The 52,789-nt window shown below is 69.2% G+C and carries 46 protein-coding genes, 1 pseudogene and 1 riboswitch; of the genes and pseudogenes, 29 read left to right on the forward strand and 18 right to left on the reverse strand.

Annotated elements, in window-relative coordinates; translation table 11 throughout:
- Positions 1–521 (reverse strand): annotated as a pseudogene (locus tag E3T19_RS19215) (hypothetical protein); the annotation flags it as partial.
- 144 nt (positions 522–665) lie between these two features.
- Here E3T19_RS19215 and E3T19_RS08880 point away from each other — a divergent pair.
- Together E3T19_RS08880 and E3T19_RS08885 are read left to right on the forward strand one after the other, a co-directional pair.
- On the forward strand, positions 666–1,280 hold the full coding sequence (locus tag E3T19_RS08880) for a TetR/AcrR family transcriptional regulator (RefSeq protein WP_088457480.1): 615 nt from the start codon (positions 666–668) through the stop codon (positions 1,278–1,280).
- A 60-nt stretch (positions 1,281–1,340) separates the two neighbouring features.
- Positions 1,341–2,312: a DUF5692 family protein gene (locus tag E3T19_RS08885; RefSeq protein WP_088457479.1), complete on the forward strand. Its 972-nt coding sequence runs from the start codon at positions 1,341–1,343 to the stop codon at positions 2,310–2,312.
- A gap of 83 nt (positions 2,313–2,395) precedes the next feature.
- Here E3T19_RS08885 and E3T19_RS08890 read toward each other — a convergent pair whose 3' ends face one another.
- A complete protein-coding gene (locus tag E3T19_RS08890; RefSeq protein WP_088457478.1) occupies positions 2,396–3,211 on the reverse strand; it encodes an alpha/beta fold hydrolase in 816 nt (271 codons plus the stop codon).
- 92 nt (positions 3,212–3,303) lie between these two features.
- Here E3T19_RS08890 and E3T19_RS08895 point away from each other — a divergent pair, with 92 nt between their 5' ends.
- The 3 genes from E3T19_RS08895 (at position 3,304) to E3T19_RS08905 (ending at position 6,589) form a co-directional block, all read left to right on the forward strand.
- Positions 3,304–3,915, forward strand: coding sequence for a TetR/AcrR family transcriptional regulator (locus E3T19_RS08895; RefSeq protein ID WP_088458150.1), 612 nt, complete (start codon positions 3,304–3,306; stop codon positions 3,913–3,915).
- Positions 3,916–4,023: 108 nt separating this feature from the next.
- The gene (locus E3T19_RS08900; protein ID WP_134408636.1) at positions 4,024–5,592 is read left to right on the forward strand and encodes an MFS transporter; all 1,569 of its coding nucleotides are present in this window, start codon (positions 4,024–4,026) and stop codon (positions 5,590–5,592) included.
- A gap of 76 nt (positions 5,593–5,668) precedes the next feature.
- Complete coding sequence (locus E3T19_RS08905) at positions 5,669–6,589, forward strand: AEC family transporter (protein ID WP_134408637.1); 921 nt, start codon at positions 5,669–5,671, stop codon at positions 6,587–6,589.
- A 12-nt stretch (positions 6,590–6,601) separates the two neighbouring features.
- On the opposite strand, the gene E3T19_RS08910 is transcribed toward E3T19_RS08905, so the two are convergent.
- Together E3T19_RS08910 and E3T19_RS08915 are read right to left on the reverse strand one after the other, a co-directional pair.
- Complete coding sequence (locus E3T19_RS08910; protein WP_241983603.1) at positions 6,602–7,090, reverse strand: antibiotic biosynthesis monooxygenase; 489 nt, start codon at positions 7,088–7,090, stop codon at positions 6,602–6,604.
- 87 nt (positions 7,091–7,177) lie between these two features.
- Complete coding sequence (locus E3T19_RS08915) at positions 7,178–8,014, reverse strand: exodeoxyribonuclease III (protein ID WP_088457474.1); 837 nt, start codon at positions 8,012–8,014, stop codon at positions 7,178–7,180.
- A 69-nt stretch (positions 8,015–8,083) separates the two neighbouring features.
- On the opposite strand from E3T19_RS08915, the gene E3T19_RS08920 reads away from it, so the two are divergent.
- The 4 genes from E3T19_RS08920 to E3T19_RS08935 are packed head-to-tail and all read left to right on the forward strand — an operon-like array spanning position 8,084 to position 11,736.
- Entirely contained in the window at positions 8,084–9,085 is a 1,002-nt protein-coding gene (locus E3T19_RS08920; protein WP_134408639.1) for a TIGR03557 family F420-dependent LLM class oxidoreductase, read from the forward strand.
- Between the two features lie 2 nt (positions 9,086–9,087).
- Entirely contained in the window at positions 9,088–10,137 is a 1,050-nt protein-coding gene (cofE, locus tag E3T19_RS08925) for a coenzyme F420-0:L-glutamate ligase (RefSeq protein WP_134408640.1), read from the forward strand.
- 11 nt (positions 10,138–10,148) lie between these two features.
- Complete coding sequence (gene cofC, locus E3T19_RS08930; RefSeq protein WP_241980096.1) at positions 10,149–10,832, forward strand: 2-phospho-L-lactate guanylyltransferase; 684 nt, start codon at positions 10,149–10,151, stop codon at positions 10,830–10,832.
- A gap of 49 nt (positions 10,833–10,881) precedes the next feature.
- Positions 10,882–11,736, forward strand: coding sequence for a hypothetical protein (locus tag E3T19_RS08935; RefSeq protein WP_134408642.1), 855 nt, complete (start codon positions 10,882–10,884; stop codon positions 11,734–11,736).
- A 154-nt stretch (positions 11,737–11,890) separates the two neighbouring features.
- On the opposite strand, the gene E3T19_RS08940 is transcribed toward E3T19_RS08935, so the two are convergent.
- Complete coding sequence (locus tag E3T19_RS08940) at positions 11,891–14,035, reverse strand: fructose-specific PTS transporter subunit EIIC (protein ID WP_198415713.1); 2,145 nt, start codon at positions 14,033–14,035, stop codon at positions 11,891–11,893.
- A gap of 87 nt (positions 14,036–14,122) precedes the next feature.
- A riboswitch (TPP riboswitch) is annotated at positions 14,123–14,223 on the forward strand.
- On the opposite strand from E3T19_RS08940, the gene E3T19_RS08945 reads away from it, so the two are divergent.
- A complete protein-coding gene (locus E3T19_RS08945) occupies positions 14,214–14,936 on the forward strand; it encodes a hypothetical protein (protein WP_134408643.1) in 723 nt (240 codons plus the stop codon). It overlaps the preceding riboswitch by 10 nt.
- A 136-nt stretch (positions 14,937–15,072) precedes the next feature.
- Here the strand turns inward: E3T19_RS08945 and E3T19_RS08950 are convergent, their stop codons facing one another.
- Entirely contained in the window at positions 15,073–15,969 is an 897-nt protein-coding gene (locus tag E3T19_RS08950; RefSeq protein ID WP_174776260.1) for a formylglycine-generating enzyme family protein, read from the reverse strand.
- A 264-nt stretch (positions 15,970–16,233) separates the two neighbouring features.
- On the opposite strand from E3T19_RS08950, the gene E3T19_RS08955 reads away from it, so the two are divergent.
- The 5 genes from E3T19_RS08955 (at position 16,234) to narI (ending at position 23,949) form a co-directional block, all read left to right on the forward strand.
- A complete protein-coding gene (locus E3T19_RS08955) occupies positions 16,234–16,896 on the forward strand; it encodes a metalloregulator ArsR/SmtB family transcription factor (protein WP_088457469.1) in 663 nt (220 codons plus the stop codon).
- A gap of 176 nt (positions 16,897–17,072) precedes the next feature.
- Complete coding sequence (locus tag E3T19_RS08960) at positions 17,073–20,789, forward strand: nitrate reductase subunit alpha (RefSeq protein WP_241980102.1); 3,717 nt, start codon at positions 17,073–17,075, stop codon at positions 20,787–20,789.
- Positions 20,790–22,454: a nitrate reductase subunit beta gene (gene narH, locus E3T19_RS08965; protein WP_088457467.1), complete on the forward strand. Its 1,665-nt coding sequence runs from the start codon at positions 20,790–20,792 to the stop codon at positions 22,452–22,454. It begins immediately after the preceding gene.
- The gene (gene narJ, locus E3T19_RS08970) at positions 22,451–23,143 is read left to right on the forward strand and encodes a nitrate reductase molybdenum cofactor assembly chaperone (protein WP_241980097.1); all 693 of its coding nucleotides are present in this window, start codon (positions 22,451–22,453) and stop codon (positions 23,141–23,143) included. Before narH ends, narJ begins: the two co-directional genes overlap by 4 nt.
- Positions 23,140–23,949, forward strand: coding sequence for a respiratory nitrate reductase subunit gamma (gene narI, locus E3T19_RS08975; protein ID WP_134408645.1), 810 nt, complete (start codon positions 23,140–23,142; stop codon positions 23,947–23,949). Before narJ ends, narI begins: the two co-directional genes overlap by 4 nt.
- A gap of 194 nt (positions 23,950–24,143) precedes the next feature.
- Here the strand turns inward: narI and E3T19_RS08980 are convergent, their stop codons facing one another.
- Complete coding sequence (locus E3T19_RS08980) at positions 24,144–24,932, reverse strand: DUF222 domain-containing protein (protein ID WP_134408646.1); 789 nt, start codon at positions 24,930–24,932, stop codon at positions 24,144–24,146.
- A 442-nt stretch (positions 24,933–25,374) separates the two neighbouring features.
- On the opposite strand from E3T19_RS08980, the gene E3T19_RS08990 reads away from it, so the two are divergent.
- Positions 25,375–25,659 (forward strand): hypothetical protein, encoded by a 285-nt coding sequence (locus E3T19_RS08990; RefSeq protein WP_134408648.1) that lies wholly within the window; start codon positions 25,375–25,377, stop codon positions 25,657–25,659.
- Between the two features lie 248 nt (positions 25,660–25,907).
- Here the strand turns inward: E3T19_RS08990 and E3T19_RS08995 are convergent, their stop codons facing one another.
- On the reverse strand, positions 25,908–27,233 hold the full coding sequence (locus E3T19_RS08995; protein ID WP_088457463.1) for an MFS transporter: 1,326 nt from the start codon (positions 27,231–27,233) through the stop codon (positions 25,908–25,910).
- 180 nt (positions 27,234–27,413) lie between these two features.
- Here E3T19_RS08995 and moaA point away from each other — a divergent pair, with 180 nt between their 5' ends.
- Positions 27,414–28,526, forward strand: a complete 1,113-nt coding sequence (moaA, locus tag E3T19_RS09000) for a GTP 3',8-cyclase MoaA (protein WP_134408649.1) — start codon at positions 27,414–27,416, stop codon at positions 28,524–28,526.
- Positions 28,527–28,570: 44 nt separating this feature from the next.
- Positions 28,571–29,278 carry a metalloregulator ArsR/SmtB family transcription factor gene (locus E3T19_RS09005; protein WP_166788842.1) on the forward strand — a complete coding sequence of 236 codons (708 nt, stop codon included), beginning with the start codon at positions 28,571–28,573 and terminating at the stop codon, positions 29,276–29,278.
- 56 nt (positions 29,279–29,334) lie between these two features.
- Here E3T19_RS09005 and E3T19_RS09010 read toward each other — a convergent pair whose 3' ends face one another.
- Complete coding sequence (locus E3T19_RS09010; RefSeq protein WP_103459341.1) at positions 29,335–29,673, reverse strand: non-heme iron oxygenase ferredoxin subunit; 339 nt, start codon at positions 29,671–29,673, stop codon at positions 29,335–29,337.
- A 125-nt stretch (positions 29,674–29,798) separates the two neighbouring features.
- Between E3T19_RS09010 and E3T19_RS09015 the strand changes: the two genes are divergently transcribed.
- The 6 genes from E3T19_RS09015 (at position 29,799) to E3T19_RS09040 (ending at position 37,035) form a co-directional block, all read left to right on the forward strand.
- Entirely contained in the window at positions 29,799–30,125 is a 327-nt protein-coding gene (locus tag E3T19_RS09015) for a DUF2249 domain-containing protein (protein ID WP_240632282.1), read from the forward strand.
- A gap of 27 nt (positions 30,126–30,152) precedes the next feature.
- Positions 30,153–31,361 carry a hypothetical protein gene (locus E3T19_RS09020; RefSeq protein WP_194092042.1) on the forward strand — a complete coding sequence of 403 codons (1,209 nt, stop codon included), beginning with the start codon at positions 30,153–30,155 and terminating at the stop codon, positions 31,359–31,361.
- Positions 31,358–33,997, forward strand: a complete 2,640-nt coding sequence (locus tag E3T19_RS09025) for a multicopper oxidase domain-containing protein (protein WP_134408651.1) — start codon at positions 31,358–31,360, stop codon at positions 33,995–33,997. The genes E3T19_RS09020 and E3T19_RS09025 overlap by 4 nt, the downstream gene beginning before the upstream one ends.
- Positions 33,994–34,758 carry a Crp/Fnr family transcriptional regulator gene (locus E3T19_RS09030; protein ID WP_241980099.1) on the forward strand — a complete coding sequence of 255 codons (765 nt, stop codon included), beginning with the start codon at positions 33,994–33,996 and terminating at the stop codon, positions 34,756–34,758. The genes E3T19_RS09025 and E3T19_RS09030 overlap by 4 nt, the downstream gene beginning before the upstream one ends.
- An 89-nt stretch (positions 34,759–34,847) precedes the next feature.
- Positions 34,848–35,087, forward strand: coding sequence for a heavy-metal-associated domain-containing protein (locus tag E3T19_RS09035; protein WP_103459338.1), 240 nt, complete (start codon positions 34,848–34,850; stop codon positions 35,085–35,087).
- A 22-nt stretch (positions 35,088–35,109) separates the two neighbouring features.
- Positions 35,110–37,035 (forward strand): cation-translocating P-type ATPase, encoded by a 1,926-nt coding sequence (locus E3T19_RS09040; protein ID WP_134408652.1) that lies wholly within the window; start codon positions 35,110–35,112, stop codon positions 37,033–37,035.
- Here the strand turns inward: E3T19_RS09040 and E3T19_RS09045 are convergent.
- The 9 genes from E3T19_RS09045 to E3T19_RS09085 form a co-directional block, all read right to left on the reverse strand.
- Complete coding sequence (locus E3T19_RS09045) at positions 36,997–37,665, reverse strand: lysoplasmalogenase (RefSeq protein ID WP_088457455.1); 669 nt, start codon at positions 37,663–37,665, stop codon at positions 36,997–36,999. The two genes, E3T19_RS09040 and E3T19_RS09045, sit on opposite strands and share 39 nt — an antisense overlap.
- A gap of 74 nt (positions 37,666–37,739) precedes the next feature.
- A complete protein-coding gene (locus tag E3T19_RS09050) occupies positions 37,740–38,618 on the reverse strand; it encodes an alpha/beta fold hydrolase (protein ID WP_198415047.1) in 879 nt (292 codons plus the stop codon).
- A 37-nt stretch (positions 38,619–38,655) separates the two neighbouring features.
- The gene (locus tag E3T19_RS09055; protein WP_134408653.1) at positions 38,656–39,132 is read right to left on the reverse strand and encodes a hypothetical protein; all 477 of its coding nucleotides are present in this window, start codon (positions 39,130–39,132) and stop codon (positions 38,656–38,658) included.
- A gap of 81 nt (positions 39,133–39,213) precedes the next feature.
- Positions 39,214–40,716, reverse strand: a complete 1,503-nt coding sequence (gene cofD / locus E3T19_RS09060) for a 2-phospho-L-lactate transferase (RefSeq protein WP_103478524.1) — start codon at positions 40,714–40,716, stop codon at positions 39,214–39,216.
- Positions 40,717–40,734: 18 nt separating this feature from the next.
- Positions 40,735–41,733: an ABC transporter ATP-binding protein gene (locus E3T19_RS09065; protein ID WP_103478525.1), complete on the reverse strand. Its 999-nt coding sequence runs from the start codon at positions 41,731–41,733 to the stop codon at positions 40,735–40,737.
- A 125-nt stretch (positions 41,734–41,858) separates the two neighbouring features.
- Positions 41,859–43,010, reverse strand: coding sequence for a putative F420-0 ABC transporter permease subunit (locus E3T19_RS09070; protein WP_103478526.1), 1,152 nt, complete (start codon positions 43,008–43,010; stop codon positions 41,859–41,861).
- Between the two features lie 51 nt (positions 43,011–43,061).
- The gene (locus E3T19_RS09075) at positions 43,062–44,054 is read right to left on the reverse strand and encodes a putative F420-0 ABC transporter substrate-binding protein (RefSeq protein ID WP_103478527.1); all 993 of its coding nucleotides are present in this window, start codon (positions 44,052–44,054) and stop codon (positions 43,062–43,064) included.
- A 372-nt stretch (positions 44,055–44,426) separates the two neighbouring features.
- The gene (locus tag E3T19_RS09080; RefSeq protein ID WP_166788843.1) at positions 44,427–45,791 is read right to left on the reverse strand and encodes an FAD-binding oxidoreductase; all 1,365 of its coding nucleotides are present in this window, start codon (positions 45,789–45,791) and stop codon (positions 44,427–44,429) included.
- Positions 45,792–45,880: 89 nt separating this feature from the next.
- Entirely contained in the window at positions 45,881–47,209 is a 1,329-nt protein-coding gene (locus E3T19_RS09085; RefSeq protein ID WP_241980101.1) for an aminotransferase class I/II-fold pyridoxal phosphate-dependent enzyme, read from the reverse strand.
- Positions 47,210–47,450: 241 nt separating this feature from the next.
- On the opposite strand from E3T19_RS09085, the gene E3T19_RS09090 reads away from it, so the two are divergent.
- The 5 genes from E3T19_RS09090 (at position 47,451) to E3T19_RS09110 (ending at position 52,735) form a co-directional block, all read left to right on the forward strand.
- Entirely contained in the window at positions 47,451–48,329 is an 879-nt protein-coding gene (locus tag E3T19_RS09090) for a nitrilase-related carbon-nitrogen hydrolase (protein WP_103478530.1), read from the forward strand.
- A 161-nt stretch (positions 48,330–48,490) separates the two neighbouring features.
- Positions 48,491–49,942 carry a dihydropyrimidinase gene (gene hydA / locus E3T19_RS09095; RefSeq protein ID WP_103478531.1) on the forward strand — a complete coding sequence of 484 codons (1,452 nt, stop codon included), beginning with the start codon at positions 48,491–48,493 and terminating at the stop codon, positions 49,940–49,942.
- Between the two features lie 11 nt (positions 49,943–49,953).
- Entirely contained in the window at positions 49,954–50,970 is a 1,017-nt protein-coding gene (locus E3T19_RS09100; protein ID WP_134408655.1) for a TIGR03842 family LLM class F420-dependent oxidoreductase, read from the forward strand.
- Entirely contained in the window at positions 50,967–51,911 is a 945-nt protein-coding gene (locus tag E3T19_RS09105) for an ABC transporter permease (protein ID WP_134408656.1), read from the forward strand. Before E3T19_RS09100 ends, E3T19_RS09105 begins: the two co-directional genes overlap by 4 nt.
- Positions 51,908–52,735: an ABC transporter ATP-binding protein gene (locus tag E3T19_RS09110; protein ID WP_088457443.1), complete on the forward strand. Its 828-nt coding sequence runs from the start codon at positions 51,908–51,910 to the stop codon at positions 52,733–52,735. Before E3T19_RS09105 ends, E3T19_RS09110 begins: the two co-directional genes overlap by 4 nt.
- The last annotated feature ends 54 nt before the right edge of the window (positions 52,736–52,789 follow it).

Raw genomic sequence — 52,789 nt, forward strand, 5'->3', positions numbered from 1 at the left:
GGGGCCGCGGCGGCGACGCTGACCGGGGTCTGCGCGCCGGCCTGGGTGGCGGCGGATGCCTGTGCGAGGGCCCGCGCGGCGGCCTGTGCGGCACGCGCAGCCTCGGCGGCGCGCTGTGCTTGTGCCTGTGCCTGTGCCTGTGCCTGTGCCTGTGCCTGTGCCTGTGCCTGTGCTTGGGCCTGGCGCTCGGCCTTGTCGGCGTGTGCGGCCACCAGCTGCACCGCCAACAGCTGCTCTGCCGCAACGGCCCTGGCCGCCTCCGCCTCGGCCACTTCGAAGCGGATCTGACCGATCAGCTGCACCCGTCTGTCGAGGGCGGTGGCGGCATCCGTCGACGCAGTGAGCAGCTCACGGGCGGCCGGATGACGCAGGTCGAGCCCGCAGGACGGGCAGACCGGCGCCGGCAGCGTGGCCGCGCAGGCCGGGCAGCGGGTGGTGTCGGTGAGTTCGGCCGCGCTGAGCGGCCAGCGGAATCGCCCGACGTACTGCGCGAAGTCGCGAATGGCGCTGCTCGATGACATCAATCCCCCTGATGAATGGTGCGGCTTCCACAGGCTAGTGGTTCGACGGCGGGACGGAGAGTCCCCTAGCGGCACACTCCCCAGTTCGGGGCGATTGACGCGGTGTCATTGACGCCGTGTCAACGGCGGGAGTAGCGTTCAAGCATGAGCACCCCGACGGCCTCCCCTCGCCAGAGCAAGCAGCCCGACGAGCGCCATGACGAGATCGTCGCCGCGACCAGGCAGCTCTTCGCCGAACGGGGCGTTGCCAAGGTCTCCGTCACCGAGATCGCCAAGCGCGTCGGCGTCACGCGGGGCCTGATCTACCACTACTTTCCCGACCGGGACGCTCTGATCGACCTGATCTTCGAGGACCACATCACTGAGTTCGTCGACGCCGTCTCCCGCTGGGACGCCGACCGGGAGCCCGGCAATGTGGCCAAGGCGCTGCTGGACTGCGTGGTCTTGTTCCGCCACCACCTGCACGCCAAGGACATGTTCCGTGAAGACCTCGGCCACCCCGAGAACGCCGGACTGTACAACCGGTTTGTGGACCGCGCCGTGCGCGCCATCGTCGAGCGCCTGCGGGTGACCACCGTCGAGGCCTACGCGCGGGCGCACCACATTGACATCGAACACGTCGGCGAGGTCTTCTACGTCCTGGTCTACGGACTGATCGGCCTCGTGCGCTCGTCGCCCGACGTCGACGACCAGGTGCTCGTCGCCATCGTGCGACAGACACTGCACCTGGACATGGGCACCACGAACACCACCCCGTGAAGACGCACCACCCGTAAGACGCACCACCCCACAAAGAAAACCGAATAAGGAGAAACGAAGATGTTCCTGTACGAGTCAATCCCCTGGTACTCCACGCTGATGTGGGTTGCGGTGGTGGCGGGCCTCATGCTTGCCAACGAGATCGCCCGGGCCAGCAAGTGGGCCGCCCTCGTGTTGTTCATCGGGCTACCGGTGGTGCTCACCATCTTCGTCTGGCCCCACACCGCGGGCGCCGACTCCAGCACCGGCACCTGGTTCCACTGGGTCAAGGTCTATTCCGCGCTGGCCGGCTGCCTGGGCTTCATGGCCATCCGCTTCATCCCGAAGCTGGCGAAGAACAAGTACTGGCTGATGTTCCCGGCGGCGATCCTCGCGCTGAACATCTTCGAAGCGGTCATCCGTGACTTCCAGGTCTACGGCATGCAGGGCATGGTCGACGGCGTCTTCATGGTCGGCGGCCCGTGGAACATCATGAACGGCATCGCCGGGCTGCTCAACCTCGTCACCATCTGCGGTTGGGCGGGCATCATCATCAGCCGCGGCAAGAAGAAGGACATGATCTGGCCCGACATGCTCTGGTTCTGGATCATCGCGTACGACCTGTGGAACTTCGCCTACGTCTACAACGCCGTCGGTGACCACTCCTTCTACGCCGGCGCCGCCCTACTGATCTCCTGCACCATCCCCGCGTTCTTCATCAAGCGCGGCGCCTGGCTGCAGCACCGGGCGCAGACCCTGGCGTTCTGGATGATGTTCACGATGGCCGTGCCCACCTTCGTGACCAGTTCGAAGTTCGCCGTCGAGTCCTCGCACAACCCCACCGCCCTGTTCATCGTCAGTGCGATCTCGCTGGCCGCCAACATCGCCGTGGTCGTCTACCAGGTGCGCGTCATCGTGCGCACCAAGCGCAACCCGCTGAAGGACGAGCTGTTCGTGGAGCTGCCCGCCTACCAGAAGGTGCTGGCCGACAACCGGCCGCTGGATGCCGCCCCCGCCGTCACTGGCTCGCCCCGAGCCGCCGCGAGCGTCTAGTTCCGCACCGCACCATCCCGCGAAAGCGGTCGTGTGGTTGCCTCGAGCCTCTCGAAGCAACCACGTGGCCGCTTTCGCGGCCGTTAAAGGGCGTTTTCGGTGAGCCAGTCGAGCAGCACCCGCTGCACATCGGCCGCTTGTTCCACGTTCGGCAGGTGCGCGGTGTCGCGGAACACGCATCCACTGGCCTGGGGCAGCGTCGTCACCAGGTACTCGTACGCCGCGAGCACCTCGGACATGTCGTACTCGCCCACCGTCACCAGGGCGGGCACCTCGATGTCGACGACCCTGTCGAACGCGGGAGGTTCGAGCGGCAGCGACACCGGGCGCTCCTCGGCGTGGATGACGTTCACCCGGTTGAGCGCGTAGGCGGTGGAGACGAATTCGGGGTCGAGGTCCTCCTCGCGGCGCAACGGGCCGAAATCCCAGATCGCGGCCTCGAGGCGGGCCAGCCGGTGCCAATCCTGGGCGGCGAAGGCCTGGTCGATCTCGTCGAACCGGGCATCCTCCACCTCGGTCAGCTCGGTGTCGGGGAACCCGCTCGGGCCCGCCCCGATCACGATCAGCCCGGCCACCCGGTCAGGGCTCTCTACCGCGAGATCGATGGCGATGGTGCCGCCGCGGGAGCACCCGATCAGCGTCGCGCGGGCCACGCCGAGGTGGTCGAGCACGGCCAGGGCATCCGCCCGGTTGGAGAACTCGACGTCCTCGGTACTGGTCTGGCCGAAGCCGCGGGTGTCGAAGCGGATGACGAAGTGCTCTGCGGCCAGCGCGTCGATCTGCGGGTCCCACATGCGCAGGTTCGCGATCCCCGCGTGGATCAGCAGCAGCGCCGGTTTGGAGGCGTGTCCGTCGCTTTCGTAGTAGAGGCGTGCGCCCGGAACATCGAGGTTAGGCATGAGTCGAGCGTAGGGGAGCGCATCCGCCGGCGAAAGAACCGGGCTTACGAACCGGCACAAGTGTACGTTAGAGTACACATGTGGTCGGGGAGATGAGTAGGCGCAGTGCCGAGCGGGCGGATGCCGTTCTGCAGGCCACGACCGACCTCCTCGCCGAGGTCGGGTTCTCGGCGATGACGATCGATGCCGTCGCGGCGCGGGCGCACTCCTCCAAGGCCACCATCTACAAGCGCTGGCCCACCAAGACCGCCCTGGTCGTGGCCGTCGCGGCCAAACTCGGCCCCATCGACATTCCGGTCCTCGACGCCTCACACACCCTTGCCGAAGCGCTGACGGCGATCACCGCCGCTGTGCGGAGCATCACCGTGGGGCGCTTCGGTCAGCTCGTGCTCGCTCTGGATGCCGCCGGCCGGTCCGACCCCGCTGTCATGACGGCGGTGGCCGAGCACCTCGCGGAACCGCTGCACCTGGCCGTCAGCGCAGCCCTCGACCTGCTCAAGCAGACCGGCCGGATCGACGACCAGGCTGACACCTTTCTCGCCGCCCGCATGATCCTCTCCGCGATCGTGGATCGAGCACTCGCCCGCAATGATGTGGTCTCGGCAGACGAACTGGCGAGCATCGTCCGTGAGTGGCTGCTTCCGGTGCTGTCTCCGCAGCGCCGCGGCACTCGCACCCCCGGCCCGACCGCCGGTCCCGGCTAGCCGCCGCCGGTCCCACCCCGCACGCTTCGGCATCCCGCGTCGGAGCGTTGTCCGTCGTGCGCGCACGCACACCATCCCACCTCCCGCACCACCGTTTGGAGTACCACCATGTCCACATCCACCCCCACTCGGCCGGCCACCGGCCGCCGATCACTCCGGGGCAACCCGGGCCTGTCCCTGGCCGCGGTCTGCTTCGGCCTGTTCATGGTCGGGCTGGACGGCACCGTCGTCTCGGTCGCGAACCCCGCCATCTCCGACGCCCTCGGCACCTCGTTCACCGAACTGCAGTGGATCACCAACTCCTACCTGCTGGCCCTGGCGGTCTTCCTCATCCTCGGCGGCAAGCTCGGCGACAGGTTCGGGCGCAAGAAGATGTACCTCATCGGCGTCGCGGCCTTCGCGGTCACCTCGGTGGCGATCGGCCTGGCCGGCACGACCGAGGGCGTCATCGCCTTCCGGGCACTGCAGGGGCTGAGTGCCGCACTGCTGATGCCGCAAACCCTTGCCCTGCTGCGAGCCACCTTCCCGCGGGAGAAGTTCGGCATGGCCATCGGCATCTGGGGTGGCGCGTCATCCGTTGCCATCGCCGCCGGGCCCATCGTGGGCGGCGCGCTGGTGGGCACCCTCGGCTGGGAATCGGTGTTCTACATCAACGCCCCCATCGCCGTGATCGGCTTGATCCTGGGTGGCCTGGTGCTCAAGGAAAGTTCCGCGACCAGCCGCGCACGGTTCGACATCGCGGGCGTCGTTCTGCTTGCCCTGGGGCTGTTCGGCATTGTGCTGGCCGTCGTCCAATCCGAGTCCTGGGGCTGGACCAGCCCGCTCACCCTCGGCGTTCTGGCCGGCGGACTGGTGCTCGTCGCGGTCTTCGTGGTCGTGGAAAACCGCGTGGCGGCGCCGCTGCTGCCGATGGGCCTGTTCAGGAACCCCACCATCACCGTGGGCGCCCTGGCCGTAGCCGCGAACTTTTTCGCCCTCTTCGGGGTGACCTTCTTTCTGGCGCTGTTCCTGCTCAACTTCCGCGGTGAGGAGGGCATCGCGGCCGGCCTGATGTTGCTGCCGCTGAGCGCAGTGTCGATCATCGCCTCGCCCATCGGCGCCGCCCTGGTGAGCAAATTCGGCATCCGTCTCACCATGTCGCTGGGTCTGGTCCTTGTGGGCGGCGCATTGTTCGGGCTCACCCCGATCAGTATCGACTCGCCGTACGTGACCATGGCGGTGCCGTTCGTCGTTCTCGCGCTCGGGGTGGGCCTGGTGATGACCTCGGGTGCCGAGGCCATCGTCGGCAGCGCACCCGTGCAGCTCGCCGGCGTCGCCGGGGGACTGCAAGCCACCTCCCTGCAGCTCGGCGGCGCGCTGGGCACCGCGGTGCTCGCCGCCGTGGTCTCAGCCGGAACGGCCGCGGGACTCGGCTCCACCACCTTCGCCGGTGCGGAGGCCGTGGCCCAGGGAATCATCCCCACCGGTCTGGACGCCGCGACAACGATACTGGCCAGGGACGCCTTCACCGGCGGCCTGTCGAGCGCGTTCGTCGTGGCCGGATGTGTGGCCATAGTGATCGCCATTGCCGCTGCGGTCTTCGTGCGGAACCCGAAGGCGCACCACACTGTGGAAGAGGTCTTGCTTGAGACCGAGTCCGGAACCTCGGGATCCTCGGCGGACGCGCTGCTGCGCTAACCGGCCCGGTTCCGGTCAGGGCCACCGCCGCAGCCGCGTGCGAACCCGGCACCGGCGGTGGCCCTAGGGTCGAAGAGTGGGCGGTGTACTGGTCGGGTTCTCGATCATCGGGTTTGTGATCCTGGTGGGCTACGTCGTCGAGCGCACCGGCGTGGCCGGCGAGGACGCCGGCCGGGTGCTCAACCGCATCGCGTTCTTCGTGGCCACCCCGGCGCTGCTGTTCACCGTGCTCGCGCAGGCGGACGTGCGGGTGCTGTTCTCCGCGTTCCTTGCCACGGTGCTGTGCAGCGTGATCGTCGGCATGCTGCTGTATGTCGTGCTGGCCAGGATTTTCTTTCGAAACCCGCTGCCGGAGACGGTGCTCGGCGCCACCAGCGCCACCTACGTCAACGCCAACAACATCGGTCTGCCGGTGGCCATCTACGTGCTCGGCAGCGCCCAGTATGTGGCGCCGGTGTTGCTGCTGCAGCTGCTCGTGCTCGCGCCGATCACCCTGAGCATCCTCGACGCGTCCACCCGCGGACGGGTGTCGGTGCGCAGCATCCTCACCCAGCCGCTGCGGAACCCGATGATCATCGCCTCGGTTCTCGGCGTGCTCGTCGCCGCCTTCGGCGTCCCGGTACCCGACGCCGTGCTCGCGCCCCTGGACATCATCGGCGGTGCCGCGATCCCGCTGGTGTTGATGTCGTTCGGCATGTCGCTGCACGGCCAGCGACTGCTGCAGGCCGGCACCGGCCGCAAGCAGGTGGTCGCGGCGTCGGTGATCAAGGTGGCGCTGATGCCCGTGATCGCATACCTGTTCGGCAGGTTCGTGTTCGCTCTCGAGGGCCCCGAGCTGTTTGCCGTGGTGACCGTGAGCGCGTTGCCGACCGCGCAGAACATCTTCAACTTCGCGTCCCGCTACGACCGGGGCGTGGTCGTGGCCCGGGACACCGTGCTGGTCACCACGATCGGCGCGATCCCGGCGCTGGTGATCGTCGCGGCGCTGCTCGCCTGAGCGTCGGGCCGATCAGGCCTTCTTTTTGGGCGCTTTCTGCAGCCATGGCCGCAGCCGGCGGGTGATGAACGGCATCACCACGTAGGTCATCATGGGCGCCATCACGAAGGTGGTCAGCAGGATCCGGAGCACGGTCGGGATGTCGTTCCAGTGCGGGTCCACCCCGGTGACGAGGTAGGTGAAGATCACGTTCAGCGGAAAGAAGCCCAGCCCGATGGCCACGGCCTGCTTCCAGCGCGGCGGCTGGACCGGCGCGGACGGACCGGCGTTGACCTGGGAGTCGTCGAACCAGCCCTCGATGCCGGTGCGCCGCACCACGTGGGACTCGAGCACCAGGCCCTCACCCTCGAGCAGCCAGCTGGTGCGGGCGATCGAGTGCTCCCAGGCCTCCAGCGAGGCCGCATCCTTGAATTTGTAGAGCATGTGCCAGTGCGCGGAACCGGCGTGCGCGCGCACCCAGCCGGAGCCGAGGAAGCCCGGGTATTCGTTGGCGAGGTCCATCCCGGTCTGCACCCAGTGGGTGGCCTCGTCGAACCGGGCGGGGTCGACCTTACGGCGGATGGAGACGGTGAGCTCAACCAGCGGGGCCTAGAAGATCATCGGGCGGTCGTCGTCCTCGTCCTCGGTCTCGATGTCCACCAGCACGGGAACGTGGTCGCTCGGGGCGTCGCCCTTGCGCTCGTTGCGGTGGATGCTCGCATCCGTCACGAGCTCACCGAAGGCCGGTGAGCCGAGGATGAAGTCGATGCGCAGGCCCTCGTTGCGCGGGAAGCGCAGCTGCTTGTAGTCCCAGTAGGTGAAGCCCTCCGGCACGATCGGGCGCACCACGTCGGTGAAACCGGCCGCCTCGAACGCTTCGAACGCGCTGCGCTCTGCCGGCGAGATGTGGGTGGACACGCCGGGTACCAGGGTGGGGTCACCCACGTCGGAGTCCAGCGGGGCCACGTTCCAGTCGCCCATCAGTGCCATCGCCAGCCGGGGGTTCTTGGCCAGCTCGTCGGCGGCGTGGGTCTTCAGCCGGGTCAGCCAGTCCAGCTTGTAGACGTAGTGCGGGTCATCCAGCGAGCGGCCGTTGGGCACGTACAGGCTCCACAGGCGCATCTCGTTCACGGTCACGCCCAGCGCGCGGGCTTCCAGCGGCAGGCCAGGACCCTCTTCACCCTTGAGGAAGCCGGGCATCTCGGGGAAGGCGGTGACCACATCCGTCATCTCGTGGCGGCTGGCGAACGCGACGCCGTTCCACTGGCTGAGGCCGTGGATGGCCAGTTCGTAGCCGGCGTCCTCGAAGGCCTGCGCGGGGAACTGCTCGGGCTTGCACTTGATCTCCTGCATGGCGAGCACGTCGATGTCCTCTCGCACCATCCAGTCGACCACTCGGTCGACGCGGGCACGGATGGAGTTGACGTTCCAGGTGGCGATGCGCATGGCTCTAAGCCTATTTGGCGCGGGCGCTCCAGAAACCTCGCCGACACACGCGAGTGGCAGGATGGCAGTATGTCGGAATTGCAGATCGGTTACGCGGCCATGTTGGAGCAGTTCGCCCCCGCCGAGGCGGTGGCGCTCTCGGCCTATGCGGAGGAGCACGGCTTCTCCGGGGTTATGGCGGCCGATCACTTCCAACCGTGGGTGCCAGCCCAGGGCGAATCCTCCTTCGTGTGGAGCGTTCTCGCCGCGATCGGTGAGCGCACCAAGGGCGACATGGGTCCCGGCGTCACCGCGCCAACCTTCCGCTGGCACCCGGCCATGGTGGCGCAGGCCTCCGCCACACTCGCCTCGATGTACCCCGGCCGGCACTGGCTGGGCCTGGGCTCCGGTGAGGCGCTCAACGAGCACATCGTCGGCGGCTACTGGCCCGAGGCGCCCGAGCGCATCAACCGTATGTTCGAGGCCATCGAGATCATCTCGAAGCTGTTCACCGCCAGCATCGCCGGCAAAGACGTCAAGCACTCCGGCCAGTTCTTCAAGCTCGAGTCCACCCGGCTATGGACCATGCCTGAGGTCGCGCCCGAGATCCTCGTCGCCACCGCCGGCCCGGTCACCGCCAAGCGCGCCGGCCGGCACGCCGACGGCCTCATCACCGTCGGCGCCCCGCTCGAGAAGATCTCGATGCTGTTCGGCAAGTTCGACGACGGCGCCCGCGAGGCCGGCAAGGACCCGTCGACCATGCCCAAGGTGCTGCAGCTGCACATGAGCTGGGCCGAGACCGACGAGGAGGCCATGGCCAACGCGTTGCACGAGTGGCCCAACGGCGGCATGAAGTTCCCCAAGGGCGACATCCGTTCGCCGTTCGAATTCGAGCAGATGGCAAAACTGGTGCGTCCGGAGGACTTCGAGGGCCGGATGATCATCTCCGCCGACCCCGACGGCCACCGTGCCTACATCCAGAAGTTCGTCGACCTCGGCTTCGACAAGATCTACCTGCACAACGTGGGGCGCAACCAGCGCCAGTGGATCGACGTCTTCGGCCGCGACGTGCTGCCGAAGCTCGCCCGGTAGCGATGCATTCCGCGGCCGACGGTGCGCGCCACCGGCTCGAGGTGTTCGTGCTGCCCGGGATCGGCGAGGTCCGGGCCGGCGACGACCTGGCCGCGACCATCCTGGCCGTCGCTGGTCCCGCCGCGTCCCGTCTGGCCGACGGTGACATCCTGGCCGTGACCAGCAAGATCGTGTCCAAGGCCGAGGGCAGGCAGGTGGCCGCGACCGACCGGGAGCAGGCCATCGCCGACGAGACCGTACGGGTCGTCGCGACCCGTGCACATCCGGGCGGGGTCACCCGCATCGTCGAAAACCGGCAGGGCCTGGTGATGGCCGCCGCCGGTGTCGACGCCAGCAACGTCGAGCACGGCACTGTATTGCTACTGCCCGTCGACCCGGATGCCTCCGCGCGCGGCCTCTGCGCAGCCCTCCGCGCCGCCACCGGGCTGCATCTCGGGGTGCTGATCACCGACACCGTTGGCCGCCCGTGGCGGGACGGCCAGACCGACATCGCCATCGGCGCTGCCGGCGTGGCCGTGCTCGACGACCTACGTGGCAGCATGGATGCGCACGGTCGCCGCCTCGACGTCACCGTCGCCGCCGTCGCGGACGAGATCGCCGGCGCCGCCGACCTGATCAAGGGCAAGACCAGCGGCAACCCCGTCGCCGTGCTCCGCGGCCTCGGCCACTTGGTGGGCGCGATCGACGCGGGGGATCGCGGCGCGCGCCGGCTGTTGCGCGACACTGCGAACGACATGTTCCGCGTCGGCAGCGCCGAGGCGTACGCGGAGGGTTATGCGGCCGGGCTGGCGGCTGCCGAGGCGGACCGTGGGACGGATAGCGCACCCACGAACGCTGATGAGGCGGGGACGGCCAGGGCTGCTGATGACAGGACCGCGGCCGCCGACTTGCCGGAAGATGCCCCGACAGCGCCTCTAAGGGGGCACATTGCGGCAACTCGTGAGATTCCGGATGCCCCCGCCGACGACCACCTTGGTGAGTTGCCGGTTGAGGCCCCCTCGGAGCGCAGCAGTGGGCCTCAAGTGGCTTCTCGCGGAACCGCATCCGCGTGAGATGGGTGTGCGTGGTGCCCGTCAAGGGGAGTGCGAGCGCCAAGAGCCGCCTGAGCGCGCTGCCGGAAACCTTCCCGGCCCGCGGGGAGCTCGCCGAAGCATTCGCGCTGGACACCGTGGCCGCACTGCTGGCCGCCGAGATGGTGCAGGAGGTGTTCGTGGTGACAGCCGACCCCGCCGCCGCCGCGCCGCTCGAGGCGCTGGGCGCCCAGATCGTTCCCGAGGTGCCGCACACATCCGCTTCGGATGCCGGGACGGGCGCTTGTGTGGCAACTCAGGACCCGCTCAACGCGGCCATCGCCGAGGGCATCCGGGTGGCGCATGAGCAGTACCCGCTCTGCAGCGTCGCTGTGCTCACCGGAGACCTGCCCGCGCTCACCGTCGCTGACGTCGAGTCGACCCTCACCGCCGCAACCGCCCATGACCTGGCCATGGTTGCCGACGAGGAGGGCACCGGCACCACCACGTTGCTCGCCCGCGCCGGCATCACGCTCACTCCCCGGTTCGGGCCCGGCTCCCGTGCTGCGCACGAGACTGCCGGCCACGTGCCGCTCGACCTGCCCGCCACGGCGTCGATCCGCCGCGACGTCGATACCGTCGACAACCTTGCCGAGGTGCTGCGCCGCGGTGTCGGTGCGCACACCAGCGCCCTCATCGCCCGTTCGCAGCAGGTGCCAGGCCCAGAGGGGCGCTGATAGACACCAGCCAGTGAGCCAGCGCCGGCCACTGCGCTAGCGTGCAGTCATGGGGAACACCGACGCCCGGATGCACCTGGGTCATGCCGCGCGCTTCGCCGGCACCGTGATGCTCACGGCGGTCATCGGCGCTACCGTCGCCACCCTGATCTTCATGTTCAGCCGAGACGCGACGGTGGCTCAGGCCTGGGACCTGATCGTCGGTGGCCTTTCGCTGCTGGCAGCGGTCGCCGCCCTCGCCGGCACCGCCACACTCACCCTGCTTCTGGTGTTCTCGCCGCCGACCGGTCGCTGGGGCCTCGGCGAGCGCAGCGTGCTCGCCGGGTATGCAGGAGTGATCTTCGCGGCGCTGTCATTGCTCCTTGCGGCCGAGTGGATTCCCGGTGAACCGGGCGCTGCCGGCGGTCCCGCGGTCCTCGCAGCCGCGATCCTCGGCTTCACCCTGGCCGTTGGCCCGCTCTGGATCGGCCTCATCGCGGTGCTCCTCGGGCGTACGGCGCTCCTCCCTCGGGGCATCGGGACGCAGCGGCTGTCCGCCTCCGAGCGTTCACGATTCGGTGCCGTCCTCATCGCGGCCGGCCTCTGTCTTGCCGCTATCGCCACCTCCGGCGCGTACCTCGTTGCGGTGCACGGCGGCCTGGACTACGCCTGCGCCGTGGAGGGGCCGTTCTCTCCCCTCGCCGAGCTGTCGGAGCGCGCCGGCGTCGTCAGCGGCAGCTTCTCCTGGTGGCCGCTCGGCCGTAGCTGCACCTGGGCCGCAGCCAGCGGAGGCACGGTCCTCGCCACCTCGGGCTGGAGTCACACGGCACTCGTCCTGGCTTCGCTCGGCCTCGCCGCGGCGGGCATCGCCCTGCGAACAACCAGGGCGGGTCAGAGGGATGCGCCGGCCGGCAGCGCGCGGTAGCGCCGCATTCACTCGGGCGGCGGCGGCCGACCGGGCCGACTCGGCCGAACGCGGTACGTAAAGGCGGAGGAATTCGAGAAACGCCGCGTTGCGCAGGCGCGCGCGGCGGTGTTTCCCGAAAAAGTCCGCCCCGACGTGCGGTCCAGGACGGGGGTCAGTGCGCGGCGGGAGTCGCCGGCCGCACCGAGGACGCCAGTGCCGCGAGCACGTCGGCCGGGGTGGCCGCCATCTCGATCGAGGCGCGGAACGAGGGCTTCATCAGGCTGCGGGACAGCTGGGCGAGCACCTTGAGGTGCTCGGTGCCGGCGGCGGCCTCCGGCACGGCGATCATGAAGATCAGGTGCGCAGGGGCCTCGTCCAGCGAGTTCCAGTCAACGCCGTCTCGGCTGCGCGCGAACGCGAGCACCGGGGAGGTGGCGCCGTCGGACTTGGCGTGCGGAATCGCGATGCCCTCGCCGATGCCGGTCGTGCTGATCAGTTCACGGTCCATGGCCGCCTGCACGACGGCGTCGACGTCGAGCACCCGCCCGGTGGTCTGCATCAGACCGGCCAGACGACGGATGACGGCGTCCCGGTCGGTCTCGTCGATGTCGAGCACGATGGTGCGTTCGTCGATGTAGTCGAGCACGGTCTTCGGGGCGGGGGCCACCGGCTCGGCGGCAGCAGGCGCGGCAAGAACCGGCGCCGCAGCCACGGGCGACACGGCACTCGCCGCAGCACCCGGCGCGGCAACCGGCACAGCGGCATCCGCAGCGGCACCGGCGACCGCAACCGCGGCAGCATCCGCCGGCACGACCTTGCGCACCGAGATGCCGATCAGCAGCACCGACACCAGAGCGGTGACGGCCACACCGGAGAGAATCGCGACGAAGTACATCGGCACGCCGCTCACGGCACCGAAGACGGCCACGATCGGGCCGCCGTGCGGCACGGCGTTGGTGACCCCGGCGATCGCGGCGATGGCACCGGCGACGGCGCCACCGAGCACGTTCGCGGGGATGACCTGCAGCGGGCGGGCCGCCGCGAGCGGGATGGCGCCCTCGGTGATGCCGAAGAAGCCCATGAACAGCGCGGCGATGCCGGCCTCGCGTTCCACCGGGGTGAAGAACCGGCGACGGATGACCGTGGCCAGCCCCATGCCCAGCGGCGGCACGGCGATGGCCGCGGCGACCATGCCCATCGGGCCCGGGTTGCCGGAGGCGATCAGCGCGGAACCGAACAGGAACGCCGTCTTGTTGATCGGGCCGCCCATGTCGAACGCGACCATCGCGCCCAGGATCAGGCCGAGCACGACGACGCTGCCTCCGTCGAGGCTGGAGAGGAAGTCGGTCATCGAGGAGAACACCCAGGCGATCGGCTGGCCGAGGGCGAGCACGAACAGTCCGCCGACGACGAGGGTGGTGATCACGGGGATGACCAGGATCGGCATGATCGGCTTGATGAAGCGGTGCACGGGGATCTTCTTGATGCCCAGCGCCACGAAGCCCACCAGGAAACCGGTGACGATGCCGCCGATGAAACCGGCACCCGATTCGGAGTTGTAGAAGGAGCCGGTCGTGGCGATCCAACCGCAGATCATGCCGGGTGCGAGCCCGGGCCGGTCGGCGATCGCGTAGGCGATGAAGCCGGAGAGGATCGGCACCATCAGGGTGAAGCCGAGCACGCCGATCTGGTTGATGGTGAACCAGAAGCTGTCCTCGGGGATCACGAGTCCCTGCGGGGTGGCCTCGCCGCCGATCGACAGCGAGATCGCGATGAGCAGCCCGCCGACGACGACGAACGGGATCATGTACGACACGCCGTTCATCAGCGCGCGGTAGATGAAACCGCCGATGTCGCGTTTCCCGGCGCTCGCCGGGGCATCCGTGGTCACGGCGGCGCGGCCGGTGGGGGCGGCGGCCAGCGCCTCGGCGATCAGCGCGGCCGGGCGGTGGATGCCGTCGGAGACGCGGGTGGAGACGATGCGCTTGCCCCCGAAGCGGGACAGGTCGATCTGGGTGTCGGCGGCGACGACGACAGCGTCGGCGCGGTCGATGTCGGCCTGACTGAAGGTGCCTTCGACTCCGACGGACCCGTGCGTCTCGACCCGGATCTCGTAGCCGAGTTCGGTGGCGGCCGCGTCGAGTTTCTCGGCAGCCATGTAGGTGTGGGCGATGCCCGTTGGGCAGGCCGTGATCGCCAGGATCAACACCGTGGGCGGCGCGATGGTGGTGTCGGTCGGGGTGTCAGGCATGGTGCGGTGTCCTTCCAGGACGACGCCGACGACCGGTGGCCCGTCGGCCATGGAGCGCGTGCTCACCCGGTGAAGAATGCAGCAGCCTGTCCAGCGTACAGTTCGGCGCCCGGTGCATTCGAGAGTCTTTCGGCCCTGCCGGCCGCTAGGGTGGGACGCGACACGGGGTGCCTCCGCCGGATGCGGACGCTGAGATCCAAACCCGTCGAACCTGACTAGTTAGCACTAGCGAAGGGATGTCGCCATGAACGTTCACGCCGCCGAATCACGCGGGGATGCCGACCCGGATCTGCGGCCGGAGCCGGGCCGCACCGAACCGTTCAGCAGGCTGCTCTGGGCCGACATCGCCGAAACCCGCACCGCCATCGATGCGTTGCCCTTCATCGCGGAACTCGGCGACGGCAGCCTGTCCGCCGGCCACTTCGCCTACTACCTGGCCCAGGATGCCCTCTACCTCGCCGCGTACTCCCGGGTGCTGGCGCAGGCGAGCGTCCTGGCGCCCACCCCCGCCGAACGGGAATTCTGGGCTACCGGCGCCGCCAACTGCATCGAGGTGGAACTCGAGCTGCACCGCACCTGGCTGACCGGCCATGACACGCGCCCGGCGCCCGGCCCGGTGACCCGGTCCTACGTCGACCACCTGGTCGCGGTCAGCGCGGCAGGCAACTATGCGGTGCTGCTGGCCGCGGTCCTGCCCTGCTACTGGCTCTACGCGGATGTCGGCGAGCGCCTGCACGCCGGCTTCACGGCGAGCCGGCGCGACGCGGCGCATCCGTACGCCGACTGGCTGGAGACCTACGCCGACGAGGGGTTCGCGGCCGCGACCCGGCAGGCAATCCTGCTCACCGACACCGCGGCGGCCACCGCGACGGCCGTCGACCGGGCGCTCATGCGCGCCGTGTTCGCGCGGTCGGCGGCCCTCGAGTTGCTCTTCTTCGACGCGCCCCGGCTGCACGCGCCGGGGTAGCAGACCACAACCATCCGCACCCGCGGATGCATGACTCCTGCGATTCCCAGCCGCCGACCGGCGATCGCCCCGGAATGAAGAGGCGGTCGGCCACGCCGGCGGAATCGAGCACGAGTTGTGCTTCGGCGGCGCCGGATCAGGTCAGCGCCACGGTGCGGAAGCCCACGTTGCCGGCCGCGGAATCCGCGGTGTTGGAGGCCCGAGCGGAGTTGCGATACCGGTTGCAATAGGAGTCGTGGCAGAGGTACGAGCCGCCGCGCATCGAACGCTGCTCGCCCGTCGCCGGGCCGGCCGGATTCTCGGCGGGGGAGTGCGCGTAATAGCCCTCCGCCCACCAGTCGGCGCACCACTCCCAGACGTTGCCCACGCTCTGCCAGAGGCCGTAGCCGTTCGGCGCGAACTCCCGCACCGGGGCGGTGCTGAGCCAGCCATCGGCCAGGGTGTTCACCGCGGGAAACCGGCCCTGCCAGATGTTGCAGCGCTGCCCTTCCTCCCACTCGTCGCCCCACGGGTAGCGCCGGCCGGCCAGCCCGCCGCGCGACGCGCACTCCCACTCGGCCTCGGTCGGCAGCCGTCGCCCCGCCCAGGCGCAGTAGGCCAGCGCGTCGTTCCAGCTCACCTGCACCACCGGATGCTCGGCCAGCCCGTCGAGCGACGAACGGGGGCCGGCCGGATGCGCCCAGTCCGCGCCGCGCACCCCCAGCCACCAGGGTGTCTGCGGGGGTTGGCCGACCACGTCATCGATGTCGGCCTGCAACGCGAGGTGGAACACCGCGGAGTAGCCGAACAGCTCCGACTCGGTGCGATACCCGGTATCGGCCACGAACCGGGCGAAGGCGGCGTTGGTGACCGTCGTCGTGTCGATGGAGAAGGCATCCAGCCGCACTTCGTGCACGGGGGTCTCGCCGTCGCCGGGATTGCCCGCGCCGTCGGCGTCGCCCATGGCGAAGACCTGCGCCGGCACCAGCGCCTGGTCGAGGTGATGCCGGACGAGTGAGCCGGGAGCGGCCGGTGCCGGGGGGAGCTGGGACATGGCTGTGCCCGGGGGTGCCTCCGCATCGTCTACGCCCACGGCCAGCCGGGCCTGGCGTATCACCTCGTGTGCGGGCGCGCAGCACCCGTGCTCATCCGTCGTCACGCGCAGACCCTAGCGCTCCTCCGTCGCCGCGACCACCCTGCCGGCGGGACCAGGCTCGCCCCTCCTGATGGCGACTCACGGCATCTGGCGAGCAGAAGCTGGCGCCCGATCAGGGGCAGGGGGTACCGCCAGATTGGACGGTGGCCCATACTGGGCTCCATGGTTCCCCGCTCCGCCCCGAGTTATCGCACGCTCGCCTCGATCAGCAGGATCACTTTGCTCCTGCACCTGCAGCGTCGCGGAACCATGACCGTCGGCGACCTCGCCGAGGCGGCCGGGCTGCATCCCAACACCGCCAGAGAACATCTGCAGCGCCTGGTCGACGATGGTTTCATCACCTGCCAGCCGGAGACCCGCGAGACCAAGGGTCGCCCCCGCATGCTCTACAGCGCGGCGGCCGGTTCCGCCGAGCCCGGTTCGGTGCGCGCGGCCAAGGCCGAAGCCGCACAGCGCCGCGGTGACCTCGTGCGGAGGCTCCTGCCCCTCGAAACCGTCGACACCTCCCCGCGCCAGTGCCAGATGGACGCGCTCGACGACCACCTCGACGCCAGCGGCTTCGATTCCGACCACGACTCTGACGGCACCCACGTGCACCTGCACGATTGTCCGTACAGCGAGATGGTGAAGCTGCACCCCGAGGTGTGCACTGTGCACTTCGGCCTGATCAAGACGCTGCTCGAACAGACGGATGGCCCGCTGCGGGCCGACCGGCTGCATCCGTTGGTCGGGCCGGACATCTGCACCCTCGACCTGCTCGAGCGGGTCCTGGAGCCGGCCGCGGCGGTGCCGCCTGTGGTCATTTACGCTCCCGCTGATTATTAACGGCGTTTCCCGGTTGTAGCGGTTTTCCGCACTCGGGAGACTTGCGCAGAGGGCATCGCTGACCGTGGCGACGCCGGCAGCGCTAGGAGATCTTCGTGAAATCAGTCAAGAATTCTGTCTTTTCACGAAATGGCCGAGCCGGGGCCACATCCGCCAAACCCGGCAGCGACGGTCCCATCACCGACTCAATCCTCAACCTCGGCCGGTTCCTGCGCCGCGGTGAAACCTCCCCAGACCTGCGTTCGTTGTTCCTCGAGGGCGGCCGCGACGCCGACTCGTTCTACCGTGACCGCTGGACCCACGACAAGGAGGTGCGGTCCACCCACGGCGTGAACTGCACAGGCTCCTGTTCCTGGAAGGTGTACGTCAAAGACGGCATCATCACCTGGGAGACCCAGCAGACCGACTACCCCTCCGTGGGTCCGGACTCGCCAGAGTACGAACCCCGCGGCTGCCCCCGCGGCGCCGCGTTCAGCTGGTACACCTACTCGCCCAACCGGGTGCGCTACCCCTACGTGCGCGGTGTGCTGCTCGAGCTGTACCGCGCGGCCAAGGCCCGCACCGGCGACCCGGTGCTCGCCTGGGCCGAGGTCACCGGCAACCCGGAGAGCGCCAAGGCGTACAAGAGTGCCCGCGGGCAGGGTGGCCTGGTGCGCGCCAGCTGGGACGAGGCCGCCGAGATCGTCGCCGCCGCCCAGGTGCACACCATCAAGAACTACGGACCCGACCGGATCGCCGGCTTCTCGCCGATCCCCGCCATGTCGATCGTCTCCCATGGAGTGGGCAACCGGTTCATCACCCTGCTCGGCGGCACCATGCTCTCGTTCTACGACTGGTACGCCGACCTGCCCGTCGCCTCCCCGCAGGTGTTCGGCGACCAGACGGATGTGCCCGAATCCGCCGACTGGTGGAACTCCAGCTATCTGATCATGTGGGGCTCGAACGTCCCGGTGACCCGCACCCCCGACGCGCATTTCATGGTCGAAGCCCGCTACCGCGGTCAGAAAGTTATCACCGTCTCGCCTGACTACGCCGACAACTCCAAGTTCGCCGACGAGTGGCTGGCCGTGCACCCCGGCACCGACGGCGCCCTGGCCCTGGCCATGGGCCACGTCGTGCTCAAGGAATTCCTCGTCGACCGGCGCACCCCGCAGTTCGTGGACTACATGAAGAAGTTCAGCGACTCCGCCTACCTGATCACCCTCACTCCGCGCGGCGACGCCTACGTGCCCGGTAAGTTCCTCACCGCGGATGCCCTGCCCGACACGGCCTCCACCGTCGCCAGCGCCACCTTCAAGCCCGTGCTGCTCGACCAGGTCGGCCACGCGGTCGTGCCCAACGGCTCACTCGGCCACCGGTTCAGCGAAACCGACGCCGGCAAGTGGAACCTCGACCTGGAGGGCGTCGACCCGCTGCTCTCCATCGCCGACAGCCCCGACCACGACGGCCGGAGCGCCGCCATCGACATGCCCCGCTTCGACGTCTCCGCCCTCACCGGCGAAGAGGGCGAGGAGCACACCGGCGGCGCCGGCGTCATCCGCCGCGGCGTGCCCGTGCGAATGGTGGCCGGCCAGCTGGTCACCACGGTCTTCGACCTGCTGCTGGCCCAGTACGGCGTCAGCCGCGACGAACTGAACCTGCCCGGCGTCTGGCCCACCGGCTACGACGACGCCTCCTCGCCCGGCACCCCCGCCTGGCAGGAGGAGATCACCTCCGTGCCGGCGCAGGCCGCGGCCCGGATCGGCCGGGAGTTCGCGCAGAACGCCGAAGACTCCGGCGGCCGCTCGATGATCCTGATGGGCGCAGGCACCAACCACTGGTTCCACTCCGACACCATTTACCGCGCCTTCCTCGCGCTGACCACCATGACCGGCTGCCAGGGCGTGAACGGTGGCGGGTGGGCGCACTATGTGGGTCAGGAGAAGGTGCGCCCGGTCACCGGCCAGGCGCAGTACGCCTTCGGCCTGGACTGGGTACGCCCGCCGCGCGCCATGATCGGCACCGCATTCTGGTATCTCGCCACCGACCAGTGGCGTTACGACGGCCTCAGCGCCGACACCCTCGCCAGCCCGTTGGCCACCGGCACCTTCACCGGACGCACCACGGCGGACTGCCTGGTCGAATCGGCCAAACGCGGCTGGATGCCCAGCTACCCCACCTTCAACCGCAACTCGCTCGACATCGTCGACGACGCCGATGCGGCCGGGGTCGCCCCGGCCCAGTACGTGGTCGATTCACTCAAGGACGGCAGCCTCGGCTACGCCTGCGAAGACCCGGATGCGCCGGAGAACTTCCCCCGGGTGCTCGTCGTCTGGCGGGCCAACATCCTCGGCTCCTCCGGCAAGGGCAACGAGTACTTCCTCAAGCACCTGCTCGGCGCCCAGAGCGCGGTGCGCGCCCCGGAATCCCCGGAGGAGAAGCGCCCGCACACCATGAAGTGGCATGAGTCGGCCCCGGAGGGCAAGCTCGACCTGATGGTCACCAGCGACTTCCGGATGACGTCCACAACCATCTACAGCGACGTGGTGTTGCCGCCGGCCACCTGGTACGAGAAGCACGACCTGTCCACCACCGACATGCACCCGTTCATCCACTCGTTCAACCCGGCTATCGACCCGCCGTTCCAGTCCAAGACCGACTTCGACATCTTCCACCTGCTGGCCCAGAAAGTGTCCGAGTTCTCCGAGAAACACCTCGGTGTGCGCCGCGACCTCGTTGCCACGCCGCTGATGCACGACACCCCCGACGCCATGGCCACCCCGCACGGCATCGTGGTGGAGAACCCCGACCTGATTCCCGGCATCACCATGCCGCGGCTGGTCGTGGTGGAACGTGACTACCCGGCCTTCGCCGCGCAGCTCGGCTCCCTCGGCCCGCTCACCGCCAAGCTCGGCATGACCATCAAGGGCGTCAAATACGACCCCGACAAGGAAATCGAGTACCTCGGCACCAAGAACGGTCTCGTCGAGTCTGGACCGGCGGCCGGCCGGCCGAAGCTGGCCACCGACATCCACGCCTGCGAGATGGTGCTCGCCTTCTCCGGAACCACCAACGGGCGCCTCGGCACCCAGGGTTTCCGGCAGCTCGAGGAGCGCACCGGGCAGAAGCTCGCCCACCTGGCCAGCGACAACGAGGGGCGCCGGTTCACCTTCAAGGATGTGCAGGGCGCTCCGGTTCCCGTGCTCACCTCGCCGGAATGGTCGGGCAGCGAGCACGGCGGACGCCGCTACAGCGCCTTCACTATCAATGTCGAACACCTCAAACCGTGGCACACCCTCACCGGGCGGCAACATTTCTACCTCGATCATGACTGGATGATCGAGCTCGGCGAGCAGCTGCCGATCTACCGGCCGCCGTTGGACATGCACAGACTGTTCGACGACTCGGTCGTCGGCTCAACGAAGTCCACGGGCGCACCCGGCTCGAAGGGTCGCGCCGAGGTGGCCGTGCGCTACCTCACCCCGCACTCCAAGTGGTCGATCCACTCCGAGTACCAGGACAACCTGCTGATGCTCTCGCTCTCCCGGGGCGGACCGACCATCTGGATGTCGCCGCAGGACGCCGACAAGATCGGCGTGCGCGACAACGAGTGGATCGAGTCGTACAACCGCAACGGCGTTGTCGTGGCCCGGGCGATCGTCTCGCACCGGATGCCGGAGGGCACCGTGTACATGTACCACGCCAAAGACCGCACCATCAACGTGCCCGTCGCCGAGACCAGCGGACTGCGCGGTGGCACCAACAACTCGCTCACCCGCATCCTGCTCAAGCCCTCGCACCTGATCGGCGGCTACGCCCAACTTTCATTCGCTTTCAACTACCTCGGCCCGACCGGGAACCAACGCGACGAGGTCACCGTGATCCGTCGACGCAGCCAGGAGGTTGAGTACTAAATGCGCGTTATGGCTCAAATGTCGATGATCATGAATCTCGACAAATGCATCGGCTGTCACACCTGCTCGGTGACCTGCAAGCAGGTCTGGACCAACCGCACCGGCGTGGAGTACGCCTGGTTCAACAACGTGGAGACCAAACCCGGCGTGGGCTACCCGCGCCAGTACGAAGACCAGGAGAAGTGGAAGGGCGGCTGGGTGCGCACCAAGCGCGGCCGGCTGAAGCTCCGCGCCGGCGGTCGGCTGAGCAAGCTGCTGCACATCTTCGACAACCCCGACCTGCCCGTGATCGACGACTATTACGAGCCGTGGACCTACGACTACGACATGCTTACCACCGCGCCGGCCGGCACCCAGAGCCCGGTCGCGCGGCCGAAGTCGCTGCTGACCGGCAAGAACATGGACATCAAGTGGTCGGGCAACTGGGACGACAACCTCGGCGGCTCGCAGGAGACCGCCGCCGACGATCCCATCCTCGCCACCATGAGCGAGCACGTGAAGATGGAGTTCGAGAACACCTTCATGTTCTACCTGCCGCGTATCTGCGAGCACTGCCTCAACCCCGCCTGCGTCGCGGCGTGCCCCTCCGGCGCCATGTACAAGCGCGAGGAAGACGGCATCGTGCTTGTCGACGAGGACGGCTGCCGTGGTTGGCGCATGTGCGTCTCCGCCTGCCCCTACAAGAAGGTGTACTTCAATCACAAGACCGGTAAAGCCGAGAAGTGCACGCTCTGTTACCCGTTGATCGAACAGGGCAAGCCCACCATCTGCTCGGAGACCTGCGTGGGGCGGCTGCGCTACCTCGGCCTGATGCTCTACGACGCCGACGCTGTGCTCGCCGCCGCGTCGATCGAGAACGACCAGGATCTGCTGGATGCCCAGCGCGGGGTCTTCCTCGACCCGTTCGACCCCGAGGTCATCGCCGCGGCCAAGGCCGAGGGCATGGAAGACGACTGGATCCTCGCCGCGCAAAACAGCCCGATCTACAAGCTCATCGCCGAGTACAAGATCGCGCTGCCGCTGCACCCCGAGTACCGCACCATGCCCATGGTCTGGTACATCCCGCCGCTGTCCCCGGTGGTCGACGTGGTCTCCACCACACAAGCCGACAGCGAGGATGCCCGCACCCTGTTCGCCGCGATCGACCGGTTGCGCATCCCGGTGCAGTACCTGGCCGGCCTGTTCTCGGCCGGTGACGTGCGGCCCGTGGAGGCGTCGCTGAAGAAGCTCGCCGCCATGCGCTCCTACATGCGCGACATCAACCTGGGCCGGCCGGCGGACGAGCGCATCGCCCGCGCCGTCAACATGACCGGCGAGACCATGCAGGCCATGTACCGGCTGCTCGCCATCGCCAAGTACGAGGACCGTTACGTGATCCCCAAAGCTCACGTGGAGACCGCCCGCGAACTCGACGAGCTGGCCTGCTCGCTCGACACCGACGGCGGACCCGGCATGGGTGGACCGGGCCAGAACGCCGGACCGTTCGGCCAGGAGCCCGGCATGCCGCTGGCCGGCACCGTATCCAACTACAACGAGATGACCGGCAAGGGCGGCGAGAAGACCAAGCCCACCACCCCGGGCCGGGTCAACCTGCTCAACTGGACCGGCGGCACGGTGCCGCCGGGCATGTTCCCGCCCAAGCCGAGCCCGGAGGCCACCGCATGAGAATGCCCAAGCTCGCCCCCCGGCGGGTGGCCGCTCTCGCGCTCGACGATCAGGACCGGCGCATCGCGCACATGGCGGCGTCCCTGTTGCTGGACTACCCGGACGAGGAGCGCCGCGCCAGATTCGCGGTCGTCGCCGCGTCGCTGGGCGACCTGCCGGATGCGTTGCGCGCCGCGTTCGCCGCGTTCCTCGCCGCCGCCGCCGAGCTGAGCCAGCAGCAGCTCGAGGTGCACTTCACGGCCACCTTCGACCTCAAGCGCAAGTGTTGCCCATACCTGAGCTACTACGCCGCCGGCGACACCCGCCGGCGCGGCATGGCGCTGGTGCGGTTCGTCGAGGCGTACCGGGCCGCCGGCTGGGAGGTCGACGCCGACGAGCTGCCCGATTACCTGCCGATGGTGCTCGAATTCTCCGCGCTCTCCGATTCGCCGATTGCCGGTCAGCTGCTTTCCTCGCACCGGGACGGTATCGAGGTGCTGCGTGCGGCGCTCGAGAAAGTCAACAGTCCCTACGCGCACCTCGTCGAAGCGGTCTGTCTGTCGCTGCCGCCCATCGACGATGAGACTCGCAAGCGTTACCTGGACCTCGTCAACGAGGGCCCGCCCACCGAGACCGTCGGCATGACCTACCTCGGCAATCTCAAACCGTTTTCCGCGCATGGCGCGTCCAGTGAGGAAGTACGCCGATGACCCCGCTCGATTACCTGTTGTGGGTGGCGTTCCCCTACATCGCCGCCGCCACCTTCGTGGTCGGCCACATCCTGCGCTACCGGTTCGACCAGTTCGGCTGGACCTCCCGCTCCAGCCAGACCTACGAGAACCGGCTGCTGCGCTGGGGTTCGCCGATGTTCCACTACGGCATGATCATGGTGATCGGTGGCCACGTGGTGGGCCTGTTCATCCCCAAGCCATGGCTGGAGTTCTTCGGCGTCACCGAGCACATCTACCACCTCGGGGCCACCTGGATGGGCAGCGTCGCGGCGGTGCTGACCATCGCCGGGCTGATCATCCTGATCATCCGCCGGCGCCTGGTCACCCGGGTGCACCTGGCCACCACGGTGATGGACAAGGTGATGTACATGTTCCTCGGCGGCACCATCGTGTTCGGCACCGTCGCCACCGTGCTGCACCAGGTGCTCGGTGCTGGCTACGACTACCGCGGCTCGATCTCGCCGTGGATCCGCAGCCTGTGGGGCCTGCAGCCCGACCCGTCGCTGATGAGCGACGTGCCGTTCTTCTTCCAACTGCACGTGCTCACCGCCACCGCGTTGTTCCTGCTCTGGCCGTTCACCAGACTGGTGCACGTGTTCTCCGCCCCGATCGGCTACATCTGGCGGCCCTACGTGATCTACCGCTCTCGCGACACGCACAAGGGCTCCGGCGCCCGCCCGGTGCAGCGCGGCTGGGAGAAGGCCGAGCTCCCGAACGTGCGGGTCTCCCCGCGCGCCGACGAGCCCGCCCGTCCCTCCCGCTCGCGCACCAACATCCGCCGCTAACACCCCTCGTCGTCGGCCGAGCTCCTCGAGGCCTGGCGAGGTGTGTGCGGGGCGGTTCCCGTCGCGTTGGTCGAGTGTGTCGAGACCTGGCGAGGTGTGTGCGGGGCGGTTCCCGCCGCGTTGGTCGAGTGTGTCGAGACCTGGTGAGGTGAGTCGCGAACGCGCCCCGGGTCGGGGGATCTCAGCGAGCTCGATCAGCGGCTGGGGCTTAGGTGCGTCGTGGCTGGGTTGCGGCCGGGCATCTCGATGAGTGTTTGGCCGGGGTCGATGGTTGTGGGTGGGCGGAGCCAGTAGCGGCCGGTGTTTTCGAAGATCTGCCAGTGCTGGTTGTGGAGCAGCAGGTGATGGGCGTGGCAGAGCAGGATGCCCTGGTTGATGTCGGTTCTGCCGTGGTCTCTGAGCCAGTGTTCGATGTGGTGGGCTTCGGTGAACGCTGGTGGGCGGTCGCAGCCGGGCCACCGGCAGCCGCCGTCGCGGGCGGCGAGGGCCCGGCGTTGGGCCCGGTTGAACAGGCGTTGTTCGTGGCCGAGGTCCAGGGGCCGGTTGACCTCGTCGACGGTGATCTCAACACGTCCCGAGTCGCAGATGAGGCGTTCGATGGTTTCGGGGGAGACCGGGGCGTTGTTGCCCTCGATGTAGCCGTGCCCGGTTTGGCCGGGTAGGCAGATCTGGATGTCGTCGGCGGCGGCCGGTCCTGTGGGTGCGGCGGGTCTGGCCGTCGTGGCGGTGGTGGTGAGGATCTGCACGGCGGGGCGGCGGCCGCCGAGTATCTCGTTGGGGTTGATGGTGGTGCCGGCTTTGAGGAGGTCGAGGAAGCCGTCGCAGGTGATTTGGCTGGTGTTGCGGGGGTCGTTCTTGACGCGTTTGGCCCAGGCGGCGCGTTCGGTGTCGACGAAGCGCACGCCGCCGCGACGGGGGCTGGTGAGACTGTCGAAGGTGGCTTTGATGAACTCGCCCTGTTCCGCCGGGAAGAGCCCGTCGATGCGGANTCTGGCCGGTGTTCAGGGTCCAGATGCGCAGGTAGCGGTCGTCCCAGGCTTTCTGTTCCCGTACCCTAATGCCGGCCTCGTCGAGGCTGTCGCGCGTCTGCCGGGCCCGTTTGAGGAGCTGGTCCACGTCCATCGCCGCGGCGTCGGCGAGCAGCCCGGCGAGGGCGTCGGCGAGGACCGGGCCGGTGACGACGGTATCGATGTCGCCCAGGCCGGTGCGTAGGGCGTGTGCGGCATCGATCGAGAGGGTGCCGCCGGTCACGGCGTGCGAGATCGGTGCGTGCCACGGCATCGGCGCCGGCAGCGGAACGACCGGAGCGACCCCGCCGTGGCCGTCGACCCCGTCGAGCCCGTCGAGCCCATCAGAGATGTCCGGGTCCAGCGCCCCCTCGAGTAGCCGGCGGGCCGCTTCGGCGTCGATCGCGGCGGCCTGCGCTTGGGCGTCTTCGACCTCGGCGAGCATCCGGCCCACCCCCACGAGCTTCCTCGACTCAACCTTGCTCGTGCCGGTCAGCTCCTGGATCAAGGCCTCGGGGTTGAGGAAACCCTGCTGCGCAGCCAGACCGGTCTGACCCAGCTCCCATCGGGACCGCTGGGCCAGGGTCTTCGCCAGCCACGCCTTGCGGGTGTCGAGCTCGCGCTGGGCCTGCGCGAGAGTGCGCTGACCGGCCAGGACAGCGGCATCCGACAACGCGTCGTAGTCAACGCTGCACGACCCTAACCGGGCCACATTCTCCGCGGCTTCCACCAGCGCATCACCGCGATGAGTGGCGAACGTAGCTGCGATACTCGACTGGTTTCTCATGCCCCGAATCTAATCCGAATACGAAGCTTTGTGTGAGCAAATATCAAATTGTGGATAACCTCTTCGCCCGTCGGCCGTCGGGCCAGGCCCGCCACGAAACACCGCCCCCACCAGCCCCGCCGGGCATTCCGCCGGGGGATGGCGGGGTGAGGGGGGCGGAGGGGCTAACCGGGGTAGGGGGCGTTGGGACGGGCGTAGAAGATCCAGGCCAGGACCGTGCAGAAGACGCAGAACACGGCGCAGCCGATGAAGAACGCTGTCGGGCTGATCGCCGTGAGCGCGATGCCCACGATGAACGGGCCGAACGCCGCGATCGCGGAGGTCCAGGCGATGGCGCCGCCGGCCTGGCGTTTGGGGAATATCATCGGCATCTGCTTGAAGGTGCCGCCGTTGGCCAGACCCGCGAAAAAGAAGATGATCAGCATCCCGGTGAGGAAGCCCCAGAACTCGCCGACACTCGACGGGGTGAGGAAGAACGCGGTCAGAACCGTGCCCACCACCATGCCGGCACCGCCGACGAAGGTGAAGACCGCGCCGCCGAACTTGTCGCAGAACGGGCCGCTGGCCGCTCGCACGGCGGCTCCCACGACAGGGCCGATGAACGCGAATGCCAACGGGTTGGGTGCATCCGGGAAGTCGCCGTAGACGTTGAGGATGATCAGGCCCATCTGGGCGGCCAGGCCGCTGTATGCGCCGAAGCTCATCAGGTAGATGGCGGTCATGATCCAGGTGTGCTTGATCTTGAAGATGTCCACCTGCTGCGCGAAGTTGGCCGTGATGGGCACCCGGCGCAGATACAGGATCGAGAGCACCATCGCGAGCAGAGCCCAGGGGATGAGCACCAGTCCACCATTGTGCAGCCAGACCAGTTCGCCGTTCGCGCTGGACTGCGGGGTGAGGGCCGCCGTGCCGAGCAGACCGAAACCGACAACCCAGGGCAGCAGAAGCTGGATGAGGCCGATACCGAAGTTACCCAGTCCCGCCTGCAGCCCGAGCGCGGTGCCGGCCAGGCGCTTGGGGAAGAAGTAGCTGGTGGAGGCCATCAGGCCGGAGAACGCGCCGCCGCCGATGCCGGCCGAGAACGACAGGCAGAGCAGCACCCAGAACGGGGTGGAGGTGTCGCGTACGGCGAGGGTCCAGCCGAGCATCGGCAGGATCAGTAGCCCGGACGACATCGCCACCAGATTGCGGGTGCCCATGATCGGCGGCAGGAACATGAAGACCAGCCGCAGGATGCCGGCGGCCAAGCCGGGCAGGGCCACCAGCCAGTACAGCTGGCCGGGCGTCAGCGAGTAGCCGATGTCGTTCAGTCGCGGCGCGATCGCGCTCACCAGGTACCAGGAGGCGAACGCGAGCGTCAGGCTGAAGGTGGTGATCCAGAGCGTGCGCCAAGCGAGCTTGGAGTCCCACGTCTCTTCGTTTTCCGGGTCCCAGTTGGACAGGTCCGGTTCGAGGCGGCTGCTGACGGCGGTGGAAGCGGCGGCTGACATGAAAGCTCCTGGTTTCCGGTCGGATGAGAGCGCACCTGCTGGTGCGCTCAAGGTCAGCCTGACCGTCGCCGAAGGCCCCGACAACGAGCGAACACCGTGAAAAATGATCCGTGCCCGCCGCGGCCGCTGCGACCGGACACGATGCGGCGAACCCGAACCGTTCGGGGTTAGGGTCGGTGTATGTCCGGCGTACCGATTCCCGTGCGCGTCATCGAGCCTCTGGCCGGTGATGTGCCGCTCGGGCCTGCCCCGGCCCCTGATACCCAGCTCGTAGACACCCTCGGTCGCCCGCTGCACGACCTGCGCCTCTCGGTCACCGACCGGTGCAACTTCCGCTGCGTGTACTGCATGCCCAAGGAGATCTTCGGCAAGGACTTCGCCTTCATGCCCCGCGACGAGATGCTCTCGTTCGAGGAGATGACCCGGCTGGCGCGTATCTCGGTGGCGCACGGGGTGGAGAAGATCCGGCTCACCGGCGGCGAACCGCTGCTGCGCAAGGGCCTCGAAGAGCTCATCGCAATGCTCGCCGCCCTCCGCACCCCGGCGGGCCGGCCCGTGGACATCGCCCTCACCACCAACGGTTCCGCCCTGGCGATGAAGGCGCAGGCGCTCAAGGATGCCGGCCTCAAGCGCGTGACTGTCTCCCTCGACTCCCTCGACGACACCACCTTCCGCACGATGAACGACGTCAACTTCCCGGTCGCCCGCATCCTGGCCGGCCTCGACGCCGCCCACGCCGTCGGCCTGGGTCCCATCAAGATCAACATGGTCGTCAAGCGCGGCCAGAACGACCACGACATCGTCAACATGGCCCGGCATTTCAAGGGCACCCCCTACATCCTGCGATTCATCGAGTTCATGGACGTGGGCACGAGCAACGGCTGGGACATGGCCGCCGTGCTGCCGTCCAGTGAGGTGCGTGACCGCATCCACGCCGAACTGCCGTTGCAGGAAGTGGCGCCCAACTATGCCGGCGAGACCAGCCGTCGTTGGCGGTACGTCGACGGCGAGGGCGAGATCGGCCTGATCTCCAGCGTCACCCAGTCGTTCTGCCACACCTGCTCCCGCGCTCGGGTCTCCACCGACGGCAAGCTGTTCACGTGCCTGTTCGCCAGCGGCGGCCATGACCTGCGCGCGCTGCTTCGCGATGGCAGCAGCGACGAGCAGCTCTCGGCCGCGATGGGTTCCATCTGGCGGCAGCGCACCGACCGGGCCTCCGCATTGCGCAGCGCCCAGACCGGAGCGGTGCGCTCCTCCGGCACGAAGATCGAGATGTCCTACATCGGCGGATGATCGCCGCCCGGTCCGGTTTAACCGCACGCTGCTACTCTAAAATCATGGTTTCGACCGATCAGAGTGACGCCAGGCACGCGGCCCTGGCCAGTGAGCCGCGCCGCCGGGTGCTGGGCCTGCTCACCGCTGCCGCCGAGCCGCTGGACGCCGTCACCGTCGCCGCGGGCATCGGCCTGCATGTCACCACCGCCCGGTTCCACCTGGAGCAGCTCGAGGCCGTGGGACTGGTCGAGCGCCAGGTGGCCAGGGATGGCCAGCGTGGCCGCCCGCACGTGCTGTTCAGCCCGGTGGCGGCGCCGCTGCCCGTCGAAGATGCCCAACTGCAGCTCACCCAGGCCCTCGCCTCGGTGATCGGCGAGGACGCCGACGGCGGTCGCGCCCGCTCGGTGCGCGCCGGCGAGCGCTGGTCGGCGCAGTACGCGGCCGGGGCGGATGCCGCCGATCCGGTCGACCTGGTGGGCACCCCGTCCGCCGCCTCGGCCGGAACCGACATGGTGCCTCCGTTGCTGCGGGTGCTCACCGAGATCGGCTTCGAGCCTCAGCTGCGCGCAGACGAGAACACCATCGCGCTGCCGGCCTGCCCGTTCCGGGCCGAGGCGCGCGCCAACCCCAATGTAGTCTGCTCGGTGCACCTGGGCCTGATCCAGGGCCTGGTGCGGGAGCGAGGGCACGACGCGTCCGCCATCCGCCTGCTCCCGTTCGTGCAGCCCGACCTCTGCCTCGTGGAGTTGCCTCCGGGTCTCGCGGACTGAGGGAAATGCCCCCAGTGCGGGCCGAAGTCGGTGCTTTTCTCACAGTTCGCGAACTGTCACCCCACGTAGGAGGACACGTCGACCTGCGCGGTTACGTCCACGTAGACGTCGCCGTCAACGATGGTGAGCGGGTAGACCGGCACCGGCTCTGAGGCCGGCAGGGTGCGGGCCCGCCCGGTGGACAGCTCGAACCGGCCGCCGTGCGCCCAGCACTCCAGGTCGTCGCCCTCGACGAAGCCGTCGGAGAGGGAGATGTCGGCGTGCGAGCACATGTCGCCGAGCGCGAAGCAGTTTCCGGCGCTGTCTTTCACCAGGGCGACCGCCACACCGTCGACCATCACCTTGATCGCCTCGCCGAGCTCGAGCTCGGATTCCGCGCACACCCTGGTTGCCATCTGTTTCTCGTTCCTGCCGATTCTTCTTGCGGCCTGGGCCGATGGGACGAACGTCCCGATTAAAAGGATAGACATCCTCTAAAGTGACTCACTAGGGTCATTCGACCCGGCGAAGGAGAATTTCTGTGACTGCCGAACCGATCAACCTCTCATCCAGCCGCCCCGGTGCCGTGGATGTCGAAGCCCCCGCCGGGCATGCCTGCGCCTGTGGACACGAGGACACCGAGAAGATCGTCCTCGACTCCCGCACCATCCCGCACGCCATCCGCCACGCCACGATCTTCGGAGCCCTCGGCGCCATCCAGCCCGGCTTCGCCCTCGACCTGATCGCCTCGCACAACCCGCTGCCGCTCCTCGGCCAGCTCGAGAGCAGCCGCCCCGGCGACTTCGTCGTCTCGTACCTCGAGAACGGCCCCGAAACCTGGACCATCCGCCTCACCCGCGCCAACTAGCCGGCACCTGCCCGCCCGTCGCCGCCGATGACCACGTTCAGCCCCCTCCGCCGCACCGGCAGCGCCCTGCGCGGCACCGGCCCGGCGGCACGGCCGAAGGTCACCGGCCGGTTGGTCTTCCTGCTCCTCGGCGGCATCGCCCTGCTCGCCGGCCTCGACGGCGCCCTGCTGCTGCTCGGCCTGGCGGCCCCGGTCGACAGCGCGCGGCTCGGTGCGGTGCACGGGCCGCTGATGGTGTTCGGCTTCGTCGGCACCGTCGTCGTGCTCGAGCGGGCCGTGGCCGTGCGCCGCGGCTGGGCGTACCTCGCCCCTGGCCTGCTCGGCGCCGGCGGCCTGGCCCTCATCTCGCCGCTGCCGGTGGTCGTGGGCCAGGTCGCCCTCGTCGCCGGTTGCGCCGTGCTGCTGGCCATCTACGCCGAGATCTGGCGCCGGCAGGGGTCGGTGTCCACCGCTGTGCAGGTGCTCGGCGCCGTCGCCGGGCTGATGGCCACGGTGTTGTGGCTGCGCGGTATCGGCATCCCGCAGCTCGCGCCACTGCTCATCCTCTACCTCGTGCTCACCATCGCCGGCGAGCGCCTCGAGCTGTCCCGCATCTCGCCCACCGTGAACCGTCGAGCCGAACAGTGGATGCTCGGCACCAGCCTCTCCCTCAGCTTCGGCTCGGTCATCGCCCTGGTCTGGCCGATCGCCGGCTACCCCCTCCTGGGCGCCGGGATGCTGGCGCTGGTGGCCTGGCTGTTCCGCCACGACATCGCCACCCGCATGGTGCGCTCGGTCGGGCTGCCCCGCTACATGGCCTGGTGCCTCCTGGCCGGCTACGGCTGGCTCGTCGTGGTGGGCGGCATCTGGCTCCTGCAGGGCCCGGTCTACTCCGGTCCCGGCTACGACGCGATGATGCACGCCGTGTTCCTCGGTTTTGTGATGTCGATGATCATGGCCCACGCCCCCACCATCCTTCCTGCCGTGCTGCGCCGACCGCTGCCCTACCGACCGATCATGTACCTGCCGGCCGGGCTGCTGCACGCCTCGCTGCTGGCCCGGGTCCTGTTCGGTGACGCCTACGGTGTGCCGGCCCTGGTGCAGTGGGGCGGCGTCTTCAACATCGTCGCGGTGCTGCTGTTTGTACTGATCGCCGTGGTCTCGGTGCTGCGCGGCAGCACCGTGTTGCCCGCGCGAGCAGCAGCGCGCAGTACCGCCGTGCCGCCGGCACCCTCCCCGCGAGGCTCGCTCTTATGAAGGACAAGCTCTGGCACATCGTCTCGGGCATCCTGGTGCCGGCCTGGCTGGTCGCCGCGGTGGTCTTCACCTTTTTGCACCGCCTGGTGCCGTCATCGGGGTGGTTGCTCGTGCACCTGCTGCTGCTCGGCGCGGTGAGCACCGCCATCCTGATCTGGAGCCAGCACTTCGCCGACACCCTGTTGCGACGCAAGGCCCTCGGCCACCGGCTTTCGCTGGGGCTGCGGCTGAGCGTCCACACCGTGGGCGCGACCCTGGTGATGACGGGCATGGTCATCGACGGGTACCCGCTGGTGCTGGTCGGCGGCATCCTGGTGGGCCTGAACGCGATCATTCACGCCATCGTGATCGTCGGCCAGTCCCGCGGCGCGATGCCGGGCCGGTTCGCCCCGCTGGTGCGCTACTACGTAGCCAGTGCGCTGATGCTGGCCGCCGGCGTGGTCCTGGGTATCCTGATGGCCAGGCTCGACGGTGGCGGTGAGGACTACGAACGCCTCTTCATCGGGCACCTCGGCCTCAACCTACTGGGCTGGGTGGGCCTGACCGTGATCGGCACCATCGCCCTGCTTTGGCCCACGGTGCTGCACACCCGCGTGGAGGGCGCCACGCTCGCCGGCGGGCACACCCTGATGGTGCTCGTGGGCGCCCTCGGTCTGCTCGCCCTCGGTTGCCTGGCCGACCTGCGCCTGATCGTGGCCCTGGGCGTGCTGGTCTACCTGGCCGGGCTGGGCCGGGTGCTCTGGGAGGCCGTCGGCCACCTGCGCCGCGCGCCCGCGGTCACCTTCGCGGCGTGGAGCCTCGGCGCCGCGATGGTCTGGTTCGCGCTCTGCACCCTCGGTTTCGGCCTGCAGCTGGTACTCGCCCCGAGCTGGACCGCGGCCGCCGCCGGCGTGGAAACCCTGGTGCCCTACTTTGCGGTCGGCTTCGCCGCCCAGATCCTGCTCGGCGCCCTGAGTCACCTGGTGCCCGTGGTGCTCGGCGGCGGCCCGCCCGCCCTCAAGGCCACCGCGGCCGAACTCGACCGCGGCGGCCTGGTCCGGGTCGTCCTCGTCAACGGTGCCCTCGTCCTCTCGCTCCTGCCGGTTTCCAGCACCATTACCGTGCTGCTGTCGGTGCTGACCGTGGGCACCCTGGCCAGTTTCCTGGTGCTGTTCACCCTGGCCCTCCGCACCAACCGTCGGGTACGCGCCCTCCCGCTGGTGCGGATCGCGCCGGGCGAACGCACCGCGCCGACCGAGCGACCCCGCAGCACCGGACGGATGCTCGCGGCCGCGACCGTGCTGCTGCTCACGGTGACCGCGGGCATCGTGGCCGACCCGGCCTCAATCGGCCTGTCGACCATGGCCGCCCCGGCCGCCGGCACGGCCGCCGCCGCGACCGGGCACACCACCACGGTGGCGGTGAACATGGTGGACACCCGCTTCGTACCCGACCGCATCGAGGTGCCGGTCGGTGACGAACTGGTGATCGAACTCACCAATAGCGATGACATGGTGCACAACCTGGTGCTCGAGTCCGGGCTGGTCTCCTCGTCGCTCGACCCTGGCGCCACCGAGACCGTGGCAGTGGGCGTGATCGGCGCGAGTGTGGACGGCTGGTGCTCGATCGCCGGACACCGGCTGCTGGGCATGGAGATCAGCATCATCGCGGTGGGCGGCGGCAGCGCCACTGACGACATGACCGCGGATGACATGGCCGCGGCTGACTCCGGCCACGCCGGCCACGGCGCGGCCGCGACTGGGGCATCCGCCGCCGACGACCTCGACCCGATGGCTGAACCCGACGCTGATTTCCAGGCGAGGGACGCCGCACTGCCGCCCGCCGCATCCGCCACCGTGCACCGGCAGACCCTGACCGTGCGCAATGTGGAGACCGAGGTGGCCCCGGGGGTCACCCAGATGCTGTGGACCTTCAACGGCACCGCGCCCGGCCCCACTCTGCGCGGCACTGTGGGCGACGTGTTCGAGATCACCCTGGTGAACGAGGGCACGATGGGGCACTCCATCGACTTCCATGCCGGCGACGTCGCCCCGGATGAGGTGATGCGCACCATCCGACCCGGCGAGAGCCTGGTCTATACGTTCACCGCCACCCGGTCCGGCATCTGGCTGTACCACTGCTCCACCATGCCCATGTCGGTGCACATTGCCAACGGCATGTTCGGTGCCGTCATCATCGACCCGCCCGGGCTGGCCGAGGTGGATCGGGAGTACCTCGTCGTGCAGTCCGAGCTCTACCTCGGCACGCAGGGCGGCGAGGTCGACGACCTCAAGGTCGAGGCGCAGACCCCAGACATGGTCGTCTTCAACGGCTACGCCAACCAGTATGCCGCCCGCCCTCTCGCGGCCCGGGTGGGTGAGACCGTTCGCGTCTGGGTGCTGGCTGCCGGACCCAACGTGGGCAGCGCCTTCCACGTCGTCGGCGGCCAGTTCGATACCGTCTATAAGGAGGGCGACTACACGCTCAAAGACGGCGGCAGCACCGGAACCGGCGGCTCCCAGGTGCTCGACCTCGCCGCGGCGCAGGGCGGGTTCGTGGAGCTCACCTTCGGCCAGGCCGGTCACTACCCGTTCGTGAGCCACGTCATGTCGGATGCCGAGAAGGGCGCCCGCGGCATCCTCGAGGTGCTCCCGTGAGTGAGGCCCGGCGGTCGGTGCCGCTGCGCTCGGTACCGCTGCGCAGTACCTGCGGTCGCCCGCACCCGTGCCCGCCCGCGATGCAACTGCGGATCCTCGAGCAGATCGTCCTCTTCCACGGCCTGTCCGGCACTGAGCTGGCCTCGATCGGCGCACGGATCCAGTCGCTGGCCTGGTCGGCCGGCGAGGCCGTGTTCACCGCAGGCGACCCCGCCGAGCACGTCTACCTGCTCGCGGCCGGCCAGGCGAAGGCCTTCCGCACCACCCCGACGGGCCAGCGCACCAGCCTCGACTTCTTCGGGCCCGGCGACGTGCTCGGCGGCCTCACCTGGGCCGGCCGCAGCGGATACACCGAGACGGCCGTCGCCCTGGTCACCACCTGCGCCCTCCGCATCGACGCCGGCGCCTTCCGCGAGGTGATGCTCGCGCATCCGTCGGTGGCTCTCGGCGTGCTCGACGTGGTCTCCGACCGTCTCGCCCGCGCCCGCTCCACCGAGCAGCAGCAGGCCTCCAACACCGTCACCGAACGGGTGGCGGCCGGCCTGCTCCGCCTGGCCGACACCTTCGGTGTGCCGGGTGACGAGCCCGGCGCGACCCTCATCCAGCTGCCCCTGACCCGGGCCGACCTGGCCGCCATGGCCGGCACCAGCGCCGAGTCGGTGTCCCGCACGATGAGCCGGCTCCGCCGCGACGGGCTGATCGACTCGGGTCGGCGTTGGACCGCGGTGCTCGACCGGACCGGTCTGCTCGCGGCAAAGTGACGGCCGTCATGGTCGCCGCCAGGCAGCCTCCGTAACGTCGTGAATGCCCCGGTCAACCGGGGTGCACGGCACACCGAAAGGCACCCATCATGACCACCCTCACCTCACCCAGCACCCACACCATCCTGCGGGCCGACGGCTTCTCCTGCCCCTCCTGCGTCGCCAAAATCGAGAAGCTGATCGGTCGACTGCCCGGCGTCACCGGCGTCGCCGTGTTTTTCTCCTCCGCCCGCATCGAGATCGACCACGACCCGGCCGTCGTGAGCACGGATGCCCTCATCGCCGCGGTCGGCAAGGCCGGCTACCCCGCCCGCCTGGCCGCGTTCTGACCGGCCAGGCTGGGGGAGTGACATGCGCACCGCGGCCGGGATCGGCCGCCGCCTGACCACCCGGTGGACGATTCCGGTGGTATCAGGGACGCTGATCGCGGCGGCCTGGCTGGCCGGCCCGGTGCCCGCGCTGAGCCTGGCCTCGGACGCGGCGATGGTGGCGGCCGCCGTTGTGGCCGGCGCCCCGATCGCTCGGGCGGCCCTGCGCGGCCTGTCCGGGCGGCTGGTCGGCATCGACCTGCTCGTCACCGTGGCCACGGTGGGCGCGATCGTGCTCGGTGAATACTGGGAGGCCGCAGCGGTGACCGTCCTGTTCGCCATCGGCCACGCCCTCGAGACGGCCACCCTGAACCGCACCCGGTCCGCCCTGACCGCCCTTGTGGCGCTGGCCCCCGACGTGGCCCTCGTGCTCCGCGATGGTGCGCAGACCGAGGTGCCGGCCGCCGACGTGCTCACCGGGGAGACCGTGCTGGTCAAGTCCGGCGCGCGGGTTCCGGTGGACGGCACCGTGCGGCACGGCACCGGCACCCTCGACGAAGCCTCGATCACGGGCGAATCCCTCCCGGTGGCCAAGGCTCCCGGCGACAGGGTCTTTGCCGGCACGATGTCCACCGGCGGGTTGTTGCAGGTCGAGGCCACCGAGGTCGGTGCGGCCACCACCCTGGCCCGCATCGTGCACAGGGTCGAGGAGGCGCAGGATGCCACCGCCCCGACCCAGGTCTTCATGGACAGGTTCTCCGCCTGGTACACCCCAGGCATCCTGGTGCTCGCCGTGGTCGTCGGGTTGCTTTCCGGCGACCTGTTCCTCGCGCTGACGCTGCTGGTCATCGGCTGCCCAGGCGCCCTGGTCATCTCGATTCCCGTCGCGATCGTCGCCGGCATCGGCCGCGCCGCCCGGTCCGGAATCCTGATCAAGGGCGGCGAGTTCCTCGAGAGCGCATCGAAGGTCACCGTCGTCGCCGTCGACAAGACCGGAACCCTCACCAGGGGTCGCCCGCGGCTGACCGACGTCGTGGTGCTGAACCCAGAGCTGACCCGCGCCGACGTGCTCGGCTGGGCCGCTCGGGCCGAGGCCGGCTCCGAGCATCCGCTGGCCGGAGCGATCGTGCTGGCCGCAGCGGAGCACGCCCTGGAGACGGTCGGTGCGGCAGATCGCGGTGCCGGCGGAACCCTCCTGCCCGACACCATCACGTCGATCCCCGGCCAGGGCATCACCGCCACCGTGGCCGGGCGTTCCGTGCTGATCGGCAACCCGGCGCTGCTGGTCGCTCACGCCATCGACGACCCGGATGCGGCCGTCACGGTGGCCGCCGACCTCGCCGCCCGCGGGCGTACGCCGCTGATCGTCGTGATCGACGGCACCGTGGCCGGAGTCCTCGCGGTCGCCGACGAGGTGCGCCCCGACGCCGCCGGTATGGTGGCGGCCTTGCGCGCCGCCGGGGTGCACAGGGTCATCATGCTCACCGGCGACGGGCCGCTGGTGGCCGCGGCTGTCGGCGCCGCGGTCGGCATCGACGAGATCCGGGCATCGCTGTTGCCGGAGGACAAGCTCGACGTCGTGACGCGGCTGCAACAGGATGGCCACGTTGTGGCGATGGTGGGCGACGGCGTGAACGACGCCCCGGCGCTGGCCACCGCGGACATCGGCATCGCGATGGGCGCGGCCGGGTCGGCGGTGGCGGTCGAAACCGCCGACATCGCCCTGATGGGTGACAACCTGCTGATGCTCCCCGCGGCCATCGACCTGGCCCGGCGCACCGTGCGCACCATGCATCAGAACGTGGCCCTCGCCCTGGTCACGGTGGCGCTGCTGCTGGCCGGGGTGCTGTGGGGCGGCGTGACCATGGCCGTGGGGATGCTCGTGCACGAGGCATCCGTTCTCCTCGTGATCGTCAACGCGATGCGGCTGTTACGCCGTAGCCGCCCGAGCCCGCTCGTGCCGCAATAGCCCCCACACTATGAGCGTCTGGGCCGCGATATAGGTGACCATGATCAGGAAATCCGCCAGGGGGATGCCGGCATCCGGCAAAAACCTGTTGATCGCCAGGAGCGAGTCGGAGACGACGAACAGCGCCCCGCCCCAGGCGACCCAGCGGTTGCACCGAGACGCGAAGGCGGCCATCGCGGAGAGCACGATGCCGTACGCGATGACCGGAACCAGCAGCGAGCCGGTATGCGGGCCCAGGATCATCAGCAACACGACGAGCCAGACCGCGTAGGCGATGGCCCACCATTGCACCCGGCGTACCGCGATCCGGGAGACGAAAAGCACGAGGTAGGTGATGTGCGCCAGCAGGAAGAAGACCAGGCCGACGACGAACCACCACGGGATCGTGACGTCTCCCACCCACGAGAAGAACAGCGCGACCACCCCGAGCACAATCGCCGGGGAGCGACGCTGCGGCGCACCCCAGATGAGCCCGGTCGCCAGGGCCGGCATCAGCAGCGGCTTCGTCCACTCCGCCAGGCCGTGCAGCGACAACAGGATGGCGCCCAGGTGTATCAGACCGACCACGATGATGGGCAGAAACGGAACGACGGGAGATGCCGATCGGACCGTGGCGCGGGATTTTTCCACTGTGCTCACTTCGATGTGGGGCGGATGTCTCACTCACTGTACCGAGGTGCGGCCGGAGCATGCAGGCTCACTGGTCAGCGCGTGATGTCATCGTTGCCCACGCCCGGTTCGGCCAGGGTGGCCGGCGAGCCGGCGTCGTCGGGCGGGTCCAGGAACGAGAGCACGTCCGGCAGGAACCGGGGATCCAGCATGGTGCCCAGATGCCCGCGCCCGGGGTACAGGGCCAGGGTGCCGCGGGGGATGCCCTCGGCAGTCTCGCGGAACAGCTCGGCCGAGTAGAAGGCATCCCGGCCCCCGCCGATCACCAGGGTCGGGGCGACGATATCGGCCAGCCTGGTGTGCAGGTCGAAGGCATCCTCGGCCCGGATCGTGGTGATCAGGTCGGCCGTGGTGTGGCCGAAGAATCGCGCACCGACCAACCAGCCGAGAGCAGCCAGCAGCCGCCTGGATTGAGTGCCGGCTCCGAGCATGCGCATCATTTCGGCACTGGCGGCCCTCGGTCGTCCGTCGAGCACGTTGTCGGCGGTCCGAAGCTGGGTGTCCCGGCCCTCGTCGCCCAACCGATACGCGGCCGACACGATCACGAGCCGTTTCACCACGGCGGGATGGTCGGCGGCCAGCTGCAGCGCCACACTGCCGCCGGTGGACTCGCCGATCACGTCGACGGGCTCGTCGAAGCGCCGCAGCATCGCGTTGGCGTAGTCGGCGGCGATATCGGCCATGGTGGCGCCGGGCTCGAGGCCAGGGCGGCGGTTCACCCACCACACCCGGCGGGACGCGGCGAAGGGCAGCAGCTGCCGGGTCTGGAAGCGCCGGTCGGAGCCCGTAGGCGGCTCGTGGTTGGGCGTGATCCCGGCCAGGAAGACCAGCGGAGGGCCGGCGCCGACGGCGAGGAACGGCATCCCGCCCGGCCAGGTGCCGTAGACGCGGGGCGGCGGGGGAGTTGGAGACATGAGGTTGGCCCTTCGCTCGCGGCGGTATGCGGTTGTCTCAGGTTCGGTTCTCGGTGCTCTGCGACGGGGGCGGATCGGTGTGGCGCGCCTTGGTGGTCTCCTGGCGCTCGTCTGCCGTGCCGACACCTGTCGCGGGGTCGTCGTGGCGTCCGCCGTGGCGCGTGTCCACGGTCGGATCGATCTCGTCGGCATGCCGACTCTGCTTCTCGGAGTGGGCGCGCAGCTCCTGCGCTTGGGATTGGCGCTGGTCGGCCTCCTGGCGCAGGCGGTCGGCGTCCACTTGCGCCTGCTGGGCATCCGCCTGAGCACGGGTGGCCTTGGCCTCGTTCTCGCGGGCGTCGAGGGCACGGGCCTCCGCGTCCCGGCGCATCTCCTCGGCCCGCTGCTGGTCGGCACGGCGTTTCTTCTCGCGCTGCTCCCGGCCACGCCGGGACGCGACGACCGCAATGACGCCGATGATCGCGAGCACGACGACGATACCCACGATGATCCAGATGACCGTGGCAGTGTCCATGACAGTTCCGCCTTCCGTACAATCGAACCGGCTTACCGGTGATAGTAGGCCGCTCGGCGGAGTTCCGCTTGGCCGGGCGGGTCAGGCGCGGGGCAGCACCTCGATCAGCCGCAGTCGTTCGAGCACGACCTCGGTGTCGTCGGTGACGGTGAAGGCAGGATCGCCGAGGTACGCGCGCATGTCGTCGCTGTGCCAGAAGGACTCGTGGCCGACCCGCCAGGCGGCCACGGAGTCATAACCCTCGCCCTCAGCGCGGGCGTGGTCGAGATCCACGGCACCGAGACGCACCACGCGCATCCCCGTGGTCTCGATGATCGCCGCCGGGCGGCCGGCCGAGTCGATCACGACCTGCCGGCTGCCGATCACGGGCAGCGGCTCGTCCTCGATGCCGTATTCGATGAGTGTGGACGTCGTCGACGTTTTCGAGCCGTCCAGGATCGCGGCGACAAGCTGGTCGCGTAGCGGGCCGGGAAAGGCGAACTCCGCGATCGGCAGGTCGTGGGTCGCCGGGTGAGCGGCGGCCGTCAGGTCGGCGGCGATCCGCAGGGCCTCGGCGGCGATCTGCGCCGTGGCGGCCACATCGCTCATCCAGAGCGGCACGGCGGTCGAACGGATGCCGGCGGCCTCGAGCGCGGGCACGGCGTCGGCATCCGTCTCGTCGACGAGCCAGGCGTCGAGCACGCCGTCGCGTTGGCGGGAGCCGTAGTGCAGGCCCACCGCGAGGGCGGAGGTCTCCACGCCGATGGTGGTCAGGCAGGTGTCGGCCATGCCGCGCACAGCGGCGCCGGAGATGATCGGTGAGATGCCCACGACCCGGGCGGTGGTGGCGCGCAGGGCTTCGCGGATGCCAGGGATGCTCAGGATCGTGCCGACCGAGACGACGGGGTTCGACGGCGGCAGGATCACCAGGTCGGCGCTGAGGATGGCGTCGATCACGCCGGGCGCCGCGACGGCGTCGGCCAGGCCCACCTGCACGAACTCGGTGACGGGTTGGCCGGCGCGGTAGCGCACCCACCATTCCTCGAAGTGAATAAGGTCGCCCGCGCGGTGCTCGTCGGCGTCGGCGGCCAGGCGCACGTGGGTCTCCACGAACTGGTCGCTCATCGGGAGCAGGCGCGCGCCGGGCTTCCAGCGGCGGCAGAGGAACTCGGTGGCGGCGCTGAGGGTGGCGCCGCCCCGGAGCAGGTCGGTGCGCACGATGTGGGTGGCCAGGTCGAGGTCGCCGAGGGTGAACCAGGACCAGCCGCGCCCGTAGGCGGCGATCTCGGCGGAAGTGCGCCGGGACTCGTCGGGCCGGCCCCAGCCCTGCTCCTCGCTGATGCCGCCGCCGAGGGTGTACATCACGGTGTCGAGGTCGGGGCAGATACGCAGCCCGTCCAGCCACATGTCATCGCCGGTGTTGACGATCACAGTGACCTCGCCGGCGGTGCCGTCCTGCGCCGACGTGCCGGAATGTGCACTTTCCGGGCCGCCGAAGGGGGCATTTGCGGCAATTCGCTCGTCGCCTGGTGCCAGCTGTTGCAGCAACCCGCGGGTGAAGCGGGCGCCGCCGACACCGCCGGCGAGGACTGTGACTCGGGTCATGGGGTTCCTTCTGCAGGCCTAGGGGTGCTGGTGCGAGTTGCCAGTTGCGGCTGGTTGACCGGCGCTGAGGGGGCGCGATGTGGCATTTCGTGGGGGAGTGGGGCGCGAGTTGCCAGTTGCGGCCGGTTGCGGGGCGCTGAGGGGGCCTGAAGTGGCATCTCGCGCCGCGGGCGGGGCGGATGGCGGCGGCTGCTCGTCGGGCCCGGAGAACACGATCACCGGCCGTCCCGTGCGGGGGTGCGGCACGATGTCGCAGTCGACGCCGTAGACCGCCCGGATGGTGTCGGGTCGCAGTACCTCGGCGGGGGTGCCGAACGCCGCGAGTCGGCCGCCCTGCAGCAGCACGATGTGGTCGCAATAGGCGGCGGCGAGGTTGAGGTCGTGCAGGGCGAGCACCGAGGTGAGGCCCAGCCCGCGCACCTGGTGCAGCAGCGACAGCTGGGCGCTCACATCGAGGTGGTTGGTGGGTTCGTCGAGCAGCAGCAGGCTCGGCCGCTGGGCCAGGGCGCGGGCGATCTGCACCCGTTGCTGCTGGCCACCGCTGAGGGTGTGCCAGCGCCGGTCCACCAGGTCGGTGGCGCCCACCATCGTCAGCGCGTCCGTGGCCACGGCGAGGTCGTCCTCGCCGCCGAAGCTGCCCAGCAGCCGGCTGCGGTGCGGGATGCGGCCGAGCAGCACCACCTCCCGCACGGACAGGTCCACGCTGGGCGCCACGTTTTGCTCGAGCAGGGCGATGCGCCGGGCGGCCTCCCGCCGCCGCAGCTGCCCCACGACGGCGCCGTCGAGGGTGACGGTGCCGGCATCCGCCCGGTCGATGCCCGCGATGATGCGCAACAGGCTGGACTTGCCCGCCCCGTTCGGTCCGAGAAGCCCCGTGACGGTGCCGGGCGGCAGGGTCGCCGAGACACCCTGCAGGATGCGCGTGCCCTCGATGCTCAGAGACACCCCGTCGAGCACGACCCCGGCGTCGCCCGGCGTGCGCGAGTTGCTCGAAAGTGCCGCTTCAGAGCTGCTCATGAGGGAGTTTGCGGCAACTCGCGAGCCGGACTCTCCCGAATTGCGGGAAAGTGCCCCTTCAGAGCCCTCGAAGGGGGTATCTGCGGCAACTCGCGGTGCGGCCGCGGCGGCCGCGTGCTCGCGACTCATGCCCAGGCCGCGCTTCGTTTGCGCTTGATCAGCAGGATGAACACGGGCACGCCGATGAACGCGGTGATGATGCCCACCGGCAGCTCGCGTGGGTCGAAGACCGTGCGGGCGAGGGTGTCGGCGAGCACCAGGAACAGTGCCCCCACCACCGCGACGAGCGGCAGCAGGCGCCGGTGGCCCGGCCCGCTGAGCCCGCGCACCAGGTGCGGCAGGATCAGCCCCACGAAGCCGATCGCCCCGCTGACGGCCACCATCGCTCCGGTGAGCAGGGCCACCGCCACGAGGAATCCCCAGCGGGTGGCGTTCACGTTGATGCCCAGTGACGCGGCGTTGGTGTCACCGAAGGTGAACGCATCCAGCCGGCTGGCGGCGAGCAGGATGCCGGTGCCCACCACGGCCAGCGCGACCGCGGAGATCAGTACGCTGCTCCACGAGCTGCCGGCCAGGGAGCCGAGCAGCCAGTTGAGGATCTCCCGGTAGGAGTCGCCCTTGGCCGCCCAGAAGATGATGAACGAGGTGCCTGCCGAGCCCAGCTGGGCGATCGCCAGCCCGGCCAGCACGGCCCGGCCGGGCGTGATGCTGCCGCCGACGCGGGCGATATTGAGGGTGGCGAACAGGGCGATCAGGGCCCCGGCGAACGCGGCCGCCGGCAGCGCGAAACCGATGCCGAGGATGACCACGCAGACCGCGCCGAGCGACGCCCCGGAGGACAGGCCGAGCAGGTAGGGATCGGCCAGCGGGTTGCGGGTGACGCTCTGCATCACCGCTCCGCTGAGCGCCAGGCCCGCGCCCACCATGGCCGCGGTGAGCACCCGCGGCATCCGCAGCTGCCAGACGATGGCGTCGGTCAGCGGTGGCACCGGGGTGTCGCCGGCGAGCCCGGGCAGGCCGAGGTGGCCGGCCACACTGCCCCAGACCTGCGCCAGGCTCACGTCGGCCGGGCCGATCGTCACGGCCACCGCGCTGCCGAGCACGAGCGCCACCAGCGCTGCGACCAGCCAGACCAGGTACCGGGCCGTGCCGCTGCGCCGGGCGCGAGCTGATGCCGCGGATGCGCCGGATGCGCCGGGCGAGCCGGACCCCCCGGGCGCGGCCGACCCGCTGGGCAAGTCGGTGCCGAGGCCCTGCCTGCTCGGGGTGACGGTCATCCGCGGTCCTTCGAATCGGGTTGGTGTGCGGTCTGGCTGCCTGCCGTCGGCCTACTTGGCCTCGAGCGCGGCGAGCTGGTCGATGATAGACCCGGCGGCCTCCACGTTGCGGATGCCCGCCTCGGTCGCCGCGAACGGCACCACGATGTAGCGGTCGTTCACCACGGCGTCGAGCCCGGCAGTCGCCGCGTTGGCCTTGAGGTTGGCGATCTTCGAGTCCGCGGTGTTCCAGGTGGCATCCACGAGCACGATCACGCTCGGGTTCGCCGCCACGACGGACTCCCAGCCGGCCGAGGTCCAGGTGTCCTGCACGTCGGCGAAGATGTTGGTCAGCCCCGCCGCATCCATGATCAGCTGCGGCGAACCGATGCCGGCGCCCACGTACGGGGTGTCGGTGCCGCTGGAGTACCAGAGTGCGGTGGTGTCACCGGTGGCGGGCTCAAGCGCGGCCAGTTCGGCCTCCTGCTCGGCAACCAGTTCGGCGGCGGCATCCGGCACGCCGAACAGGGCCCCGGCCTCGTCGATCTCGGCGAACACGGTCTCGAAGGTCAGCGGGTCCGGCATGGCGTCGCCCTTGCACGCGGCCGGCGAAACATAGCTGCCGATGCCCAGGTCGGTCAGCGCGGCACGCTCGCCGACGCCCTCGGCGGAGAAGTTCGACTCCCAACCGCCGTAGATGAAGTCGGGGGTGAGCGCCAGAACGGCCTCCTGGCCGGGCACGAAATCGCTGATCACGTTGAGATCGGCGCCGGCGTCGGCGAGGGATGCCGGCAGCGGGCCGTCGAGGAACGCCGAGCCCACGATGCGCTCGCCGAGTCCCAGGGCGAGCAGCAGCTCGGTGGTGTTCGACTTGATCGTGACGATGCGCTCCGGCGCGGCCTCGAGGGTGAGCGTGGTGCCGCAATTCTCAACCGACACCGGGAAGGCACCGGCGTCGCCGGCCGAGGCGCTGGGAGCCGGCGCGGCGGCCGTCGATCCGGAGGCGCAGCCGGCGAGCAGCAGCACGGCCGCGGTGGTGGCGATGGCGGGGTAGCGAGTCTTCATGGGACCAATCTGAGCGGCGGGAGCCGGGCATCCGTCGACAAGGTCGCGACGTAACGGACCGAACACGGTGTCGCGGGCGACACAGGCACCGGCCGGCGCCGCGGAACGCGTCGGAGCAGGCTCGAACGAGGTGGGGGTGAAACTGAAGGCAAAGCCCCGACCTGCCGCCCAAATCCGGGCCGGCGCAACCGGTCAGATCGAACCGGGGGTCACCATCAGCCTAAACCCCTGCTGTTCGGGGCGGATGCCGTGGTCGGAGCGCGAATGGGCCGGGCGGCCGACTGTTGCCCGTGCGGACATCTGCGCCCGGTGTGCCGGCAACACTTGTCCGGATCGGCAACAGTTGTTCGGCGCCCGCCCCGCGGACCGGGCTCAGGGCACGATGTTGAGGTTGTGGGCCAGCACGTTCTCGGGGTCATAGCGACGTTTCGCCGCCCGCAGCCGGTCCAGGGTGGCCGGCGGGTACGCCAGGCCGAGCACGTCGGGATACGCGCGCAGATTGAAGCTGCCGTAGGTGCCCGTCAATCTCGCGGCCACGACGCACCAGCCGTCCAGGATGCGCCGCTCGGCCTCGTCGGGGGCATCCAGCGGCAGGAACGCCGCCGACATCACCAGCACCTCCACATCACGGTGCGCGAATGCCGTGGCAGCTGCGGGCACCCGGTTCATCGCCCCGCGCAGGTAGCGCACCATCAGCACCGCCGAATCGGGCGCGGCGTTCGCGATGGTGAGCCGCTCGATGAGCTCGTCGTCGAAGTCCCTGGCGAAGCCGTTGCGGTCGACAATCCGGATCGACCCCGGCGGGGCCGATGGTTCGTCGAAGACCTCCACGAAGAGCGTGAGTTCCACGTCGTTGCCGGTCACCCCCGGCAGAGCGAGCAGGGGCCGGATGGCCGACATGGCCTCGCCCTGGTCGGCACCGCCGTAGCAGACCAGAATTTTTGTCTCCGCGGGCATCTCCGGTCCGAACTCGGGCGTCGCATACACCGTCGAATTGAGTTCTTCCGGAGACGCGCGCATGACGTCCCGCCAGCCGCGCAGAGTGTCGGCGAGATGCGTCGGCCGCACGTGGATGGTGCCGAAGACCACACCCCGCAGCGGGTGCGCCTGGAAGGTGAACCTCGTGACGACGCCGAAGTTGCCGCCGCCCCCGCGCAGTGCCCAGAACAGCTCCGGCTCACTGGATTCGCTGGCCGTCACGACGGCGCCACTGGGTAGCACCACCTCGACCTCACACAGGCTGTCGATCGCCAGGCCATGTTGTCGCACCAACCACCCGATGCCGCCGCCCAGGGTGAGACCGCCAACGCCCACCGTGTAGGTGTCACCGCTGGAGACCGCCAGATCGTACTCGATCAGTTCCTGGGCCACACCGCCCCAGGTCGCGCCGCTGCCCAGCCGTACCCGGTTTCCTTCGAGAACCTCAACGTCACGGATGCGGGAGAGGTCCAGCACCATTCCGCCATCGTTGGTGTTCAACGGGCTGTGCCCGCCGCTCCGTACCGACAGCACAAGGCCCTGGGCCCTGGCATAGGCGATCGCCGCCGCGACATCTGCCGCAGTGGTCGGTCGAACAGCCAGCGCGGGACTGCCGACCTTCCCGTAGGCCGTGGCCGCCATCAGGAATTCGTCCGAATCGGGCAGGAGAACAGTGCCCGCGAAGCCGTCGATCATCATTCCTCCACACCTGTCGAGCGCGGCGTCGATCATGCCCGAGTCGGATCCGCCGGACCGCACCGGTGAGTCTCCGGTTGCGCCTAGCATGCCCCCCCCGGTCCCGGCGCCCGCGACCCCGGCCGCGATTGCGCCAGATGAGCGCGGATGCGTCAGCGCCCGGCCGCAGCCACGATCGCCCGCGCCACCGGCACCATGTCGTCCACCAGCACCCCTGCCGTCACCCGAATGAACGCCTCGGACCGGTCCACCGCGAGAAACGGGCTGCCGCCGGCCACCCGGATGCCGGACGCCGCCAGCCTCACGATGGCGTCGCGCTCGTCGGCAACCGGCACCCAGGCGTTGATGCCGTCGGCGCGGGCGAGGGGCAGGCCGAACCCGGTGAGGGTATCCGCCAGCGCCTTCTGCCTTGCGAAGTACACGTGCCGGGCCTCGAACACCAGCGCCATGCTGGCACTGTCGGTGAGCAGCTCGTGCAGGATGGTCTGCAGCATCCGGCTGGTCCAGCCCGGGCCGAGCATCCGCCGGGACACGATCCGGTCGACCAGGGCGGTCGGCCCGCCGAGGGCGGCGATACGCAGGTCCGGCCCGTGCGACTTGGAGTAGCTGCGCACGTGCAGCACGCGCTCGGGCAGCCAGCGGCCGAGCGACACGTCCGGGGAGGTGCTGATCGCGCCGGAGTGGTCGTCCTCGATCACCACGGTATGCGCGGCGCGTTTACTGGCGGCCAGCAGTCGGGCCAGCTCCTCGGCCCGGTCCGGCGACATCGACGCGCCGGTGGGGTTGTGCGCGCGCGGCTGCAGGATGACCGCGGCCGGCGACTGCGCCAGCGCCGCCTGGAAGGCGGCCGGGTCGATGCCCTCCGCATCCACCGCCACGGGCAGACGTTCGATGCCCATCTGCTCGAGCAGGTCGAAGAACGGTGGGAAGCCCGGGTCTTCGACGATGACCCTGTCGCCGAACCTGGCCACCTGCTCGAGGCTGCGGGAGATCGCGTCGAGGGCCCCGTCGACCACCGTGATCGACTCGCACCGGTACGGCCAGGACCCGGTCAGCACGGTGAGCAGTTCCGGGATCACCGGTGACGCCTGGTAGCTGGGCGTCATCGCCCGCTGGGACACCCTGGAGAGCGCGGGGCCGAGCGCGGGCAGCAGAAGCGGGTCCGGCATGCCCCGGGACAGGTCGATGCGGGTGTCGCTCAGATGCCCGGCCAGCGACTGGGTGCGGGCCGGCAGCCAGTGTGGGGACTGTTCCCGCACGAAGGTGCCGCTGCGGCCGCGGGAGACGATCAACCCCGCTGCGGAGAGCGCCTGCCAGGCGTGGCTGACCGTCGCGGGGCTCACCCCGAGTCCGCCGGCGAGGTCCCGCACCGTGGGCAGGCGCTCGCCGGGGGCGATCCGGCCGGTGCTGATCAGCCGGCCGAGGGCGGCGGCGATTCCGGCCGGCGTGGCCTGTTCGATCTCGTCCAGGTATAGCTGCACGGGGTCCTTCCGGGGCAAATGCTTGCCAGCAGCATCCTCTGACGACAGGATGATGATTTACGCATGCGTCATGTGAAGAAACAGAACAGAAATGTTTACGTCGAATAATAACAAAACCGGACACCGTAACGTGGCTCGATCTCGACAGGCTCTCTCACCGTTCAGCTCGCAGAACATCGCGTTGCCGTCCGACCCCCGCTGACGAGGTTCCACAGTGTGAGACCCAGTGGAGGCAGACAGTATGAGCGTTGACACACCCAGCCGTGGCACAGCAAACATCGTGCGAGCGGCGATCACCCAGACCACGTGGACGGGGGACATCGACTCGATGCTCGACAAGCACGAGAAGTTCGCCCGCGATGCGGCCGCAGACGGCGCGCAGGTGATCTGCTTCCAGGAGCTGTTCTACGGCCCGTACTTCGGCATTACCGAAGACGCCAAGTACTACGACTATGCCGAGGCGGCCGACGGCCCCATCGTGCAACGCTTCGCGGCCCTGGCCAAGGAGCTCAACCTGGTGATGGTGCTGCCCATCTACGAAGAAGAGCAGCCCGGCGTGTACTACAACACCGCTGTGGTGGTGGATGCCGATGGCACCATTCTCGGCAAATACCGCAAGCACCACATTCCCCACCTCGACAAGTTCTGGGAGAAGTTCTACTTCCGCCCCGGCAACCTCGGCTACCCGGTCTTCCACACCGCCGTCGGACCGATCGGCGTGTACATCTGTTACGACCGGCACTTCCCAGAGGGCTGGCGGGAGCTGGGCCTGAACGGCGCGCAGATCGTCTTCAACCCCAACGCCACCAAGCCCGGTCTGTCGAACCGGCTCTGGGAAATCGAACAGCCGGCCGCGGCCGCCGCGAACGGATACTTCGTGGCCGCGCCCAACCGGGTGGGCCGGGAGGACAACGAGTACGGCGAGGACGCCGTGACGTTCTACGGCACCAGCCAGTTCGTCGACCCGCAGGGCAACTACGTGGGCGAGCTGGGCAGCGGCGTCGACGAGGAGGTCGTGATTCGTGACCTGGACCTGGGCATGATCCGCCAGGTGCGCAACAACTGGCAGTTCTACCGGGACCGCCGCCCGGACTCGTACACCTCGATCCCCAAGCCGTAAGGGCAGCACCCGTCACCCGACCTCGAAACCCGGCCATCCGTCGGTCGAGCCTGTCGAGACCCCGCGACCGAGCCTACGTTCAGAGAACAGCTCACGGGGTTTCGACAAGCTCAACCAACGAGACGGGCGCGACCCGCAGACGAAGCAGCGAACAGGAGAACATCGTGAAGACCCTGATCAAGAACGGCACCGTGGTCAATTCCACGGGAACGGCCACAGCGGATGTGCTGATCGACGGCGAGAGAATCGCCGCGGTGCTCGCACCGGGCTCCACCCTGCTCGGCTTCGACATCGAGCGGAACGTCGACACCGTCATCGACGCGGCCGGCAAGTACGTCATCCCCGGCGGCATCGACGCGCACACCCACATGCAGATGCCGTTCGGCGGCACCGAGGCCAGCGACACCTTCGAGACCGGCACCCGCGCCGCGGCGTGGGGTGGCACCACGAGCATCGTCGACTTCGTGGTGCAGTACGCCGGCGAAAACGTGCTTGACCAGTACCACCTCTGGCAGGAAAAGGCCCGGGGCGAGTGCGCCATCGACTACGGCTTCCACCAGATCCTCTCCGACGTACAGGACTCCTCCCTCGTCGCGATGGACGAACTCGTCAACGAGGGCGTCTCCAGCTTCAAGCTGTTCATGGCCTACAAGGGAGTGTTCCTCTCCGACGACGGCCAGATCGTCAAGGCCATGCAGAAGGCAGCGAGCAACGGCAGCATGATCATGATGCACGCCGAGAACGGCAGCGTCATCGACCTGCTCGTGCAGCAGGCCGTCGCCGCCGGCAACACCACGCCCTACTATCACGGCCTCACCCGGCCCTGGCAGGCCGAGGAGGAGGCCACCCACCGGGCGATCATGCTCGCCAACCTCACCGGGGCGCCGCTCTACGTGGTGCACGTGAGCGCCAAGCAGGCCGTGGAGCAGATCGCCGTCGCCCGGGACCGCGGCCAGAACGTGTTCGGCGAGACCTGCCCGCAGTACCTCTATCTCTCACTCGAGGACCAGCTCGGTGCCCACAGCGAGGAGTGGGGCGACTTCGAGGGCGCCAAATGGGTCTGTTCGACACCGCTTCGCTCCAAGGCAGAGGGCCACCAGCACCACATGTGGCAGAGCCTGCGCACCAACGACATCCAGATGGTCTCCACCGACCACTGCCCGTTCTGCATGAAGGGACAGAAAGACATGGGGCTCACCGACTTCTCCAAGATCCCCAACGGCATCGGGTCGGTCGAACACCGGATGGACCTGCTCTACCAGGGCGTCGTCGACAAGCAGATCTCCCTCGAACGCTGGGTGGAGGTCACCTCCACCACCCCGGCGCGGATGTTCGGTATGTACGGCACCAAGGGTGTCATCCAGCCCGGTGCCGACGGCGACGTGGTGGTCTACGACCCCAATGGCCACACCTCCATCGGGATGCCCGAAGCCGGCCTGGACAAGACCCACCACATGAACATGGACTACTCCGCCTACGAGGGCTTCGAGATCGACGGCCACGTCGACACCGTGCTCTCCCGCGGCAAGGTCGTCATCGACGACAACGCGTACCTCGGCGCCAAGGGTGATGGCAAGTACATCAAGCGCGGCCTCAGCCAGTACCTGATCTAGGCGGGAACCCCATGGACTTCGGCGCAGTACTCCAGACCAACCCGCCCTCGGCGCGCACCGTGCAGCTGGCCCAGTTGGCCGAGAACCACGGCTTCAGCCACGTGTGGACCTTCGACTCGCACCTGCTCTGGCAGGAACCCTATGTGATCTACAGCAAGATCTTGAGCGAGACCCGCAAGGTGATCGTGGGCCCGATGGTCACCAACCCGGCCACCAGGGACTGGACCGTCACGGCGTCCACCTACGCCACCCTCAACGAGATGTACGGCAACCGCACCATCTGCGGGATCGGGCGTGGCGACTCCGCGGTGCGGGTCACCAACGGCCGGCCCAGCACCCTGAAGACGCTGCGCGAATCGATTCACGTCATCCGTGAACTCGCCAACTCCCGGGCGGTCGAGTACAACGGTGCCACCCTCCAGTTCCCCTGGAGCAGGGGCTCCACCCTCGACGTGTGGGTGGCCGCCTACGGCCCGCTGGCGCTCAAGCTCACCGGCGAGGTCGGCGACGGGTTCATCCTGCAGATGGCCGACCTCGACGTGGCCGAATGGATGATCAAGACCGTGCGCACCGCCGCCGAGAACGTGGGTCGCGACCCTGACGCCATCAAGTTCTGCGTGGCCGCGCCGATGTACATCGGTGACGACATCCAGCACATGCGCGACCAGAACCGCTGGTTCGGCGGCATGGTCGGCAACCACGTGGCCGACATCGTGGAGAAGTACGGCCAGTCCGGGGCGGTGCCGCAGGCCCTGACCGACTACATCAAGGGCCGCGAGGGCTACGACTACAACGAGCACGGTCGCGCCGGCAACACCCACGCCGACTTCGTGCCCGACGAGATCGTCGACAGGTTCTGCCTGCTCGGGCCCGCCGAGGCTCACATCGAGAAGTTGAAGGCGCTCAAGGAACTCGGCGTCGACCAGTTCGCCGGCTACCTGCAGCACGACAATAAAGAAGACACGTTGCGGGTCTACGGCGAAACCGTGATCCCCGCCCTCGCCAACCACATCACGGCCAAGGCATGACCCCGGCCGGCTCCGTGCGCACCGGACCCGCAAGGTCCAGCGCGGCGGCGCGGGGCCGGGCCTGGCTGGGGCAGGGGATGCCGCGGCGCATCCTGGTGGGCGCCCTCGGCCTGCTTGTGCTCGCCGTGCTCTGGGAGCTCTACATCTTCTTCGGCCCCGAAGACGGCGTGGTCATCGGCGGTCTCACCGTGCTGCCGCGGGCCAGCGAGATGGCGATGCCGCACCTGTGGGTGATGCTCGAGCGCATCCTGGAGCCCGTCACCGGCAGCGCCAGCGCGGTGCCGATGTGGCAGGCCGTTTTCGAAGCGTCCCTGTTCACCCTGGGCATCTCGGCCGTCGGCTGGATCGTCGGCGTCACGGTGGGCCTGGCCCTGGCACTGCTGATGCAGCGCTTCACGCTCGCCGAATCGGCCATCCTGCCCTGGGTCATCCTCAGCCAGACCGTGCCGCTGATCGCGCTGGCCCCGCTGGTGCGGCGGTGGGGCGCGCAGCTTGAGTTCGGCGCCTTCACCTGGGAGAACTGGATGTCGGTGGCGCTGATCGCGTCCTACCTCGCCTTCTTCCCGGTCTCGATCGGCGCGCTCAAGGGCCTCGGCTCCCCGGACACCAACCACGTTGACCTGATGCACTGCTACGCGGTGGGCTGGTGGAAGACGCTCTGGCGGCTGCGGTTGCCGGCCAGCGTGGGCTACCTGCTGCCTGCCCTCCGCCTCGCGGCGGCCAGCGCCGTGATCGGCAGCGTCGTCGCCGAGGTGTCGATCGGTCTGCGCGGCGGCATCGGCCGGCTCATCGTCGAATACGCCGGCGCCGCCGGCAGCGACCCTGGCAAGCCCTGGGCCCCCATCTTCGGGTCGATCCTGGTCGGCCTCGTCGCCGCCGGTTTTGTCGGCCTGATCTCACTGTTCCTACGTCGATTCCGCAGGGGAGAGGTGGCCGCATGACCACGGCAGCAGCACCGGTACAGCACGCCGTGGAGGTGACCGACGTCAGCCGGGTCTTCGCCGGCCGCAAGGGCGCATCCGTCACGGCCCTGGATGCGGTGAGCCTCACCGTCGCCCCCGGCGAATTCGTTTCGCTGATCGGGCCCAGCGGCTGCGGCAAGAGCACCCTGCTTCGGCTGATCGCCGACCTCGACACCCCCACCAGCGGGTCGATCAAGGTGTTCGGCAAGACCGCCAGTCAGGCGCGCATCGATCAGGACTACGGCATCGCCTTCCAACAGGCCGGCCTGCTGCCCTGGCGCACGGTGACCGGCAACATCGAACTGCCGCTGGAGCTGCACGGCGCCGGCAAGGCCGCCCGCCGCGAGCGCGCCGCGGAGCTGATCGAACTTGTCGGCCTGAGCGACTTCGCCGGGCACTACCCCGACCAGCTCTCCGGCGGCATGCAGCAGCGGGTGGCCATCGCTCGCTCGCTGGCCGAAAGCCCGAGCCTGCTGTTGATGGACGAACCGTTCGGCGCGCTCGACGAGATGACCCGGGAGCGCATGCAGAACGAGCTCGTGCGCATCTGCGCCGAGACCAGCGCCGCCGTCGTCTTCGTCACCCACTCCATCCCCGAGGCGGTGTTCCTCTCCAACCGGGTGGTGGTGATGTCGCCGCGGCCCGGCCGCATCCGCGACGTGCTCGGCGTGAACCTCGGCCGCATGAGCGACCGCGGCGAGAATCTGCGCGAAGACGCGGACTTCTTCCACTCGGTCAGCCAGGTGCGCGAGCTGCTGCACGGCAGCGCCCCCACCGGGCCGCGCGGGGTCGAGACGCGATGAGCGCCGGCGCGAGCACGCGCGTGGCTGCGCAGGCCGGGCCGGGCCGGCCGGGCG

This window comes from Cryobacterium sp. TMT4-31 (genome assembly GCF_004403385.1).
Taxonomy (GTDB): Bacteria; Actinomycetota; Actinomycetes; order Actinomycetales; family Microbacteriaceae; genus Cryobacterium; species Cryobacterium zongtaii.

Coding starts and splice junctions, on each gene's coding strand:
- E3T19_RS08910 (WP_241983603.1), bottom strand. CDS start 7,090: ATGGACCTCGCCAACGAATACCCGGGCTTCCTCGGCTCCGGCTGGGTG.
- E3T19_RS09025 (WP_134408651.1), top strand. CDS start 31,358: ATGAAGGACAAGCTCTGGCACATCGTCTCGGGCATCCTGGTGCCGGCC.
- narI (WP_134408645.1), top strand. CDS start 23,140: ATGACCCCGCTCGATTACCTGTTGTGGGTGGCGTTCCCCTACATCGCC.
- E3T19_RS08885 (WP_088457479.1), top strand. CDS start 1,341: ATGTTCCTGTACGAGTCAATCCCCTGGTACTCCACGCTGATGTGGGTT.
- E3T19_RS09100 (WP_134408655.1), top strand. CDS start 49,954: ATGGACTTCGGCGCAGTACTCCAGACCAACCCGCCCTCGGCGCGCACC.
- E3T19_RS09075 (WP_103478527.1), bottom strand. CDS start 44,054: ATGAAGACTCGCTACCCCGCCATCGCCACCACCGCGGCCGTGCTGCTG.
- E3T19_RS08955 (WP_088457469.1), top strand. CDS start 16,234: ATGGTTCCCCGCTCCGCCCCGAGTTATCGCACGCTCGCCTCGATCAGC.
- E3T19_RS08915 (WP_088457474.1), bottom strand. CDS start 8,014: ATGCGCATCGCCACCTGGAACGTCAACTCCATCCGTGCCCGCGTCGAC.
- E3T19_RS09005 (WP_166788842.1), top strand. CDS start 28,571: ATGGTTTCGACCGATCAGAGTGACGCCAGGCACGCGGCCCTGGCCAGT.
- E3T19_RS08995 (WP_088457463.1), bottom strand. CDS start 27,233: ATGTCAGCCGCCGCTTCCACCGCCGTCAGCAGCCGCCTCGAACCGGAC.
- E3T19_RS08950 (WP_174776260.1), bottom strand. CDS start 15,969: ATGTCCCAGCTCCCCCCGGCACCGGCCGCTCCCGGCTCACTCGTCCGG.
- E3T19_RS08935 (WP_134408642.1), top strand. CDS start 10,882: ATGGGGAACACCGACGCCCGGATGCACCTGGGTCATGCCGCGCGCTTC.
- E3T19_RS08945 (WP_134408643.1), top strand. CDS start 14,214: ATGAACGTTCACGCCGCCGAATCACGCGGGGATGCCGACCCGGATCTG.
- moaA (WP_134408649.1), top strand. CDS start 27,414: ATGTCCGGCGTACCGATTCCCGTGCGCGTCATCGAGCCTCTGGCCGGT.
- E3T19_RS09055 (WP_134408653.1), bottom strand. CDS start 39,132: ATGGACACTGCCACGGTCATCTGGATCATCGTGGGTATCGTCGTCGTG.
- E3T19_RS09090 (WP_103478530.1), top strand. CDS start 47,451: ATGAGCGTTGACACACCCAGCCGTGGCACAGCAAACATCGTGCGAGCG.
- cofD (WP_103478524.1), bottom strand. CDS start 40,716: ATGACCCGAGTCACAGTCCTCGCCGGCGGTGTCGGCGGCGCCCGCTTC.
- E3T19_RS09035 (WP_103459338.1), top strand. CDS start 34,848: ATGACCACCCTCACCTCACCCAGCACCCACACCATCCTGCGGGCCGAC.
- E3T19_RS08900 (WP_134408636.1), top strand. CDS start 4,024: ATGTCCACATCCACCCCCACTCGGCCGGCCACCGGCCGCCGATCACTC.
- cofE (WP_134408640.1), top strand. CDS start 9,088: ATGCATTCCGCGGCCGACGGTGCGCGCCACCGGCTCGAGGTGTTCGTG.
- E3T19_RS09070 (WP_103478526.1), bottom strand. CDS start 43,010: ATGACCGTCACCCCGAGCAGGCAGGGCCTCGGCACCGACTTGCCCAGC.
- E3T19_RS09010 (WP_103459341.1), bottom strand. CDS start 29,673: ATGGCAACCAGGGTGTGCGCGGAATCCGAGCTCGAGCTCGGCGAGGCG.
- E3T19_RS08920 (WP_134408639.1), top strand. CDS start 8,084: ATGTCGGAATTGCAGATCGGTTACGCGGCCATGTTGGAGCAGTTCGCC.
- E3T19_RS09020 (WP_194092042.1), top strand. CDS start 30,153: ATGACCACGTTCAGCCCCCTCCGCCGCACCGGCAGCGCCCTGCGCGGC.
- E3T19_RS08880 (WP_088457480.1), top strand. CDS start 666: ATGAGCACCCCGACGGCCTCCCCTCGCCAGAGCAAGCAGCCCGACGAG.
- E3T19_RS09065 (WP_103478525.1), bottom strand. CDS start 41,733: ATGAGCAGCTCTGAAGCGGCACTTTCGAGCAACTCGCGCACGCCGGGC.
- narJ (WP_241980097.1), top strand. CDS start 22,451: ATGAGAATGCCCAAGCTCGCCCCCCGGCGGGTGGCCGCTCTCGCGCTC.
- E3T19_RS08890 (WP_088457478.1), bottom strand. CDS start 3,211: ATGCCTAACCTCGATGTTCCGGGCGCACGCCTCTACTACGAAAGCGAC.
- narH (WP_088457467.1), top strand. CDS start 20,790: ATGCGCGTTATGGCTCAAATGTCGATGATCATGAATCTCGACAAATGC.
- E3T19_RS09050 (WP_198415047.1), bottom strand. CDS start 38,618: ATGTCTCCAACTCCCCCGCCGCCCCGCGTCTACGGCACCTGGCCGGGC.
- E3T19_RS09110 (WP_088457443.1), top strand. CDS start 51,908: ATGACCACGGCAGCAGCACCGGTACAGCACGCCGTGGAGGTGACCGAC.
- E3T19_RS08895 (WP_088458150.1), top strand. CDS start 3,304: ATGAGTAGGCGCAGTGCCGAGCGGGCGGATGCCGTTCTGCAGGCCACG.
- E3T19_RS09105 (WP_134408656.1), top strand. CDS start 50,967: ATGACCCCGGCCGGCTCCGTGCGCACCGGACCCGCAAGGTCCAGCGCG.
- E3T19_RS09040 (WP_134408652.1), top strand. CDS start 35,110: ATGCGCACCGCGGCCGGGATCGGCCGCCGCCTGACCACCCGGTGGACG.